This window comes from Gracilibacillus halophilus YIM-C55.5, assembly GCF_000359605.1.
In the GTDB taxonomy this organism is placed as follows: Bacteria; Bacillota; Bacilli; order Bacillales; family Amphibacillaceae; genus Gracilibacillus; species Gracilibacillus halophilus.
In genome coordinates this window covers 1-57,671 of sequence record NZ_APML01000003.1, presented here as the reverse complement: position 1 = coordinate 57,671, position 57,671 = coordinate 1, and the positions used below count along the sequence as shown (strand labels likewise).

At 37.9% G+C, this 57,671-nt stretch carries 56 protein-coding genes and 3 pseudogenes (1 of these 59 running past the window's edge); 14 read left to right on the top strand and 45 right to left on the bottom strand.

Going from position 1 to position 57,671, the window contains the following annotated elements:
- Nucleotides 1-1,367 (bottom strand): annotated as a pseudogene (secA, locus tag J416_RS00480) (preprotein translocase subunit SecA) (it extends 1,145 nt beyond the left edge of the window).
- A 549-nt stretch (nt 1,368-1,916) separates the two neighbouring features.
- The gene (gene hpf / locus J416_RS00475) at nt 1,917-2,477 is read right to left on the bottom strand and encodes a ribosome hibernation-promoting factor, HPF/YfiA family (RefSeq protein WP_003462662.1); all 561 of its coding nucleotides are present in this window, start codon (nt 2,475-2,477) and stop codon (nt 1,917-1,919) included.
- 205 nt (nt 2,478-2,682) lie between these two features.
- Here hpf and J416_RS00470 point away from each other — a divergent pair, with 205 nt between their 5' ends.
- Nucleotides 2,683-3,639, top strand: a complete 957-nt coding sequence (locus tag J416_RS00470) for a nuclease-related domain-containing protein (protein WP_003462659.1) — start codon at nt 2,683-2,685, stop codon at nt 3,637-3,639.
- Between the two features lie 126 nt (nt 3,640-3,765).
- Here J416_RS00470 and fliT read toward each other — a convergent pair whose 3' ends face one another.
- The 7 genes and pseudogenes from fliT to J416_RS00440 form a co-directional block, all read right to left on the bottom strand.
- Nucleotides 3,766-4,119, bottom strand: a complete 354-nt coding sequence (gene fliT / locus J416_RS00465) for a flagellar protein FliT (protein ID WP_003462656.1) — start codon at nt 4,117-4,119, stop codon at nt 3,766-3,768.
- Entirely contained in the window at nt 4,119-4,517 is a 399-nt protein-coding gene (gene fliS, locus J416_RS00460; RefSeq protein WP_003462653.1) for a flagellar export chaperone FliS, read from the bottom strand. Before fliS ends, fliT begins: the two co-directional genes overlap by 1 nt.
- 21 nt (nt 4,518-4,538) lie before the next feature.
- Nucleotides 4,539-4,886 (bottom strand): flagellar protein FlaG, encoded by a 348-nt coding sequence (gene flaG, locus J416_RS00455; RefSeq protein ID WP_003462650.1) that lies wholly within the window; start codon nt 4,884-4,886, stop codon nt 4,539-4,541.
- A 116-nt stretch (nt 4,887-5,002) separates the two neighbouring features.
- A complete protein-coding gene (locus J416_RS15230) occupies nt 5,003-5,179 on the bottom strand; it encodes a YjfB family protein (protein WP_003462648.1) in 177 nt (58 codons plus the stop codon).
- A gap of 144 nt (nt 5,180-5,323) precedes the next feature.
- Complete coding sequence (locus J416_RS00450) at nt 5,324-6,631, bottom strand: hypothetical protein (protein WP_003462645.1); 1,308 nt, start codon at nt 6,629-6,631, stop codon at nt 5,324-5,326.
- Entirely contained in the window at nt 6,621-7,742 is a 1,122-nt protein-coding gene (locus J416_RS00445; RefSeq protein ID WP_003462642.1) for a DUF58 domain-containing protein, read from the bottom strand. Before J416_RS00445 ends, J416_RS00450 begins: the two co-directional genes overlap by 11 nt.
- 2 nt (nt 7,743-7,744) lie before the next feature.
- A pseudogene (locus J416_RS00440) lies at nt 7,745-8,706 on the bottom strand (AAA family ATPase).
- 242 nt (nt 8,707-8,948) lie between these two features.
- On the opposite strand from J416_RS00440, the gene J416_RS00435 reads away from it, so the two are divergent.
- From J416_RS00435 to J416_RS00415, 5 genes are all read left to right on the top strand, one after another.
- Complete coding sequence (locus J416_RS00435) at nt 8,949-10,010, top strand: NAD(P)/FAD-dependent oxidoreductase (RefSeq protein WP_003462627.1); 1,062 nt, start codon at nt 8,949-8,951, stop codon at nt 10,008-10,010.
- 432 nt (nt 10,011-10,442) lie between these two features.
- On the top strand, nt 10,443-11,054 hold the full coding sequence (locus tag J416_RS00430) for a CalY family protein (RefSeq protein WP_003462626.1): 612 nt from the start codon (nt 10,443-10,445) through the stop codon (nt 11,052-11,054).
- Between the two features lie 129 nt (nt 11,055-11,183).
- Nucleotides 11,184-12,035 carry an amyloid fiber anchoring/assembly protein TapA gene (gene tapA, locus J416_RS00425; protein WP_003462625.1) on the top strand — a complete coding sequence of 284 codons (852 nt, stop codon included), beginning with the start codon at nt 11,184-11,186 and terminating at the stop codon, nt 12,033-12,035.
- Complete coding sequence (gene sipW / locus J416_RS00420) at nt 11,968-12,573, top strand: signal peptidase I SipW (protein WP_003462624.1); 606 nt, start codon at nt 11,968-11,970, stop codon at nt 12,571-12,573. The genes tapA and sipW overlap by 68 nt, the downstream gene beginning before the upstream one ends.
- 37 nt (nt 12,574-12,610) lie before the next feature.
- The gene (locus tag J416_RS00415) at nt 12,611-13,246 is read left to right on the top strand and encodes a hypothetical protein (protein WP_003462623.1); all 636 of its coding nucleotides are present in this window, start codon (nt 12,611-12,613) and stop codon (nt 13,244-13,246) included.
- A 110-nt stretch (nt 13,247-13,356) separates the two neighbouring features.
- Here J416_RS00415 and J416_RS00410 read toward each other — a convergent pair whose 3' ends face one another.
- From J416_RS00410 to J416_RS00305, 24 genes are all read right to left on the bottom strand, one after another.
- Nucleotides 13,357-14,505, bottom strand: coding sequence for an anti-sigma-I factor RsgI family protein (locus J416_RS00410; RefSeq protein WP_003462622.1), 1,149 nt, complete (start codon nt 14,503-14,505; stop codon nt 13,357-13,359).
- The gene (locus J416_RS00405; RefSeq protein ID WP_003462620.1) at nt 14,492-15,187 is read right to left on the bottom strand and encodes a sigma factor; all 696 of its coding nucleotides are present in this window, start codon (nt 15,185-15,187) and stop codon (nt 14,492-14,494) included. The genes J416_RS00410 and J416_RS00405 overlap by 14 nt, the downstream gene beginning before the upstream one ends.
- Before the next feature lie 148 nt (nt 15,188-15,335).
- Entirely contained in the window at nt 15,336-16,442 is a 1,107-nt protein-coding gene (locus tag J416_RS15600) for a DUF5667 domain-containing protein (protein WP_003462615.1), read from the bottom strand.
- Between the two features lie 19 nt (nt 16,443-16,461).
- Nucleotides 16,462-16,953, bottom strand: a complete 492-nt coding sequence (locus J416_RS00395; RefSeq protein ID WP_003462612.1) for a hypothetical protein — start codon at nt 16,951-16,953, stop codon at nt 16,462-16,464.
- Between the two features lie 124 nt (nt 16,954-17,077).
- A complete protein-coding gene (locus J416_RS00390) occupies nt 17,078-17,446 on the bottom strand; it encodes a DUF8042 domain-containing protein (protein ID WP_003462611.1) in 369 nt (122 codons plus the stop codon).
- 30 nt (nt 17,447-17,476) lie between these two features.
- Nucleotides 17,477-19,051: a flagellar hook-associated protein 2 gene (locus J416_RS00385; RefSeq protein ID WP_003462610.1), complete on the bottom strand. Its 1,575-nt coding sequence runs from the start codon at nt 19,049-19,051 to the stop codon at nt 17,477-17,479.
- A gap of 94 nt (nt 19,052-19,145) precedes the next feature.
- Nucleotides 19,146-19,931 carry a sulfotransferase domain-containing protein gene (locus J416_RS00380; protein WP_003462609.1) on the bottom strand — a complete coding sequence of 262 codons (786 nt, stop codon included), beginning with the start codon at nt 19,929-19,931 and terminating at the stop codon, nt 19,146-19,148.
- A 514-nt stretch (nt 19,932-20,445) separates the two neighbouring features.
- Nucleotides 20,446-21,786 carry an FkbM family methyltransferase gene (locus J416_RS14895; RefSeq protein WP_003462608.1) on the bottom strand — a complete coding sequence of 447 codons (1,341 nt, stop codon included), beginning with the start codon at nt 21,784-21,786 and terminating at the stop codon, nt 20,446-20,448.
- 107 nt (nt 21,787-21,893) lie between these two features.
- Complete coding sequence (locus J416_RS14890; protein ID WP_003462600.1) at nt 21,894-24,446, bottom strand: glycosyltransferase; 2,553 nt, start codon at nt 24,444-24,446, stop codon at nt 21,894-21,896.
- A gap of 131 nt (nt 24,447-24,577) precedes the next feature.
- Nucleotides 24,578-25,720 (bottom strand): flagellin N-terminal helical domain-containing protein, encoded by a 1,143-nt coding sequence (locus J416_RS00370; RefSeq protein WP_003462597.1) that lies wholly within the window; start codon nt 25,718-25,720, stop codon nt 24,578-24,580.
- Nucleotides 25,721-25,846: 126 nt separating this feature from the next.
- Entirely contained in the window at nt 25,847-26,077 is a 231-nt protein-coding gene (csrA, locus tag J416_RS00365; RefSeq protein WP_003462594.1) for a carbon storage regulator CsrA, read from the bottom strand.
- Between the two features lies 1 nt (nt 26,078).
- The gene (fliW, locus tag J416_RS00360) at nt 26,079-26,525 is read right to left on the bottom strand and encodes a flagellar assembly protein FliW (RefSeq protein ID WP_003462592.1); all 447 of its coding nucleotides are present in this window, start codon (nt 26,523-26,525) and stop codon (nt 26,079-26,081) included.
- Between the two features lie 14 nt (nt 26,526-26,539).
- Nucleotides 26,540-27,130 carry a DUF6470 family protein gene (locus tag J416_RS00355; protein ID WP_003462590.1) on the bottom strand — a complete coding sequence of 197 codons (591 nt, stop codon included), beginning with the start codon at nt 27,128-27,130 and terminating at the stop codon, nt 26,540-26,542.
- Between the two features lie 55 nt (nt 27,131-27,185).
- Nucleotides 27,186-28,115, bottom strand: a complete 930-nt coding sequence (flgL, locus tag J416_RS00350; protein ID WP_003462587.1) for a flagellar hook-associated protein FlgL — start codon at nt 28,113-28,115, stop codon at nt 27,186-27,188.
- Nucleotides 28,116-28,124: 9 nt separating this feature from the next.
- The gene (flgK, locus tag J416_RS00345) at nt 28,125-29,777 is read right to left on the bottom strand and encodes a flagellar hook-associated protein FlgK (RefSeq protein ID WP_003462585.1); all 1,653 of its coding nucleotides are present in this window, start codon (nt 29,775-29,777) and stop codon (nt 28,125-28,127) included.
- 14 nt (nt 29,778-29,791) lie between these two features.
- Nucleotides 29,792-30,283 (bottom strand): flagellar protein FlgN, encoded by a 492-nt coding sequence (locus tag J416_RS00340; protein ID WP_003462582.1) that lies wholly within the window; start codon nt 30,281-30,283, stop codon nt 29,792-29,794.
- 28 nt (nt 30,284-30,311) lie between these two features.
- A complete protein-coding gene (gene flgM / locus J416_RS00335; RefSeq protein WP_003462579.1) occupies nt 30,312-30,575 on the bottom strand; it encodes a flagellar biosynthesis anti-sigma factor FlgM in 264 nt (87 codons plus the stop codon).
- Nucleotides 30,576-30,854: 279 nt separating this feature from the next.
- Entirely contained in the window at nt 30,855-31,268 is a 414-nt protein-coding gene (locus J416_RS00330) for a TIGR03826 family flagellar region protein (RefSeq protein ID WP_003462575.1), read from the bottom strand.
- A 59-nt stretch (nt 31,269-31,327) separates the two neighbouring features.
- Entirely contained in the window at nt 31,328-32,023 is a 696-nt protein-coding gene (locus tag J416_RS00325) for an amidophosphoribosyltransferase (RefSeq protein ID WP_040512456.1), read from the bottom strand.
- 2 nt (nt 32,024-32,025) lie between these two features.
- On the bottom strand, nt 32,026-33,378 hold the full coding sequence (locus tag J416_RS00320) for an ATP-dependent helicase ComFA (RefSeq protein ID WP_003462568.1): 1,353 nt from the start codon (nt 33,376-33,378) through the stop codon (nt 32,026-32,028).
- 51 nt (nt 33,379-33,429) lie between these two features.
- A complete protein-coding gene (locus J416_RS00315) occupies nt 33,430-34,275 on the bottom strand; it encodes a DegV family protein (protein ID WP_003462565.1) in 846 nt (281 codons plus the stop codon).
- Nucleotides 34,276-34,560: 285 nt separating this feature from the next.
- Complete coding sequence (locus J416_RS00310; RefSeq protein ID WP_003462556.1) at nt 34,561-35,262, bottom strand: response regulator; 702 nt, start codon at nt 35,260-35,262, stop codon at nt 34,561-34,563.
- Nucleotides 35,263-35,371: 109 nt separating this feature from the next.
- On the bottom strand, nt 35,372-35,491 hold the full coding sequence (locus tag J416_RS16490; protein ID WP_003462555.1) for an ATP-binding protein: 120 nt from the start codon (nt 35,489-35,491) through the stop codon (nt 35,372-35,374).
- A gap of 2 nt (nt 35,492-35,493) precedes the next feature.
- Complete coding sequence (locus tag J416_RS00305; protein WP_003462551.1) at nt 35,494-36,522, bottom strand: sensor histidine kinase; 1,029 nt, start codon at nt 36,520-36,522, stop codon at nt 35,494-35,496.
- Between the two features lie 133 nt (nt 36,523-36,655).
- Here J416_RS00305 and J416_RS00300 point away from each other — a divergent pair, with 133 nt between their 5' ends.
- Nucleotides 36,656-37,288, top strand: a complete 633-nt coding sequence (locus J416_RS00300) for a YigZ family protein (protein ID WP_003462548.1) — start codon at nt 36,656-36,658, stop codon at nt 37,286-37,288.
- A gap of 70 nt (nt 37,289-37,358) precedes the next feature.
- Here the strand turns inward: J416_RS00300 and J416_RS15595 are convergent, their stop codons facing one another.
- The 3 genes from J416_RS15595 to J416_RS00290 form a co-directional block, all read right to left on the bottom strand.
- Complete coding sequence (locus J416_RS15595; protein ID WP_156809470.1) at nt 37,359-37,514, bottom strand: hypothetical protein; 156 nt, start codon at nt 37,512-37,514, stop codon at nt 37,359-37,361.
- Between the two features lie 58 nt (nt 37,515-37,572).
- Nucleotides 37,573-38,082, bottom strand: coding sequence for a VanZ family protein (locus J416_RS00295; RefSeq protein ID WP_003462545.1), 510 nt, complete (start codon nt 38,080-38,082; stop codon nt 37,573-37,575).
- A gap of 133 nt (nt 38,083-38,215) precedes the next feature.
- Nucleotides 38,216-38,545 carry a helix-turn-helix domain-containing protein gene (locus J416_RS00290; RefSeq protein WP_003462543.1) on the bottom strand — a complete coding sequence of 110 codons (330 nt, stop codon included), beginning with the start codon at nt 38,543-38,545 and terminating at the stop codon, nt 38,216-38,218.
- Nucleotides 38,546-38,843: 298 nt separating this feature from the next.
- Here J416_RS00290 and J416_RS00285 point away from each other — a divergent pair, with 298 nt between their 5' ends.
- Complete coding sequence (locus J416_RS00285; protein ID WP_003462540.1) at nt 38,844-39,434, top strand: class D sortase; 591 nt, start codon at nt 38,844-38,846, stop codon at nt 39,432-39,434.
- 88 nt (nt 39,435-39,522) lie between these two features.
- Nucleotides 39,523-41,535 carry a penicillin-binding transpeptidase domain-containing protein gene (locus J416_RS00280; protein WP_003462538.1) on the top strand — a complete coding sequence of 671 codons (2,013 nt, stop codon included), beginning with the start codon at nt 39,523-39,525 and terminating at the stop codon, nt 41,533-41,535.
- 261 nt (nt 41,536-41,796) lie between these two features.
- On the opposite strand, the gene J416_RS00275 is transcribed toward J416_RS00280, so the two are convergent.
- Nucleotides 41,797-42,792 (bottom strand): Gfo/Idh/MocA family protein, encoded by a 996-nt coding sequence (locus J416_RS00275; RefSeq protein ID WP_003462536.1) that lies wholly within the window; start codon nt 42,790-42,792, stop codon nt 41,797-41,799.
- Between the two features lie 190 nt (nt 42,793-42,982).
- Nucleotides 42,983-43,426, bottom strand: coding sequence for an IDEAL domain-containing protein (locus J416_RS00270; protein WP_003462533.1), 444 nt, complete (start codon nt 43,424-43,426; stop codon nt 42,983-42,985).
- Nucleotides 43,427-43,615: 189 nt separating this feature from the next.
- On the opposite strand from J416_RS00270, the gene J416_RS00265 reads away from it, so the two are divergent.
- Nucleotides 43,616-44,653: an FUSC family protein gene (locus tag J416_RS00265; protein ID WP_003462530.1), complete on the top strand. Its 1,038-nt coding sequence runs from the start codon at nt 43,616-43,618 to the stop codon at nt 44,651-44,653.
- Between the two features lie 154 nt (nt 44,654-44,807).
- On the opposite strand, the gene J416_RS00260 is transcribed toward J416_RS00265, so the two are convergent.
- Nucleotides 44,808-46,538 (bottom strand): methyl-accepting chemotaxis protein, encoded by a 1,731-nt coding sequence (locus J416_RS00260; protein WP_040512451.1) that lies wholly within the window; start codon nt 46,536-46,538, stop codon nt 44,808-44,810.
- 202 nt (nt 46,539-46,740) lie between these two features.
- On the opposite strand from J416_RS00260, the gene pxpB reads away from it, so the two are divergent.
- From pxpB to J416_RS00245, 3 genes are read left to right on the top strand one after another with little or no spacing between them, the layout of a single operon-like run.
- Entirely contained in the window at nt 46,741-47,424 is a 684-nt protein-coding gene (gene pxpB / locus J416_RS00255; protein WP_003462524.1) for a 5-oxoprolinase subunit PxpB, read from the top strand.
- Nucleotides 47,421-48,386 (top strand): 5-oxoprolinase subunit C family protein, encoded by a 966-nt coding sequence (locus J416_RS00250; protein ID WP_003462521.1) that lies wholly within the window; start codon nt 47,421-47,423, stop codon nt 48,384-48,386. The genes pxpB and J416_RS00250 overlap by 4 nt, the downstream gene beginning before the upstream one ends.
- A gap of 4 nt (nt 48,387-48,390) precedes the next feature.
- A complete protein-coding gene (locus J416_RS00245) occupies nt 48,391-49,119 on the top strand; it encodes a 5-oxoprolinase subunit PxpA (protein ID WP_003462506.1) in 729 nt (242 codons plus the stop codon).
- Nucleotides 49,120-49,258: 139 nt separating this feature from the next.
- Here the strand turns inward: J416_RS00245 and J416_RS00240 are convergent, their stop codons facing one another.
- From J416_RS00240 to J416_RS00215, 6 genes and pseudogenes are all read right to left on the bottom strand, one after another.
- Complete coding sequence (locus tag J416_RS00240; RefSeq protein ID WP_003462502.1) at nt 49,259-49,894, bottom strand: DUF624 domain-containing protein; 636 nt, start codon at nt 49,892-49,894, stop codon at nt 49,259-49,261.
- A gap of 124 nt (nt 49,895-50,018) precedes the next feature.
- A pseudogene (gene lacZ / locus J416_RS00235) lies at nt 50,019-53,029 on the bottom strand (beta-galactosidase, LacZ type).
- A 132-nt stretch (nt 53,030-53,161) separates the two neighbouring features.
- Nucleotides 53,162-53,926: a sugar phosphate isomerase/epimerase family protein gene (locus tag J416_RS00230; protein WP_003462500.1), complete on the bottom strand. Its 765-nt coding sequence runs from the start codon at nt 53,924-53,926 to the stop codon at nt 53,162-53,164.
- Between the two features lie 22 nt (nt 53,927-53,948).
- Nucleotides 53,949-54,563: a hypothetical protein gene (locus J416_RS00225; protein ID WP_003462498.1), complete on the bottom strand. Its 615-nt coding sequence runs from the start codon at nt 54,561-54,563 to the stop codon at nt 53,949-53,951.
- Between the two features lie 80 nt (nt 54,564-54,643).
- Nucleotides 54,644-55,021, bottom strand: a complete 378-nt coding sequence (locus tag J416_RS00220; protein WP_003462496.1) for a VOC family protein — start codon at nt 55,019-55,021, stop codon at nt 54,644-54,646.
- An 18-nt stretch (nt 55,022-55,039) separates the two neighbouring features.
- Nucleotides 55,040-56,065 carry an alpha/beta hydrolase family protein gene (locus J416_RS00215; protein WP_003462495.1) on the bottom strand — a complete coding sequence of 342 codons (1,026 nt, stop codon included), beginning with the start codon at nt 56,063-56,065 and terminating at the stop codon, nt 55,040-55,042.
- A gap of 169 nt (nt 56,066-56,234) precedes the next feature.
- On the opposite strand from J416_RS00215, the gene J416_RS00210 reads away from it, so the two are divergent.
- On the top strand, nt 56,235-57,638 hold the full coding sequence (locus tag J416_RS00210) for a Na+/H+ antiporter NhaC family protein (protein ID WP_003462493.1): 1,404 nt from the start codon (nt 56,235-56,237) through the stop codon (nt 57,636-57,638).
- Nucleotides 57,639-57,671: the final 33 nt, after the last annotated feature.

The window sequence follows — 57,671 nt, the reverse complement described above, 5'->3', positions numbered from 1 at the left end:
GGAATGCCTTCACTTTTTAACATTTTTGCGATTAATTCTGACGTTTCGACGGCCACTGTACCGACTAAAACGGGTTGACCTTTAAGATGTCGTAGTTTAATTTCTTCTGCTACCGCTTTAAATTTACCATTCATCGTTTTGTAAATCAGATCCGCATGATCCTCCCGTATGATAGGTTTATTTGTCGGTATCGCAATTACATCCATCGCATAAATATTGCTAAATTCCTCTTCCTCTGTTTTCGCAGTACCTGTCATACCTGCTAATTTTTCATACATTCGGAAGTAGTTTTGAAACGTGATCGAAGCCAGCGTCATACTTTCTTTTTGAATCTGTAAGCCTTCTTTCGCTTCGATCGCTTGGTGTAAACCATCACTATAACGGCGCCCTTTCATCAAACGGCCCGTAAATTGATCAACGATAACAACTTGTCCTTCATCCACCACATAATCAGTGTCACGATGCATTGTAACATGAGCTTTTAACGCTTGATTAATATGGTGCATCAGCGTCACATGGTTTAGATCAAACAAATTTTCAACTTGGAAAAAGCGCTCCGCCTTATTCATGCCTTCTTCGGTTAATTGCACGCCTTTCGATTTTTCATCAAACGTGTAATCCTCTTCGTTTTTCAACGTCCGCACAAATGCGTTGGCTTGTTGATAGAGGTTTGCCGACTTTTGAGCCGTTCCCGAAATAATTAATGGCGTTCGCGCTTCATCAATTAAGATGGAGTCCACCTCGTCAATGATCGCAAAGTGAAGTGGACGCTGCACCATTTGTTCTTTGTATAACACCATATTATCTCGCAAATAATCAAAACCATATTCGTTGTTGGTACCATACGTAATATCAGCGGCATAGGCTTCGCGTTTTTCTTCCTTTGACATGCCGTTTTTGTTAAGTCCAACGGTGAGCCCTAAAAATTGATAGAGTTTACCCATATCATGAGCGTCACGTTCTGCTAAATAATCATTGACAGTAATAATGTGTACACCTTTTCCAGTGAGTGCATTCAAATATGCGGGCATGGTAGAAGCTAATGTTTTCCCTTCCCCTGTTTTCATCTCCGCAATATTTCCTCGGTGCATCGCGACTGCCCCTATTAATTGGACGGGGAATGGGCGAAGGTTTAAAACACGTCTTGCTCCTTCACGAACAACCGCATAAGCTTCGACTAATAAATCATCTAATGACTCTCCATTTTGATATCGTTGCTTAAAATCCTCCGTTTTATCTTTTAATGCCTGATCCGATAACTTTTCATATTCTGGTTCTAATGCTTCAATTTGATCCGTTACTTTTTGTATTGATTTTAACTCTTTTTGGTTTCCATCCCCAAAGACTTTCTTCAATAATTCACGCATGCTTGACGCTCCTCTTTATTATAAAAATCAACAGTTATCTCATTGTAGTATCCATTCATTATCATAACACTAGCTTGATAAAAATTACAAGAAACGCAAAAGGAGGAGGGTGGAAGTAGCTCCTTCAATGAACTACTTCCAAGTTGTGAGTGAATGTGAGAAGGAAGTGGTGTGCAATGATTCACTCGTGAGGTCACAACCTAGTTATAGCATGCACCGCTTCATATGAGAAATAGCGAACATCTCATTTTCATAGCCATCGAATATATAAAAATTAAGAGAATATCATTAGAAAAAACTGTTTTTCTGTTAGTTAGGAAGCGGAATTGAGATTTTTTGTCCCGTTTGATGAAAATTTAATTCGCATGAAACAAAGTCGAGAATAAATGTGCGGAAGTTGAGAATAAAACATCCGAAATTGAGAATAAATCGCCCAAACTCGAGAATAAATATACGAAAGTTGAGAATAAATCGCCCAAACTTGAGAATAAATGGCGAAAATTAAGGAGACCACGCGACGCATGATCTCCCTTTTGATTAAGTATTGATTTAGCTCGGTTCGATCAGACCGTAGCGGCCATCTCGACGTTTATAGACAACATTGGTTGTGCCTGTATCAGCATTGGTGAAAACGAAGAATGCGTGCCCAAGCATATCCATTTGCAATACAGCCTCTTCAGAATCCATTGGTTTTAAATCAAATCGTTTCGTACGTACAATTTCAATATCACTATCATCTTCTACTTCTTGTTGCTGTTGTGCAATTGCTTCTTTTTCCATTTCCGCAAACACATGCTTCGCTGCTCCTTGATGGCGGAACTTACGATTTACTTTTGTTTTATGTTTCCGGATTTGACGTTCGAGTTTATCAACGACGAGATCAATCGCAGCATATAGATCCATATGTTGTTCCTCAGCACGCAACAATAAATTTGTCATCGGAATCGTTACTTCGATCTGTTGCTCGTCATTATAGACACTTATATTGACATTCACATCAGATGTTGGTGGAGTATCAAAATAGCGTTCTAACTTACCTATTTTCTTCTCAACATAATTTCGTATTGCATTGGTGACTTCTACATTTTCTCCACGGATGTTATACCTCATACAAAGTGTCCTCCTTTCAAACTATCAAGCTATAGGAAATAGCTTATATAATAATAATACCACAAATAAATTGAATTAAACGAGTAAAAAGTCAATATTTTCAGAAAATTTTTAATATAATCTTTATGTTCTTTACAAAAACTCAATATTCCCTAGGCCTAATGTATGATATAATAATAGAAATTGAATGAAAGGAGTATTCACATTGAACTTACAATCCCCGCACAAGCCTCTTTACCTTCTGCAGTTAGAAGCATTGCTGAACCGCTTACCAGACCACAATCGCTCAGAAAAATTGGAGTCAACATACAGGAGACAATTAGCTGGTTTTATTGGTGAATCCTCACTCCCTTTTCACTTTGAAAACTTAAATACAAATGCATCTCATCTTGAATTATATGGTCTTCGTCTTCCTTATAAACATCATTTCTTTCAAATCGATTGCTTGTCGTTATGGCAACATATTCTCTTTCATTTTGAAGTCAAACATTTGAAAGGAAAACTAGATTTTAATCAGTCCGGGCAACTTATTCAAATCAACGAGAATGGACAAGAAGAAGTTTATGATGATCCCATCTTACAAGCACAATACCAAAAACAAAAACTACAACAATTTCTTCAGCAACATGGTTTTCCTCACATTCCGATCAAAACATTGATTTTGTTTACCCATCCAAAGGCCAATCTTCAATTTGATCACCCGATGGCATTACCTATCCAACAATTTTCTCATTCGATTCAACAAGTCTTAGAGACAAGCTCATCTCCTCATATCAAACGTCCACAATTATTTGAAATCGGATATTTTTTAAAAAATCAGCATACGGAGCGTTTCGTAGATGTAATTGAACAATCTGGAATAAGCAAAAGAAAAATAAAGCGCGGCGTATATTGTCAACATTGCCGACATGTGAAAATGGTACGCATCTATGGCACGTGGCAATGTCCCGCATGCAAACGAAAAGATAAATATGCCCATATACCTGCGCTACGCGAATGTGTATTATTATTCGGACCATACCTCACCAATCGTCAAGTGCGATATTTTTTAGAAATTGAATCTATTCACTTGGCCACCCGATTATTAAAGCAATTCAACACGCCCGCTTTCGGCTGGAAAAAAGATCGCGTCTATGATTTTCGTCATTTACTTGAATCATGATTTATTCTCAACTTTTGTACTTTTATTCTCGACTTTGGATGATTTATTCTCAACTTTTGCGATTTTATTCTCAACTTCACGATCTATCATAAAAAAAAGCGAGTTTTTCCGTAAAATGGAAAATACTCACTTTCTCGAATCTAAAAATGTGCCATCATATGTGGCGACATTTTTGTATGGATTCATATACTGAGGGGTCGATTTTTGCTGTTTCTTCGTATTTTGCAAATCAGTTTTAATTCGTTTGAATAAACGGTTCAATTTTTTATCAAGTTGTTGGTCCAACTGATAGATTTCTTCTGAGAGTGCTCGCTCATCTTGTGTAAAAGGTGGCTGAATTAAATCGGTCACCTCTTGTCTTTCTTGTAATAAACGATTGATTTCCTCGATCAAATCGTCTCTCTTATCACTTTCAGGATACTGATCAAATAAGTCAAGCATTTCCTTCGTAAGCTGATAATACGTATCGATATGATTCATTAGGCATTCGTTCCTTGTCCATAGGTACGTTTGCGCTCTTGTTTAATCACTTCTTTCCACGTATCTCGAAAATCGACAACTATATCTTCAGCTTCTTGTAAGGCTTCTTTATTATTATTTACATTCCCCTGTGTTAAATTATAATGAACAAAATCGTATAAAGGCATAATTTCTTGTGCAATCGGAGCATCTTGATCCAACGTTACCATTAATTCGCGAATAATATTTTGCGCGCGTTGAATATAGTTATTCCGATCCTGAATATTTCCTTCATCAATTGCTTTTTTTGCTTGTTTAATAAATTTAATACAACCATTATATAACATTAATGTCAGCTCACTTGGTGAAGCTGTTTCGACTGAGTTGTTTTGATATGCTTGATATTGTTGATAACTCATCGGCGATTCTCCTTCTACTACTTATATCTTTTCATCGACAATAAATCCCATCATTTCTGCCATTGCTGCATATACATCTAATAACTTCTTCGGAGGTATTTCCTTAATCACTTCATCTGTTTCCTGATTTATGACTTGGACATAGTAATCATCAAGCTTTTCATGATATTCATATTGAATATTAGTAAAAGTTGGTTCTAAAAAAGAATTCAACCCATCGACTAACTCTTGCGCTTGATCTCGGCCTAACGAATCTTTTGATAACTGTACATGGTCATTGGATCGCGCTTCTGCTGATGTGGATACTGCTAAAGTGTCTTTACTACTATGCAGGAGTGGAGATCCAGTGATCATACTACCAATTTCCATGACGTTCATCTCCTCATAAAAATGATATGATTACGTATATGATCAATTACTTATATTCATTTGTTGATGAAAAGAAGAAAAATCTAGCAAACTAGACTTTTCCCCTTTCAATACACTTAGCCTTTTGTGTCAATGCTTCCTCCCAAATGAGGTTGCATAGATGATTCCATCATTTGAATCATACTCTTGCCTTGTGATTCTGATTGATTCATCGCTTTGTCCATAATTGACACACTTGCTTGTTGCTTAAGTTGTGCTTGATTCATCACAACGGATTGTGCAGCTACATCCATATGGCACACCTCCTTTATCCAGAATAGGATTTACGTTTGCGACAGATTCTTCCTTTATACGAAACGTCTATCATATATATCGGAACATAATGACGGATGTTAAAGAATTCTCAATAAAAAACTGCCTCATAACAGAGACAGTTTTCATTTCAATAAACGATTACTGATCGCTTCAATGTCCTCTTTTGCTTGTGATTGAATCGTTTCATTTCCATAACGGACATGATCATACAAGCGTTCCAATTGTTTAAGCATGTCATCATTATCCGATTGCTCAACTACTTCATGCGCTGTATAGGCAGGTGACCATTTTCCTTGTTCATAAACCTTTTTGGCTACGACGCGATACAAATAGCGCACTTTTTCTTCATCAGACAGCTGGTCAAATTTCGGTTTTCTTGTCATCACTTTTTTCACAGCGGAAGTGAATTTTTCTTGTTGCTTTTTGCGCCAATCTTGCCAGTTCCATAGGTTTTCTTTTTCATCCATATATTCACTCATCGTTTCTTCTGGCTTACGGCGAACGACAAAATCTTTCAATAATCGCCATAATGAACCGATGACGCGTTTGATTCCGGCACGCGCTTTTTTAAACAATACCGCAATCAGTAATAAAACAAGCGCAACAATCAAGATAATCCCCACACCATACATGATCGTTTCCATCAATTGTGCGAAGGCAGATGGTTCTTCTTCTTCACTAAAAGGAGGCTGCATCGCACCTTGTTGTGGTTGTTCCTGTCGTACGTCGCTATCATTTTGAAACAGTTCCCCGAACCAAATCACCGACTGAATCACAGATCGAATCCCATGAAAGACAGCAGATTGAACGATCTGGAAATTGGTCAAAAGAAACACAAGTCCAAGTGTTGCAACGAGATATACTTGATTGAGCCGACGAAGCTGAGTGCCAACACGGGCTTTCTTCCCTTTTTCTAAGGTCGCTTTTTGTAAATGTTGACCGTTCGTGACAAATAACATACAAAGCAAAAACAAAAACCCTGCATAACTTATTACATCAGTGTCAGCCGTCAAACGATCAACGTTTACAAACACGAGATAACCAATGAGATAAATCGGCATACAGATGGCCCAAAAAATTCGGTTCGGCAATATGGCTGACCACTCATTTTCACCATATAATAGTCCGCGATATCCTGCCAAACTACCGATGATCAAAGATATTGCCGCACCTATCCAACTATCGGTAGCGACGACGGCAAATAGTCCACTCAAGACAACGGCTAGAAAAAGAAATATCCATCGCGTTCGATCAACAAAAATGTAACGACTGACAGCTGATACGGCAAAAACAAAATACAAACCAATCAGCCATCCATATGGTGCTTCATTCAATAGCACAGCCACCGCTAATAAAATCGGAAAAAAACCGAGGAGTTCAACCAATCCTTGAACGAGCATCAATCCCATCGGTTTCATTTTAGCTTGCATCCGCTTCACCTGCTTCTGTTTGCACCTGATCCAGCATCACTACCTCTACAGCATTCCCCATCGCTTTCAATTGCTGAATCTGATGCTCGATTTTTTCTGTCATGATGGCCGTGAAAATGACAATGTCGGTATTGGTGCGTTCAAGGTCAATTTCTTCTTGTAAAAACGCTCGAAAATTCCGACTACGATCCATCGTCAATTTCGCGATCGCATCAAAAATGTATTCAATCTGTTGCCCGCTTTGACTCGGTTCCACCCGAACAGACGGTTTAATCGGCGCCGTTTTATTGGTGAATGGCTCGACAAAATACCCATTACAACCAAACCCAGTAGCCATACCTTCTTCAATGGTCGTGTTGGCTAAAGACGCTGCATACGACAAAGCTTTTTCAATCACTTGTTCATCATGAATCGGCAGCCGAATATCCTCATTTAAATCAAAATTGACATAGATCATGACATGATGATCAGCAGTGAAATCTTTCTGGTTAATCTGTAATTGATTCGTTCGTGCGGTCGCCTTCCAATTCACTGCTTGTAATGGATCACCGTATTGATATTCGCGTACCCCTTTTTGCAAGAAAGGATCTTCAATAATCCAACGTCTGACCGTGATATCACCAAACCAGCTATGTGACGGCAAAGGAATATCGTCCATTGAGATGACTTTAGGATACACAGTTACCGCCGTACTGGCTGAGACGGAGTCAAATGTTTCACCGAATCCGACAACGTCCCCTGTCGTCACAGACACCGTGTCTAATGGATAATAACCACGCCGTTTCGCGACAAGTTGGTGGGTCCGCCGTATGCGTTGAAATGGCATGAGGCTGAATAATGTTCGGTGAAACACATCTGGTTTGTTTTCATTCGTTTGATCCGATGATATTGTCAGGTAAGGACTCATCTTTGACTCGAGACGAATCCAAGGAACAGGGAGCCATTTTCGATTTTCAATTTCGTCCACCATCTCTATGGTTTCCCCTTCGAAGGCAGTCGTTTGCTTAAAATGTCGTTGATAACGTATACCACGTAGCCCCCATTTACTATAAACCATGCCTTGCAAGAAAATCACCACAAGGAGGACGACAATCACCCATGCAATGTTCATGCTTACACCAAATCCTTTTCTCTCTCGGTCGGTACTGTTACTTGTTGTAAAATCTCATCAATGATGGAGGCGGTATCCCCTTGTTTCACGCCGATACGTTGCGACGGAACGATTCGATGAGCTAATACCGGTTTGGCCATTTGTTTCATATCATCTGGAATCACATACGTTCGCCCTTGCAGTAAGGCATACACTTGAACCGCTTTCAATAACGCTTGACTTCCTCGAGGCTCACGCCTAATGCTGTGCTTTGATGCTCACGCGTCGCTTCAATGACATCCATCATATATGAAAGGCAATCATCTGATACTTCCACTTCACTGTAGACGTTTTGCATGGCAACCATTTCGTCGGACGAAGCCACCGCTTGTAATTGTTCTAACGGATTCTGCGATTTAAACCGTTTTAAGATCGAAATACCTTCTTCCTTTGTCGGGTATCCCATATGTACTTTTAACAAAAAACGATCCAGCTGTGCTTCAGGTAATGGAAAGGTTCCTTGGCTTTCGACCGGGTTTTGTGTCGCAATGACGAAGAATGGTTGTTGCAGTGAGTGCGTTTCACCTTCTATCGTCACTTGGCGTTCTTCCATACTTTCTAATAAACTGGATTGCGTTCGTGGCGTCGCTCGGTTAATTTCATCAGCTAACAAAATATTTGTAAAAATCGGTCCTGGTCTAAATTCAAATTCACTTTTTTGTTGACTGTAAAAATGAATACCTGTTATATCTGATGGTAATAAATCAGGTGTAAATTGAATCCGCTTAAAATCGGCATCCAATGATTTTGCTAATGATTTCGCTAACATCGTTTTTCCTGTACCAGGTACGTCTTCCAATAAAACATGGCCAGAAGCAATCATCGCTGTCAGTAACAAGTCAATCGTTTTCTCCTGACCGACTACGACCTGTTGCACATTTTCGCGTAACTTACTCGTCATCCCCTGCACTTCTTCTAATTCCATGAAAAGTCTCCTCTCTATATGTTTACGCTTTCAATTTCATATATTATATATAACATTTTTGTCATTCATATAGCAAAATTTACGGTTTTTTCCTCGCATATTTTTCTGAAAAATAGAACTTTTTACTCTGGTGAAAATTTTTCCGAGTATTTGTAGTGTAATTGCACCATTTTTGGTACGCTAAGATTAGAACATATTCATTCTGTATGGGGTAAATTCATGGAAGACAGGAGTTTTGCAAAATGAAAAGGGTCGTACTTATTGGCGGTGGCTACGGTGGCATGAATGCATTGCATCAAATCATTGAAAATGACATCCCTTCCGATGTACAAATTACCGTGATTGATCGCAATCCGTACCATTCCTTAAAGACTGAATTTTATGCGATTGCTGCAGGAACCAAATCTGATAAAGAAGTTCGCATCGATTTTCCGATTCATGAACAGATTTATTATGTATTTGGCGAAGTCGTCGAAATTAATACTGAAGAACAGAAAATTTTGTTACGAGATAATGAAGTACCGGTTACATATGATTTCTTATTAATTGGGCTCGGCTGTGAAGATAATTATCATGGCATCCAAGGGGCAGCTGAATATACCGAAAGTGTGCAGTCCATTGCTAAAGCGCGGCAAGCAGGGCTACGTATCAACAGCTTACCAGCCTACAGCCAAGTGTCCGTTGTTGGGGCTGGTTTAAGTGGAATCGAAGTCGCATCCGAAGTTCGTGAAAGCCGACCCGATTTAAACATCCGATTATTGGACCGGGGAAGTTCAGTCTTGTCTGCGTTCGATAAAAAAATTCAATCCTATGTTGAAGAATGGTTTCGCGAGCACGAAGTACAAATCTTGCATCATTCAAATGTAGAATTGGTCGCAGATGGTATTTTTTACAATAACGGTGAAGGAATCTTAAGTGATGTGATTATTTGGACAGCTGGCGTGCGTCCTCATCGACTTGTACGTTCCTTACCGTTTGAAAAAGATCGCCATGACAAAATTATTGTGAATGAATATTATCAAGTTCCTGGAAATCCAACAGTATTTGCCGTCGGTGATTGCGCCACTTCTGAACATTCACCGAGCGCCCAACTTGCTGGGCAACAAGGTGAGCAAATCGGACAAATTCTTGCTGACATTTTACAAGGGAAACAACCCAAAAAACCGAAAGATATTAAGCTCAAAGGACAACTCGGGTCACTCGGTAAATCAGACGGTTTCGGAAATATGTACAGCCAGCCAATGACAGGACTGCTTCCACGCTTAGCGAAGTCCGGTGTTCTTTGGTTAAATAAGCGACATTAAAAAAAAACGCACCTGTGATTGGATGTCGCAGGTGCGTTTTTTTGTGTGGATAAAAGCTTTCATTCGAAGTTTCTGGCTTCAAAGGGAAAATTCTAGCCTCAGTACAATTTTTCTGGCCTCACTGTGATAATTCTCGCCTCAGCTAGCTTAACAATATCATTCTAACTTCATCAAAAATTTTTACTTTTCTACATTTTTCAGCGTTAGCAATTGTCCTATTTTATAAAATTTTGTTGTATTTTGTTCTTTATATTGAACATTTTATTGTGATATTTCTCGTAATATATAGAAAAAGTTATTATTATCATTTTATATTATATAAATAGACATATTTGCGGTTATAAAGTGTTATTCAGCGTTTTATGTTTTATTTTGAATCAATTATACTTAGTTTGTTCTCAATAAAGAACAAAATTAAAGGAGGGCTTTTGTATGTCATTGAAGAAAAAACTTGGATTAGGAATTGGATCAGCTGCATTAGGACTAGCACTTGTTAGTGGAGGTACATATGCATATTTTAGCGATCAAGAACAAACCAACAATACCTTTGCTTCGGGTACACTCGATTTGTCTGTAGACCCAACTACCATTATTGATGTTGAAAATTTAAAACCAGGAGATTGGATGAACCGTTCATTTGATCTCATTAACGATGGTTCGTTAGACATTTCTTCAGTCAACTTACTAACCGATTACACAGTCACTGACGCAAACGGCGATAATGTAGAAGATTTCGGTGATCATCTTCGTGTAAATTTCTTTTGGAATGATGATAAATCAACTTTAGGACCACTATCACCTGATCAAGTGGCATTTCAAACGACGTTATCAGAATTAAAAGATATGGATCCAGACACCGTAGCCAATGAAATTTTCTTACCATGGACAGAAGAACCGGCTGGCCTTGAAGTGGGTGACAGTGACACTTTGTATGTTCAGTTTGAATTTGTTGATAACGGAGAAGATCAAAACGAATTCCAAGGCGATGCACTTGAACTAGAATGGACATTTGAAGCTCAGCAAACAGAAGGAGAAGAACGCTAATCAAATTCTAACAATTTGGGAGATTGGGTTTTGGTCTCATTCTCCCCCTTTATTTTTATCGATATTATTTGACTGAGATATCCATAAAAATAAGGGTTTTTACATTATTGGTTCGTTAGGAGGTTTTGCATGAAAGTTGCACGTTTTCAAATTTTATTATGTATTAGCATCCTTTTGGTTAGTCTGCAAGTGGTTTCATCGGTTACGACAAATACAGCCTCCCATTATCTCGATCAATCTGAAGATACTATGCAAATTCAGACAGGACATTGGTGGGATGGGAGTGACTTACATATATTAGATAACTCCAAGCAAATGATCAATGCTTGTCCAGCATATCAGTTACAATTTTCCATAAAAAATAAAGGATTTACGATGTTGGGGAGCACAGATTATGAACTCTATTATTCTCAAGCTAACGATCCTGCGAAAGACGGTAGCATTATGGATAAATCTACACTTTCTTCCATTAAAAAAAATAAAAATAAAACATTAACATTCTCTGTTGAGCAGCCAGGGAATTATCAATTAAAAGTCGACCAACGTCCTATGTATGAGGATAAAGACACACCTAACTCTGTTTGGAGCGAAATCATTACTGTCATTTGCGAAGAAAAAGAAACAACCGAACAGCAAAATCATGACTCAAGTGAGCAATCAAAACAAGAGAAACCAGAAAATATATCAGAAGAAGAGACAAATGAAATCAACGATAAAACTGATTCAGAAACTACTAAAGATCAACAATCTACACCCGAACAACCAAAAGATAAAGAGGAGGATTCATCTGAAGGAACTGATACAGGTGAGACTACTACCAAAGAGGAACAACCAACTGAAAAAGTAAAAGACCAATCACAAAATAATCAAACGAAGGAAGAGGAATCAACTGAAACGAAAGAAGGTGACACAAATGGAACCAAGAAGCCAAAAGTATCAACTCAGGAAAAACAAGAAAGCACAGATAAAGAAAATCGTTAGTCATACGGTTACTGCTATTTTAATTACAGTTCTTATCGCTGTCAGTAGCTTCGTGATTATCACTCGATTCAACGGTGGTGAAGCTGAACTATTCGGTTATCAACTAAAAGCCGTTTTATCTGGTTCCATGGAGCCAACATTTCAAACTGGATCAATCATTGCCGTTAAAAAATTTAACAGCGAAACTCATCTAGACAAAGGCGATATTATTACATTTATCGATGAATCCGAAAAGCTGATTACACACCGCATTCATCGTGTTTTGGAAAGTGGCGACGAGACATTATACGAAACAAAAGGTGACAATAACGATGCGCCTGATCGACAACTGGTGCAATCCGAAAATATTGTAGCAGAATACACAGGCTTTACTATCCCATATGTCGGATATATTATTGATAACATTCAATCACGTATCGGCCAATCTCTCTTACTCATTTTGCCTGGCGCTTTTCTGTTTGGTTACGGTGTATTAACGATTTGGCAGATCTTCCGTGAGCTAGATAATAAAACAAAACGTTTATCGAATGAAAACTAGATTGACGACACGTTTTATCAAAAAGGCAGGTGTAAATATGAAGCGTTTTAGCTATTGGTTGTTGCTACTCCCACTACTCACAATACTGTATGCCCCCATAGAAGTATCAGCAACGAGTCAAGATTCATTAATTCAAATCTCTGGTGATTTATCAGCTGACGGCAAACTTTTTCAGCTAGAAAACGTAAAACCTGGTGACTGGGCGAATCGAAAGCTTTCTTTGTCAAATGTAACAAATCATGATGTTCACTATCGAATGGATGTTCAATACACAGATGGGTCAAAACAATTATATCAAGCGTTGAAGTTAAAAATCACCAACAGTAATGAGACTGTCCTATTTGATGATGCGTTAGCCAATTTATCCAATCAAACAGAACAGACTCTTCGACCAAATAGCAACGAAACGTTTCATTTTCAGCTCCGTTTTCCATCAGAATTAGGGAATGAATATCAAGGATTAACGACAAACGCCGACATTATCATTTCAGCGGAAGGTAATAGCGACACACAAGAAAGTAGTTTTCCATTATCATCCGATAGTCAAATTCCTACACATGACAACTTGCCAGATACCGCCACATTTATATTCCGTTTTTTCTTAGTCGGAACCGTACTATTCACAGCTGGAACCTTGCTCCTATTGTACGCAAAAGCTAGAAAAACCGCATAACTGGATGAAGGTCTACTTGCTATACGCATTGCGGTTGTTTTCGCTTCAATTAGTGAGGTTCTCGACTTCGTTTCATTTTCTGGCGTCACTGGGATAATTCTCGCCTCAGTTCAGTTTTTCTGGCTTCGCTCTGGCTTATTTTTCGCTTTTTCTGACTTTTGCTTTCCCTTTGCATCTTTTGGTGATTTCTCTATCTGTTGATTATCTTTTTTCTTTTTTGGATTCTGTTTATTACTTGGCTCGGGCTGATTGGATTGTTCTTCAGCTGATTGATCTTCCGCTTTATTCTCTACAGGTGGATTTCCTCGCTTTGGTTGATCTTTTTTCGGCGGATCTAATTTATTTACTGGTTTTCCGCGATCATTTTTCTTCTTTTTGTCTGATTGGTTTTTCGACTCAGCTTTTTCTTCTTTCTGATTTTCTTTTACTGGCTTTGTTGGCGTATTTTTCTCTGATTGCGTGCGTTCATTTTGAGATGACTCAGATTGCGCTGGTTTGTTTTGTAATGGATCAGTTTGCGCACGTTTATTTTTTGATGGCTCAGATTGCGCGTCTTCATCTTGAGATTCCTCGTCCTCGTCAGATACATTCTGTTTTTCCGTATCGTTTTCTTCTACAGCTTGTTTCATTAATCGCTGCTCTTTCAGCTCTTGATAATCTTTTTCCGACTGCTTTAGCGTCTCAACTTTAGCTGAAACTTGATGATCATGTAATGCCTCGGAAAACATTTGATCAATCTCCGGTTCAGTCGTTTTCTCCTCTTCAGCTAAATGAACCCATGTTGCGGTAATATGGGCTTTTTGATCAGATGATAAATACCCAGATTGCTTCAATTGCTCAACAACCTGTTCAATCGCTTGATCTATATTTCTGTGATTAAAAGTCATTTCTTCAATGATTTTTTTTCCATCTTGGTTCACGCCACTGACATCGATCACTTCAAATTCTTGATTCAATTGCAACTCAATACTTGGATTAATATCCACCGCAAGAAGGTAGGCTGGCTCATGATCTCGGTCTACAAAAGGCCATTGCATGAAAGCGACGAAAAGGATAACCGCAAATGAAGCAACTGATATGCCCCACTTCGAAAAAGACATAATAGGTGTGCGCTTCACTTTATGCATATAGCGTTCACCAATTAGCGGAAATGAGTGATTGGGTCGCGGTACATTGTGAAACGAACCATCATCATCCAATAAAACAATTTGCTTTTCACCAACGTCAACAACGGTCCCTGTTATATCATGACCTCTCATCGCCTACACCTCCTTCCTTTTGTACAAATGATTGTAAGTAGCGCCATTCTGGATGCATCCAAATGATCAGTACTGCGATCAAGTATTTACGATATTTCTCAATCGTTTTGCGACGGAAACCCGTTTTATCAATAAACGACTTCATCGGAAACCATTTTCGTTGATAGAGCTGGTCAACGAGTTCTTTTTCTTTATAAAAGCAACTGGCCATATAAAAAATTTTCTTACGTGTGCGTTGATGTTTCGGACTAGCAGATTCTAATTCATGAAATTGGATCGAAAATGGGGCTAGTTCATCTTGAAGCGCCACAATTTCATCTGCTAATTCAAACTTTTTTTCTTGTTGTTGATACGCTTGGCTTGAAATCACGTGTTCCTGCTGGTCAATGATCTCTTGATAACGATTCTCTTTACGAAAATAATCTACAAGTTCACGATAAATCAGCAAGTACACGTAATTGAGAAATGTTCGGCCGTGTTCCGGTTGATACGTATCAATGGCTCGATTAAACGCAATTAATCCGAGACTCGCCTCATCATCATTCCACGTTTTATATTGACGACAAATTTTCCCCACCACATTCATGATGTAAGACTCGTAATAACGAATGACTTCATCGCGCTTTTCTTCATTGCCATTTTGAATGGCTTGGATCCATTGCTCGATTTCTTGCTGCTTCATAAGCCCTCTCCTTCACCGTGTAAAAAGGAAGGCTTTACCACATATATCAGGTAAAGCCTATGTCTCTATCTAATGTAAGCGATAGAACAGAAAGGGTAAATAGTTTTTTGAAAAATTAGTCGAATTTTATATTTTTGTGTCGATGGAATTAATCATCTTCACCTTGTTCATCTTCATTCTCATCTGATTCCTCGTCTTGATCCTCATCTTGATCATCTTCGTCTTCGCCCTGCTCATCTTCGTCATCCTCATTTTCATCTTCGCCTTGATCGTCTTCGCCTTTATTTCCGCGCCCTTTATTCTCTGCTTTTTCTCGCTTTTTTTCTAAAGCTTTCTCTATTTTTTCTTGTTTCTTTTCATATTTTTCTTCAGCTTTTTCACGCTTTCTTTCCGCTTTTTCTTCTGCCTTTTCTTGTTGTTTTTCTGCTTTCTCTTCAGCCTTTTCTAACGCTCGCTCCGCTTTTTCTTCTGCCTTTTCACGTTTTTCCTCAGCTTTTTCTCGCTTTTCTTCAGCTTTCTCTTCCGCTTTTTCCACTTTCTCAGCCATTTCTGATTGCTCATCTTCTACTTCATCAGATTCAGTTTCTGTGCTTTCTTCTTCGTTTTCAGCATCTTCGTTATTCTCAGATTCTTCATTTTCTTCACTATCTTCATCTTCGCTTTTCGCTTGAGCTGCTAGAAAGTTTTCATATGCTTTCTGTTGGTTTTCTAGTGCTTTTGTAATACCTGCCTTCGCTTGTTCAGGCAAATCTTCACGTTCTAACAAGGATTCTAGTTGTTCCGAACGTTTCTGTAAATTTTCCTCTACCTTATCCGTCACAGACTGGTCTTGTTCTTCTTTCTCTTCGTTGCTTTCTTCTTGATTTTCATCAGATTCTTCCGGCTCTTCTTGCGTGTCATCAGTAGAATCTTCGTTTTCTTCTGTTGTTTCATCTTGTTGATCTCCCGCTTGTTCTAACTGCTCCTCTAATTGCGCCACCTGCTCTTGATAGTCTTCTAGCAACTGATTCGCTTCTTCAACATCACCAGACTCAATCAAAGTTTGCACTTCATTCAATCGATCATCCGCAAATTCGTCAGCTAGTAATGTTTTCTCAGAATCATCCTCTGTTAACTCTAATTCAACTTCTTCCACCATTCGTGAGGTATCATAAAAAGCGTCTTTTGGTGTGATCACCGAATTTTCTTCCTCAGCTGATACATGACCAGCAAATGCAAACATACCTGCTGAAGCCAATAACATGATTTTTTTCATTCAGATCATTCCTCCTACATTAGTTTTTTATTGAAATTGATTGATGAAAGGTTTCAATCATTTTTTGATTTTGCTCGTGTACCTTTTCTGGTGTCATAAAAATGACGATGAGGTGACGATTAGACCCTTGATGAAAATAGATGTCACCGATAATATTTTCTTTTCGGTTCGTCTGGACTGCTAGATACTGTTCTTTTTCTTCAATAACTTCAACATGATTTGAAAAAGATCCAACCGCTTTACTTTTCAGCTCATCCATCGATTCATCGCTAGAAACGGTTGTCACAATCGCTTGTGTTTTGCCATATGTAAACACGACATTGCCATCCGTTTTCTGAGATGGTTCATCCAGCTGCCATCCTTCGACAGCATCAATTTGAAATATTTCGTTTTCATATAAAATTTGTGAGCTTGCATCGTTCGTTGGCGACTCGTCCCCTTGATTCGATTGTTCATTTTGACCACAAGCTACTAGAAAAATAGTACATAATATAATGCCAATGCGTTTCAATCCGTCACCTCCTGTTGTGCCTTTTCACCTATCTATACGGAAATGGGAATAAAAAATAGGGGGGAATATAAAATTTTTTCATAAAAAAAGAACAGCAAGATACTGTTCTTTACATTTACTATTCTCAGTTCATTGTATGTGGCTGGAAGGCTGTTTCTAATTGGGAACGCCATTCATTTAAATTTGGAAACAAGCCGCTTTCCATATTTTCTACGATTTTGTCATAGTCTTTCATTTCGTAAAGTTGCACGACCGCTTCAATGTTCTTCTTAACATCCTTTGTTTTTTCATCCACTTCATCATTTTTGAACTCATCATCGACCGTCTCAATCGCATTTTCGATCGATGCAAATGCTTGGACAAAATCTTCAAATAAATATACGGTTTCATCCTGTTTGCCTGCTTTTAATTGCGAGTGAATATGCGTCATGCCTTCATCCATTGTTTCTGAGAGTTCTAAAATATGTTGCATTAAGTGTATTTGCTTCTCCATACTTCACCTTTTCTAAAAAAATTGTCTACGTTATTGCGCCATCATTTGTGACAATTGACTAGACTGTGCATTCATTTGCTGAATCGCTTGTTCCATCCGTGTAAATTGATCCCAATAACGATTTTCAACTTGAGTTAAACGCTCCTCAAAATCTGAAATCTCTGATTGCGCTTCTACCATTTGACGACCTAATGTATAGGTTTGAAGCGTCGCACCAGCTTTACCCGCACGCTCTTCCACACGATTGATCGTTTGGTCCATAGAATCCTCCAGTCGGTTAATGATCCCTCGACCAGAACCTTCCACATCGTTCGAAAATAGTTTATGAACCGAATCCGGATCTTCACGTAATGCATCTTTTAATTTCGTTTCATTGATTTCTAATTTACCGCCATCCATATAATTAGAAGTCGTAGAAATTCCAATTTCACTTAAATGTTGAAACGCTCCATCATTATCAACTGTACTATACCAATCTCTACGCATCGAACTCATTCCACCTGATAGAATCGAATCATTGCGTAGCATACCGCTTTTCGCTTTTTCATTCCACAACTCGATTTCATTTTCAGACATTTCGTCTTTCTGTGCATCAGTTAACGGTTGATAATCACGGTTTCTTTCTGCATTTAATTTTCCATTCACTTCGTCGATGACTTCATTATATTTTTCAACGAATCCTTTAATTTGTTCAAAACTGGATTCCACATCTTCATTTACTGTCACTGTTGCTGGAGAATTCTCTTGTGTTGTTCCATGAAAATTAAAGGTAATGTTATTTATCTCATAAGAATTTTCATGAGGTGTAAATTCTTTCCCATTGTATAAAAAAGAAGCGTCAGTACCACCCGTTTCGACTTTATCCCAAGAACCATCATCTTGTTGTTCACCATTTTTAACTTGTAATGTATCAACAAGAAAGTCAGAACCGCTTTGCCCGTCAAAACCAATCTCGGCACCTAAAAATTCATCCGATTTGTTAAAGTTTCCTGTCTTTGTTCGTTCTAAAATCACTTTATCACTATTCTCATCATAACTCGCACGGATTTCATTATTCGTTTCTGAACCGATGCGATCCAATACAGTGTTTAACGATTCATCCGCTGAATATGAAATATTTTTCGTTTGACCTTCGCCATTTTCATTATAATACGTAATATTAAATGAACCATCACCGGTAATATTAGAACCAGCAAAATCTTGCTCGCTTAATTTCCCGTCTGCATCAATTTTTGAGCTTCCCGATATAGTGGACTCACTCATGTTAATGGCCGAAGTGGCTAGTTGATTCACTTCGATTTGATAAGATCCCGATGATGCAGAAGGTGTAGCAGAAGCTGTAACTGCACTTGAATTCGTAGACGAAGTTGATTTTTGACTATAGGTACTTTCTAGTTTCATATCCAACACTTTTTGATCTAATTCAGAAAACAGTTTATTCACTTCTCGATAAGCATCACGCTTCCACGTTTGCCATTTCAAGTCTTGGTTCATCTTGTCTAATGGCTTCCGTTCGGCATTCATTAATTCCTTAACCATGCTTTCGGTATCAATACCAGATGCAAGACCTGTGACACGATTGGAAGTATTTACACTGTACGCCATACACACACTCCTCGTTTTCATAGATTGTTATTATTTATATCGGAACTAATAACTTTATTGTTTAGCTAACAAGAAGGAATTATTAAGATAATTTCTAAATATTAAAATTTATTCCCACTAACTGAGATAATTTTTTATTATATTCAAAAAAATATTCTTTTAAAAATTCTCTTGTCCGTGGATTTATTTTTTCATAATCTGTTTGGTTATAAACTCTATAAATATATTCAGTATTATTTTTGAAATTAAGATTAAGAAAATTAAACACACGTTTTAACACCATATTTGGATTTACGAAAAAGTCCTCACTTTTTAAAATTAAAAATTGCTCTCTAGGAAAATGATTAAACCAATTAATAAGTTGCTTATAATAAATGCCTTGTGTTAAATAACTATAATATTTGTACTTATAAGTATATTTACCTGTGTTCAGTACTTTTTCTAGCTCACCAGCTAATCTCTTATCTTCGGTTTTAATAGCTTCCTCAAAGGATAAATAATCGAAACCCACTGTCTTATTTGAATTATTTATAAAATTATAATGTGAATATGCTCTATCTATTGGGTTTCTTAGCATAACTATTAGTTTTATATTAGGATAAGTTTCAGCAATTCGTTTAGCACTTAATGGATGAAAAAGATATTGAGGTGTTGCTTCACCAGTAACATCCTGAGGTTTTATTTTAAATGGAAAAAATCTTTCATAATAATTCAAACCATTATCATAAAGATCAGAAAAAAAATATATTTCTTTTTGCTTTGGTGAAACAAAATTCTTAGCATACTTCCTAATATAATTAAAAAGAGATGTAGTACCACATTTCCCCTGACCAATAATCATAAAATCCGGCTTCCGAGTTGTAAAGAAAGAATTATTCATAATTATTTCTCCTTCAATATATAAATGCTTTCATTGTATATCATTTTGCAAAAATAGACATAACGAATGAAGAGGGAGAAAGTTGCGTTTCTCTACCATTCATCGTTTATCTAAAATATACGTGCTGTAATCACCCTAAGCCTGAGCTATCTGATCTTCTCTAAACTATTGATTAATAAGTTTGGATAATAGGCAAATGATGCTTGGAGTTCACTACTGTTTTATATTTTTTAGCGGTTGTTTAGTGCAAAGTAAAAGTCGAGAGTATTGCAAAGGCCATGAACCGTTGCAAATTTATACGGAGAAGTGTGCATGATACCCTTGTGAGCTTAGCCAAGCCTTTATATGCCTGGCTTCTTGGCTAATCAGTCATGCTCACAGAGGCTCCGTGTCAAGTTGCAACACTCTCGATTTATCGTTGCAATGTTCTAAGGTTTTATATTGCAAAATACATCGATTTTAAAATCGAATGTTGCTTTTCTTCTTAAATATAATGGAAAGAAGACTAATCCTACTATTCTTGATCATGTTTGCTAATAAATAAAATAGTTGGCGTATTGTTGAATCTCTTTGTTGGTTTATATCCTAAAAATGATAAATATGAGCTTATCTTTTTAAACTCATCTTGATTTTTAGTCTCTACATATATATAAGGTTTATAATATTTTATTATGTTTTGTGCACCCTCTAAAACATCTAATTCCATACCTTCTACATCTATCTTTATTATAGCTATTCGCGGTAGTTTTGTATCTATTATGTCATCTAATTTATTCAAAGAGATATTACCATTCGGATGAACTAAAAATTCTGCTGCACCCGTATTATTTATATTTTGATTAACTATTGATCCTGTAGCCTTTTCCTTTCCTAATGCACTGTTAAATAATTTCACCTTGTTTTGTAAATTATTAATACGGATATTTTCACATAACAAACTATATGCCTCTATTTGAGGTTCAAACGCTAACACTCGAGATTTACATACTTTTCCAAAATAAACTGTATGATTACCTATATTAGCACCAATATCAATAATAGTAGCATTATCATCTACTTTGGACTTAATATCTTCCAACATACCCAATTCATAAAATTTTTTATTGTACTGTATGATTTTTTGAATATGGTCTTGAGGATTATCTATGCTGAAAAATATCTTCACCCTATCATAATAAAATTGTATAATCTTATTCTCCGGTTCTTTTGATTCCTCTAGTAATTGAAATACTAAATTATTTATTGATTCTAATTGTGTCTCTAGTGAGTAATTCATTTTCACAAAATTATAATAATTGTGTGATTCATATTCAGTTCTCAACAATTCAATAATGTCATTTACATTTGTCCAAATATATTCATTGTCATAAATTTCTTTAGCCGCAACAAAATTATGCACTAATGGTTTAATACCTTTACTCATTGCTTCCATTACAGACATGTGTTGACTTTCTAAAACACTTGAAGTTAATATGTAGTTTTTATCGTCTAACCAATCGTCAATATCTTCTTGCCAACCTTCAAAATACACATTGTTCTCTAATCCCATTTCATTAATCATTTGCTGATAATACAATACATACCTAATTTGTTGAAACTCTCCAGCAATATGTAATGTGTAACGATTATCTAAATCATAAATAGTTTTAAAGGCTTGTAATAACAACATTGGGCCTTTTTTAAAATTAATAAAACCAATATGAGCTATCTTGAAACCATGATTTCTGTCCTTAAATTTATATTTGGACAGATTGACACCGTTAGGAATTACAACAGTTTTTTCTTCTTTTAAGCTTTTCTCATTATCTAATACGTAATTTTTCAGAAAACTTGATACAAATATAACTTTGTTCACTACTTGCCAATTCACATTTCTGATATATTTAGTAAATGCTTCATAACTATGAAGACGACAAATTACTATTTTATCCTTTGCAACAGGTAATTTGCTTCCATGAATAATTAACTCATCACACCATTCAAACCAACAAATATCAGCCAGTGCATTCCTTCATCGATTTGCTTCGTGTCTTTTACAACAATCTTTCTTACATCAAATTTAGTTGATAAATAATCAATTATATCTTGTGAAAATTTATCATCACCTTTTGAGAAAAACACAAGCTTTGTTTGCTGTTTTCTAAAATCAACATCTGTTAATTTATGTTGAGATAAATCATTGGTATTTTCTAAAGGTTCATTATCTTCAATAACTTTCATTTCAACAAATAGCCCATTTATATCTTTTATTAACTCTTCATCTTCAGCGTATTTATAGCACTTTTTCAGTATCGTAACAGCATTAGTGTAATCATTTAACATATAATAAACATAGCCCAGATTATATAATATATCTAGATTTTCATCATCAATTTTATTAGCTTTCTCAAACAATTCTAGTGACTTATAATATTTTCCTTCTACCATGGCAATAATCCCCTTCATGGATTGGAGATTAGGATCATGATCATCTGAATACTTGTTATACTCGATCAATAATCTCTTTGCTTCTGTAATTTCCCCTTGACTAATTTTATCCTCAATTTCAAATCTCAATTTATTAAGCGAATTATGCGAGTTATGATTATCTTCAGTTATAAAACTTTGACGATCAAGCATTAGTTTTACACCTTTTGCCATAATCGGGAATTCATTTATAGCACTTTTTAAATATTGAACATATTTTAGTTGATCTTCTTCTTTATAATTAAAAGCATTCATAATATATATTAAAAACGCCTCTTCATTGTTCTTGACATGTGATGTATATAAATAACTTAACATTTCATCATTATATAAATTCTTTAAATAATGAATTCCCTCTTTGATATATCGGAAAAAAATATATTGATATTCTTCCTCCGAAAAATTTGTTTCACCTAATATGACTCCATACTTTGCCAAGGATTTATTTAATCTTAAATCTTGTATCCTGTCAGTTGACCTATAATATGTTAAGTAATTATAAATTTTTCTCTCTACACTCTCATGATTATCAGATATAAATTCAAAATATTCATTTATTTTGTTTTCTCGAATTGAATTTACAATAAAGTTAATATTAATATTATTAACTAATGATAAATAAATAATATCACCGTAATAATTTGGTGCATATTGAAAGTCAATATTCATAATAAGTTCTTGTATTTTACTTTTATCGCAATCTTTTTGTTCAAGCAAATAAAGTCTTGCTTTACATAATTTTGAGTAGTTGCTATTTAAATCTAAAAGTCCCTTTAAAAACTCTTCTTTATTATTCGTTTTTAAAGTATCGTAGTATCTTTCTAAAGCTAAATGAAGATCTTGCATCATATTATTATCTATCAAATAATTCTCATATTTTATTAATTCTCTATATTCTCCTATCGAGATATACGCATTTACAATTAAACTCATTACATCTTTTAGAGTGTCTAATTCAATATCGTATACTAAATTAATCAAATCTTCATACATTTCTTCTCGATCGTATAATATAATTAAAGCCTTTAATGCACTATCTCTACTATCAATTGATTTTTCGATGACCGTTGTATCCATGTACCCGATGGAATCTTCGTAATTCTCATTTATAGCTAAATATTTTTTAAAGTACTGAATAGCACTTTGATTTTTTCCTTGTTCGAAATGTGATATAGCTAAATAATAATAAAGATCCATATACCCATCAGCTACATTTAATCCTTCGACACAGAGATTCTCTAATTCCTGATACATTTTATTCTGTAAATACATAGCAGCAAAATGAACATATAAATACATCCGTTTAGAAAAATCATAATTTAACTCATTAGCTGTATCATAAGCTTTAATTGCACAGTCCAATGCCTTTTTAGGTTCTTTGTGCATAGCGTAAGATACTGATAGTTGAAACCAATAGTATACATTCCATGGATCATTGTCCAATTCCTGTTTCAAGATTCTTGCCGTGCGCTGAAATTTTTTTTCCATCAATTCTGGATCAGTTGACATATATCCAAAGTGAACTAAAAATGAATCTATCTTCACATATGGTTTTTCAGCTTGGGGTTGATTGTGTATAGCGCCTTTAAAATGGAAATCAGGAGTATTTCTAAATATTTTTTTGGTTAATTGTCCTGTTAATTTATGTAATATATCATTGTTACGTTCAAATTCAATTTGTTTATCATATGTTGTAATATTTCTAATATCCAGTAACACTGTATTATACTGCTTATGTAATTGAGAATTAAAAAATTCAATAATCGGCTCTGGATTATATACAAATTCATCTCCATCAATTGTAAATATCCATTCACCTGAACTATAATTAATTGTTATATTTCTTATTTCAGAAAAGTGATCATTCCACTGATGAAAATATACTTTATCTGTATATTTTCTAGCAATATCAACTGTATTATCATCTGAACCTGTATCAACAATGATTAATTCAGATTCTACCGCTTCCATAATAGGTACTAAACTTTGCAAACATCGCTCCAAATGTTCACCTTCATTTTTTACCATCATTGCTATACTTAGCTGCATGTTCTTCCTCCTATATCACTATATATCATTTATAGAATATACAATCTGAAATAGTAATTATATATTTTATAAAACATACATAAATGAAAATAAATGGAGAGATACGACTCTCCATTTATTTACGTTTCATTCTATTGTAATAGTTGAAGTACCCCTTGAGGTTGTTGATTAGCTTGCGCTAACATTGATTGTGATGCCTGGCTCAAGATAGAATTCTTCGTTTGGTTCATCATCTCTTTCGCCATATCAACGTCTCGAATTCTTGATTCTGCAGCTGTTAAGTTTTCAGAAGAAGTACTTAAATTATTAATTGAGTGATCTAACCTGTTTTGGTAAGCACCAAGTTTTGATCTCTCAGCAGAAACATCATCAAGTGCATTCTGTACAGCTGAGATAGAAGCTTCTGCAGTCTGAGAAGAACTAATATCAATGCCATCCACATTCAAACCACTAGCACTCATATCTCCCATACCAACATTCATCGTTTGTGATGAATTTGCACCAATTTGGAAGGTTGCCGAATTATCCGTTGTATCGCTATCCTCTTGTCTTACGGTAAATGTAGCTTCTTCACCAATATTACTAGGATCTATACTAGCAGCAGTATCTAAGGACAATGTAGCATTATCGATTGTAATAGATCCAGTGCCAGCGGCAACTGTCTCAGTTCCTGATGATGTGCCATCAGCTGATGTCCATTCCAAAGTATAATCAGTTGAAGTAGCTTCTGTAATCTTTACATTATAAGACATATCTTCTGCAATTGCACCAGTTGTAGTAGCTGAAACATCACTAAATATATCTGAGCTTGTTTCGTTAAATTCAACGCTTTCCGCTTGTTCTGAAACACCACTCAAGTCACCGTTAAGTAATTTCTTCGTGTTAAATTCTGTTGTATCAGCAATTCGATCAATTTCTTCTACTAATTGATCAACCTCTTTTTGAAGTTCTTGACGATCACTGTCTGTGTTTGTGTCGTTGGCTGATTGTACAGATAGTTCACGCATACGTTGAAGGATAGAATGTGTTTCATTCAAAGCACCTTCAGCTGTTTGGGTCATGGAAATACCATCTTGTGCGTTTGTTTCTGCTTGTTCCAAACCACGAATTTGACCACGCATTTTTTCAGAAATCGCAAGACCTGCCGCGTCATCAGATGCACTATTAATACGAAGACCTGATGATAGCTTTTCCATTGAATTTTGTTGCGCTTTGTTCGCTTGGCTTAACTGACTATGCGTATTTAAAGCCGCTATGTTGTGATTAATTCTCATTGAATTGTTCCTCCTTGAAAGTTGTGTTTTTCCACATCCTTGTGGGTTGACTAATTAATAGTGAAAGCGGCCGCCGATCACTAAAATTAGCTTCTAATTATACTATCGGTCGAGGGAATCATATGTTTAGTCTTTTTTATCAATTTTTTTAATAAGATTTAAGACATCTGGGGAAGTGTTTGCTGCTTGATTATTTTCTTGTTGTATTTCTAGATAAACTTCTTTACGATGTATCTCTACTTGACTCGGTGCCGCAATGCCTAATTTGATCTGATCACCATCGATTTCAAGAACTTTCACTTCAATATCATCACCAATTTGAATTGCTTCGTTTGTTTTTCTCGTTAACACTAACATCCTACCCCTCCTTTACCTGAGAGGTGTTGTTAAAGATCTTTTCTTTCGTCTTATAATGCTTATCATTGGTAATGTACTGCTTCGCATAATTATTTTTTTGATTAATGACGATCGGTGCTTGTAAATTGGCTGTGCTAGTATGTAATGGTTCGTTAATTGTGACAATCGCCTGAATTAAGGCATCCTCTTGTTTGGTGAGACCGAGTTGTTCGACGGTTGCATCATCAAGGTCTAGGGCATAATCTTTTACAAACAAGAATGGATTGACGACGATAAATGCTGGATCAACACCGTGGATTGATTGCAACACCTGGAATAGTCCCGTTTCTTCAAATTTTAATAAAACAAACTCTTTTTCTTGTAGGAACCCTGGTATGCCTGAGGGAAAGTGAATAATGTCTTCTTTCTTTATTTCAATATTGCCAAAATATTTCGTTTCGATATTCATAAGTCACCCTTCTTTTACAAATTTAATGACACATGACTGCCACTGGATTGGGATTCGATAAAGTCAATTTCGAGCCAATTCTTCTGTTCTACATACGTTTCTACGTTGCCTCTTTGATATTGATATTGAACCTCTGTCGGTTGGTTATTGATTTCTGGTTCTCTCGGTGTTACTTGAACGTTTACTTCAGCTGGCTGATAATCGATTTTCACACTATTCGCTGATGGAATCCAGCCAATATTGAACTGTTTCTTTTCATCATGTCCGTTCTCTTTGGCTTGCCGTTTGATTGGATTGCCCCCCTTTTCAATTTTCATTAATTCATCGCCTTGACGTCGTCTGCGTGCGATAACTTCCATTAATTTCTGTTTCCCTTCCTGCGCTTTTTCTTCGATCATTTGTGATGTTGGCTTGATACCGACATCCGCAAAGGCTTGTGACTGATCAATCGTTAGTTTACTTGGTGTTGTTCGTATTTGCATATCGGCTTTGGGCTGACGGATCGATTGCTTAGCTGGATCGTAATTCATATCTAGTTTCGCATTTTGCGTCCGAAGGCCAATCATGGCATCTTGTGATTGTATCCGTAATTGTGGCATTTGCATATGGATCTCCCCTTTAAAGAAAAACCTTACCTAATCGGAAGGTAAGGTTAATTGCTTAACGTAAAAAGTCCATTAATGTTGGTTGAATGACACGAGCACCTGCGCTTAAAGCTGCTCGATGCACTGATTCTTGTGACGTGAGCTTCATGATTACTTTTTCCATATCAGCGTCTTCATTATCAGACATCATTTCTTCTGCTGAAATTCCTTGTGATTGCACACGATCTTCAATTAATTCGATGCGGTTTTGTCTTGCACCAAGATCTGCACGTGCATTGACGTTATCATCAATATGCTCGTCGATTTGTGCAATATACTGATTTAAATCTTCTCCTGACGCACCGTCTCGTAAATCATTTGCAAAATTTGTAACCGTTTCGAACATATTATTACCTTCTGCATTTTCTTTCGTAAACACTTGATCCGGAGTTACATTAACAGGAAGCTTTACACCATCAGAAACTTCAATGTTGACATTGCTAGAATTTCCATTGAAATCGAAAAAATCATTATCTGTTGGATCATCACCATTAATTTGATACGGCTCATCACCATCATTACCCGTGGTCTGTGTTCCACTAAAAATATACTTGTTATTCACTTTCGTATTCGCAACATCTAACAAATGATCGCGCAATTGTTCGACTTCAGAAGCAATATTCCCACGTTGACCTTCTTCATATGTATCGTTTGAACCTTGTACCGCAAGTTCACGGAGACGATCAAGTGCATCTTGCGCCTTGTCCATCGCATCATCAGAGTTGTCCATCCATGTATGAACTTCGTTAATATTTCGTTCATATTGATCCGTATTTTTCACTTGGGTACGATAATTCATCCCTTTCATTGCAACGACTGGATCATCAGAGGGATTATTGATCTTCTTACCTGTGGAAAGTTGCTCCATATATTTTCCGATATCCTGATAACTATTACTGACATTACGCAACATATTGCCTGTGAGCATTCCTTGTGTGACACGCATTGCTATTTCTTACCTCCCTACAAGTCCCATGTTATTAATGACACGATCAAGCATTTCGTCAACAACCGTCATATTTCGAGCCGCTGCGTTGTAAGCATGCTGAAATTGAACCATATTTGTCATTTCTTCATCTAATGAAACAGAGCTTATGGACTGTCTATTTTCTTCAACTTGTTGGCGCAGTGTTTGTGAATTGCCTTGCATCCTGTTAGCATCTTCTGCCGCAACCCCCATTTCACCAATCACGCCTTCAAAATAGCTTTTCATCGACGTTTTTTCATCAAATTCATCAGCTGGATTTGTATTATATTCTTCGCCTAATTTCGTATACACATCTGCAAGCGCAATGGCATTTTCACCGTTACCTGGGGAACCATCTGTACTAGCAGCTATTTGATCAACATTGTCTTTAATCGTATCAGTGACTGCGATTGTGTCCGCTGTTGTGCCTTCAAAGAAATTACCACCTTGATCGGCATTTCCATCATCATCAGTATCAGTTAGTGTATAACCGTTTTGATGCACATTATTAAACTCTGTGACAAGATTGTTGGTCATTTTATCAAGGTTAGTTAACATTTGATTAAATTCACCTGATGCTGTGCCTGCTGAACCATTGTATTCAAACCCTTCGAGGTAACCGGCACCTTCAACAAGTGATTTAAATTTGCCGTTTACTTTGTAATCATCACCATAAATCAACGCTGTACTGTCTTTTGCTAGACCATCAACATAGTCAGCTGTTTCTTGATTAGGAACCGTATTTGGTCCTGCAAACAGAATTGATTTTACATTATTGTCATCGCCAAAATCTGCAAACATATGATTAACCGCATCATTTGTTCCTAGTTGTTTTTGATTTGTGCCGTCTACTAAAGTGATTGGATCATCAGTATTTTGGACTTCAGAATCTCCTGTTTTTAATGTGATTGTCGCAATCCCTTGAGCAATTGGGCTCGGTTGTCCTGTGCTTTCTTGATAGTCAACATTAATATCAACGTATTGCGACAAATCATCAACTAAGCGATCACGCTCATCGTATAGATCATTTGGCACCTGTCCGTGTGGTTCTACTTCACTAATTTGTCGATTCACTTTGTTAATCCGATCAATAATCGAATTAACTTCTGTATTATCAACACTGATTTCGTTTTTCATATTCGCTCGCACGTCTTGGAGAGAATTATGTAGATAATTAAATGTATCCGCAAGCGCAACACCACGTTCTTTCACTACAGAACGAGCACCAGAATCTTCAGGGTTGACTGAGAGATCTTGTAATGATTGCCAAAATTGGTCCATAGTATGTGATAACCCTTCCTCAGATGGCTCATTCATAATCGATTCCATTTTCGACATCATATCCGCTTTTGAATCGTAGTAACCAACTTTCGTATTTTCTTGCCGATATTGTTTGTCGACAAATGTATCACGAATTCGTTCAATCGAACCAGCTTGTACCCCACTACCGACTTGGCCTGGGATTTCTGGGCGATTTCGTGACGCTGGTGGATAAGGTGCAGTCTGTTCAAAGTTCACGCGTTGCCTCGTATAGCCATCTGTATTCGCATTTGAGATGTTATGACTCGTTGTATATAAAGCTGATTGTTGGGCGTGGAGTGCACGCTTTGCAACTTCTAGCCCATTAAATGTTGACGACATGACAGTTCCTCCTCTTATGCTTTCGAATCAAATACTGATCGTTTCGGAGCAGTTGATTGATGTTGTTGATTGCCATAATTAAAATTTTCGATCCGCGGTTGAATCATATCAAGAGATAGTTGAACGAATTGCAATGATTGTTCAGTTAATTGCTTATTTAGATCCTCTTGACGACGCAGTTCCATTAAAATTTCGGCCAATTCAACCGTGTTTTTTTCTAATGTCTCCTTATCGTTACCCTCTGTATATTGTTCAATAATGACAGAAACGGTAATGTCAGCAGGATTTAATTTATTAGCATTTGCCCAATCTTCTACGGCTTCAATTCGTTTCTGTTCAATTTGATTGACGGCTTGCACATGCTTTTGTTCCTGGGTTAGTAATGCTTGCAAGTCATCAATTTTTCCTTCTTTCAGGACTTCCGTCTTCTTTTTCGACACTTTTAACAAACTGTGATGCAAATCAATCAGTTTTGATAAATGTGAAATGATCGTTTGAACGGACATGAATAGTTTGCTCCTTTTTCAATACGCTTTACGCTTTCCAATAATTCATAATTTTCTTAGCCGTCTCGACTGCATCCGGCTTGAATTCACCATGATCAACTTGTTGTTTAATACCATCGACATAAGCTTGGCGAGCAGCCAGTGGATTTTCTTTGTTCTGCATCGCTTTTGCTTGATTCGAGATTTGAAGTTGATCTTCTTGTTGTTGAGTGTTTTTCTTTATATCATGCTGCTTTTGAAATTGTTTTTGATATGGATTGACATTCGTGTGGTTGGGTCCATGAACTTTCATGACCTTTCACCTCTTTCCTTTCCTCGTACACTTACTTATTCTATCGTTAATATCGGCTGATTTGTATAAATGTTTAATCATTTTTTATTAGTATAGTATAGTTTTGTTGGTTTGATAAGTATGAGTGGTTTATGCGGGCAATCTGTAATTTTGTTTTGCTAGGGTGAGTGTGATGATTCTGGCCTCATGTTGGTTTTTCTGGCGTGACTGCAGGAATTCTGACTTGATGTGCGTGAAAACTTAAAAAAGCCCTCTTTATATTGGGAGGGCTTATTCGTTCTATTTTCTTGTAAAGTAGGTGCGGACGCGTTGGCGTTCTTCGTCTTCGTTTCGTTTTTTGACTTGTTCGATTTCTTCTTGTTGGTGAAGTTCGGATGATAACTCATCGCTACAGTTTTCGCAGATCTTCCCGGAGCCGATGGGTTCACCACAACGTTCACATGGATATGATAGATTCGGAAATTTTGATGGGCGAAGACGATTCTCTTTGACAAATTGTAAGATTAAATCTTCTTCTACATCAGTTGCTTCGACGATCTCTGGTATGGTAGCTTTACGATTGTCGCGCACGCGTAAGAAATTATATACAATTTGAAATTTTTCCTCTTCTTCTTTGATACAGTCCTGACAAATGGGTTTGGTTGTTTTAACAAAAAGTTGATCACATCTTGCACAATTCATTAGCTCTCCCATTCGTAACACCTCTTTTCGTCTCTATTATTTTTAGTATAGCATATATTAGTCTATTTGGACTATCGTGCCAGTGTAAAACTATAAATTGAAGGACTTCCTGCTTTTTTTAATTGCTTTGCAGCATGATGAATCGTCATTCCAGTTGTATATATATCATCGACAATTAATACATTCGTGTGAAGTTTTTGTGATAAGAAAAATGGATTTTTTGTTTCCAACCGTTCATAGCGTGATTTTTTTGATTGTTTCTCAGTGATTTCTTCATTCCGCTTCAGTGCATCGATGATTGGAATTTTGTATGCATTGGCAATGATTTGAGCAATAGCTTGTGCTTGATTAAAGGCTCGCTCATATGCGCGCATGTGGGTTAATGGAATGGGAATAATGGTGAGCGATTTTGCTAGTTGACCAAAGTTAGCAGAAAAAGCTTTACGAATAAAGGGGGCAAAACCTTTGATAAGCTCGTAATCACCTTGGTATTTCCACTGGGTGATGAGTTCTTGGACAAAATTTGAATATGAAAAAATGGATCGATTCATCTTGAGTACATTGGCATAATCGGGACGCTCTTCCCAACGGTGACAATCGATACACAGATTGTTGGACGGGCGGCCACAACGAGGGCAGATTGGCTTTTCAATCATGGAAAGTTGTTCGAGGCAGTTTGAGCAAAAATGTTGAAAACTGCTAGGATAAAATACATTGGACCATGTAACTGACGTAATAATTGGTGTGAAACAGTAAAGACATTGCATCGTTAAAATCCTTTCTGATTCATAGTTTTGATTTGTTTGATGGCTTGAACGATCGCTTTTGTTTTTCCTTGATGACATAAAATCACATCACCTTCTGGGTCATTTGGACTTCTGCCCGCACGCCCAGCAATTTGCACAATGGCAGCTTCATCAAATACATCATGATCCGCTTCTAAGATGATGACATCAATGGACGGGAAAGTGACTCCACGCTCTAAAATCGTTGTTGTAATCAATACATCCAGTGATTGATTGCGGAAGGCATCGATTTTTTCTTTTCGGGCCGTGTCATCTGCATGAACCGTTTCTAAGTGCTGCGCAAAAGGTTCGATGGCTTTGGCTACAGTGGCCAGGCGATTAATTGTCGGTACAAATACTAATAATTGTCGTTTGTTTGATCGGTGTTGGAGATAGTGGATGAGAAATGGCGGGAGTTTTTCGTCGTTTAATGTTTGGCGCAATTTGATGATTAGTTTTTCTTCTGGAACGATCAACGGATGACCGTGGAAACGTCGTGGAACGAAGACGACATCGATTAGTTTTCGCCGAATGTCCCGCTTTTGTTTGGCACGAGGAGTGGCTGTTAAGTAAATATGTGCGGCTTCTTGTTTGGCTGCTCGATTCGCTAAAAAGGTAAGCGTTTTGTCATGGTGAAATGGAAATGCATCGATTTCATCAACAATCATGACGTCGAAAGCTTGGTTGTAACGAATCAATTGATGTGTGGTGGAAATGACGATTTGCCCAATATCTGTTCGATAAGCCGTATCAGCATATAACGCTTCGATTGTGGTATTTGGAAATGCGCTTTTTATACGTGGGTAAAGTTCGCGAACGACATCTGCTCGAGGCGTGGCGATACAAATTCGCTTTTGCTTCTTAATCGCTAATTCAATGGCGGGAAAGAGCATTTCGGTTTTCCCAGCACCACATACAGCCCAACAAATGAGAGGCTTCAGCTTTTGATCAATAACTTGTTGCATTTTGTCTGCAGCTGACTGCTGATGTGTCGTGAGTTGACCTTCCCATGCACATGGATTTTCTTGGTATGGCCAATCGGATACTGGCCCTGTCCATTCATACAACGATTCACAGGCTAGCACCCTTCCCGTTTGCAAACAGTTGCGACAGTAGACATGTGTGCTGTCACATCGAGAACAAGGAATGTGACCAAATCGTGCTGGATTTTGATTGCCGCAACGATTGCATTGACGACGCCATTTTTGTTGTGTGATGGCAGGAATTTTGCGTAAATGGTTGTTTTCAATCAGTTGGTGGAATTCATTTGATGGGAGCGAGAGTTCGTCAATGAGGAGGCGCTTCCCGGCGAGGATTTTTCCGAGGGATTCACACACTGGGTTCACTCCTTTTTATCGATCATACGGCAGAGACGCCGTATGACTGATTTATTTTTTATACCATGTTAATCCGATGGCTCCTTCTCCAAGATGGGTAGCGATTACAGGGCCAAAATAACTGATGTCGATTTCAACATTATCATATTGTTCCTCTAATTGTTGTTTGATTCGTTTGGCCTGTTCCTCGCGATTGGCATGGATCACGGTCGCAACAACTGGTACTTTCGTTGAGGCATCTTCATCAAACAATTGAAAAATACGCTTTAGTGCTTTTTTCTGCGTGCGAATTTTTTCAAATGGGACGATCTTCGTGTCTTCAAAGTGCAAAATAGGTTTCACTTGTAACATACTTCCTACCAGGGCTTGTGCACCATTCAAGCGACCGCCACGATGTAAGTGCGACAAATCATCAACCATAAAATAAGCACGTAACGATTGTTTGATTTCATCAAGTCGCTCAATAATTTTTGCAGCATTTTCGCCTTTTTCTGCTAATTCGGCTGCTTCGAGTGCATAATATCCTTGCGCCATACAACTAATCTCGGAATCAAAGGCATGAACATCGATAGCGTCCACCATTGACGCTGCAGTTAATACCGATTGATACGTCCCGCTGATGCCGCTGGACAACGTAACAAAAACGGCTTGTTCATAATCATTGGCTAGAGATTCCAATGTCTCCGTGATCAATCCAATCGAGGGCTGGGATGTCTTTGGTAATTCATCCACTTGCTTTACTTTTTGGTAAAAATCATCGGTTTCTATATCTATTTCTTCTTGAAAAGATTGTTCATCGAATACGACGTTTAAAGGAACCATATGTATATCTTGTTCATGGCGTACTACTTCAGGTATGTATGCCGTACTATCTGTAATGACAGCAACTTTCTTCATATTCTGTACCTCTCCCAATGTTTAGTTTCTTTTATTTTATCGAAAAATAGGAAGGGTGCATAGTGATAACGTGAAATATGGTAAAAATTTTATTTTCGTCTACATATTTGCATGCTAGTTGATCATTTATTCTCAAGTTTTTGGCTTTTATTCTCGACTTTGGCGGATTTATTCTCAACTTCGCGCTTTTTATTCTCAACTCTAGCAAATTTATTCTCAACTTCTTCAAAGCAAGCAACAAAATCAAACAAAATGCTCTAGCAGAGGCTAGAGCGTTTTGTCGATCTATAAAATTTCCACCCAGCCTTTTTTAATCGCGATGACGACTGCTTGGGTACGATCTTTCACTTTCATTTTTTGTAAAATGCTGCTGACGTGATTCTTGACTGTTTTCTCGCTAATATACAAGCCTTCAGAAATGCCTTTATTACTTTTTCCTTCTGCCAACATCTGTAGTACTTGGCATTCACGGCGTGTTAATAAATGAAGCGGACGTCGATGTTCAATATCTTTTAATTTTTCTAAATGATCATCGGATTCATAGATGGCTCCTTCTTCTGAAACGAGACGACGGTATTCCTTCACTAAATTATGCGTTACTTTTGGATGTAGGTAAGAACCACCTTCACTTACGACAGTAATCGCATTAATAAGTGCATCTGAATCCATTTCTTTCAGTAAGTATCCTTGTGCACCTGACTTCAGTGCGTGCGTAACATAATTTTCGTCATCATGAATCGACAAAATGATGACTTTTACGGCTGGGAAAGTGTCGATGAGTTTAGCCGTTGCTTCCACACCGTTCACACCAGGCATGTTGATATCCATTAAAACGACATCGGGCTTATACTGTCGAACGAGTTCTGTGGCTGAAGCACCGTCATCTCCCTCTGCTAATACATTAAATTCTGCTTCTAGTTCCAGAATGCGTTTGACTCCTTCGCGGAATAGTTTGTGATCGTCAATGAGTACAATATTCGTTGCCATCGTTCTACCTCCTTATTTATATCCTCTAGTAAATACGTAAATATGCAGCGATGAGTATTCAATTCTTGAGCTGTTTTTTTATCGACTCTTTTGCCATTATACCTAATTTTTAACTATTTGTATCCTGATTTTCGTTAGGAGCAGGTAATGTGATCACGACTTTTGTTCCTTCACCGATTGCACTATCAATATTGAACTCGCCGCCAAGCATATCGATTCGTTCGGTCATGCCTAAAATACCGAAAAGGATGTTTTCTTTTCACTAACATCAAATCCTTTTCCATCATCCTTGACGACTGCGATGACATATTTATCATTGATTTCAATCTTCACGTCAATTTGTGCCGCTTCCGCATGTTTAATGGAATTTTGAATCGATTCCTGTATTAAACGGAATAATGCCACTTCATATTGGCTTGTTAATCGGTCATCAAAGCCTTTATGAAAAAATTCGATATGTATATCATGATAATCTTGAATGGTTGTGATATACTTTTTAATCGTCGGAATGAGTCCCAAATCATCTAATGCCATCGGGCGCAGGTCATAAATAATGCGTCGAACTTCCTGCAATGAATTTCGAATCAATGGCCGGACGCTTTTCATTTCATCAACAGCACTTTCCATGTTTCCTTTTTTATATGCGCGGTCAACGACTTCCGAACGCAACAAAATATTCGCTAACATTTGTGCTGGTCCGTCGTGAATTTCGCGTGATAAGCGACGACGTTCTTCTTCTTGCGCCTCAATAATTTTTAGTCCAAATGCTTGTTTTTCTTGGGCATCCTGAAGCAAATCGCTCACTTGGCGGAAATCTTCATTTAAATAATTAAGTACGATCGAAATTTTTCCAACAAGTCCTTCTGCCCTTTCGATCATTTGTTCGATGGATTTTAGTCTTCTCTCAATATCATCACGCCGTTCTCTTAGTCTTGCTTCCTTTTCTCTTTTCATCGTTAATTCCGATTGTATTTGATGCGCTTTGTCATAGATTTGTCGAATCTCTTCTTCGCTATAGGTTTGAAAATTTCTGCTAACTTCAGCTAAGCGCTTCCGCGAATATCGCGATTGTTGTTCTAAATAATCGCCTTCATCAATCACTTGTGTTACTTCTTCTTTTAATTCTTCTAATTCTTCCCGCAACTGATCATATTCTTGACGAGATTCTTCTCCAATGTGAAAAATTTCGTCTTTGCTGTTTTTTACTGTATCTATCATCTCATCTATTATATAATCTAAGTCACGATCTTTTTGAACCATAGACAAACCATCACCCACCTGTTCCATTATATGTATTCGTTGAATTGGGCATTCGATAAGGGGGTTTATACACACTTTTTCCCTAATTCGATGTTTTTAAACGATGTAGAAAATTTAAAGGAGGTCATCCATCATGTTAAATAATTACTATACAGTCAAGCATGAAGGATCCGATCAGCAAATCATACAAAAGTCTCGTTTTATTGGTTATGTGAAACGAGTTGAAACAGAAGAAGCTGCACAGCAATTTATCGCAGGGATCAAGAAAAAACATCATGATGCCACTCATAATTGCTCTGCTTATATGATTGGTGAACATGATCATATTCAAAAGGCTCATGATGACGGCGAACCTAGTGGAACAGCAGGCGTGCCAATCTTAGAAGTGTTAAAAAAACGTGAATTAAAGGATACAGCTATTGTCATTACACGCTATTTTGGTGGTAGTAAGCTCGGTGCAGGTGGTCTCATTCGTGCATATTCAAGTACTACTACACTAGCGATTGATACAACTGGAGTCGTCGAGCGTAAATTAGTCAAAAAGTTTGAAGCATCTGTTCATTATTCTTTATTAGGGAAGTTAGAAAATGCGCTCCACCAATCTCCTTATATGATCGATCATATTGACTATGTCGAATATGCTATTTTTCACCTTTATGTAGAAAGCGGACAAGAACAAGCATTTCATGATTGGATCATCAATATAACGAATGATTCCGTTTCTATCAAGGAAGGTGAACCTACGTATATGGAAATAGATCAGTAAACTATTTCCCGGGAAATGTGTCCTAATCAATCGTTGCGAAGAAGAGTGTGCATGAAGTGATCACACTCTTCTACTTTGTTTCCCAGTTTTTTATCGAAAATGTATGTTTTTGCTTAATTTCATGTGATAATGTCTGAATAAAATCTTTTGTATTATTAATCTGTTCGCGTTCCGTTTGCTCTATCATTCGTTGCAATATGCTTCGATACATTTCTTGCTCCGACAAGTCCTCACCCCTTTTCGATCTCTGTGATTAATATATGATTCTATAATAAGGTTCGTTCTTAAACGATTAGACGTTGACGTCGATTTCCATGTTTCTTTTTTATCCAAATTAGTAAACAAAAAATTGCAAAACCAGCACCTATACTATCTATCAATATATCACCGACATAGGGTGTTCGATTCGGTGTCCAACTTTGATGCCATTCATCAAACATAGCGTACACTATTGTACAAAAAAATGCAAAACATGCTATTAGTTGAGGTGATCGTTTCTGTACCGTTTTCTGACATGCGAGAAAAAAGAATATCGCTAACAGAAAGAATACAGTAAAATGTGCTCCCTTGCGAATAAAAAATTCGATAAAACCCTCAATACCTAAGGCACCGACGCTAACCACTTCCTGATGATAGACAAACGATATTCCGTCTACATATGGTATTAAAAATGATAGATCGAATGTACCGCCTAAAAATGGTTTGATATCTTGCTGTTGATAAGGTTGTGCGGATGAATAAAAAATAACGCCCATCCATCCTAACGGCAGCAGCCAATACAACCACTTTTTCATGATCATCCCTCCGTAAAATTGAAAAGTTGAGAATAAATCAATGTACGAAGCTCCTCGCTAATCGCAAAACAAAAGCCAGCCACCGATTCTTAAAACAGAAAAGGCGACTGACTACCCACTACATACTGACTGTTTAATTTTGATTTTGTCTCCACTTATTAAATTCAACAAATTCTTTAAATTGCTCTTTAGAAATGCCGGAATTCATCGCTTCTTCTGCTAGCTTCAACCAATCTTCATCCAATTGTTGCATCAATTCTTCATCACTTTGACTTAAGATCAACTCATTTACTGATACGTGTAAGACAGCACCGACTTTTTCAATGAATTGAATGGATGGATTCGATTGAATACCTCGTTCAATTGAACTAAGGTAAGATTTAGCTACACCAGCTTGTTCAGCTAGCTCAGACAGCGACATTCGTTTTTCTTTTCTTAATTCTTGAATCTTTTCACCTATCACAACATTTCACCCACCTTCTCATTTCAATTACCATAATAACACAAGTTTACCTACTGTTCTATATAAAGTAATAATTTTTGTCGAAATAAATTGATTTTTCGGATAATATGATAAAAAATCGTTTACGAATCGTAATAAAGTTCTCAAAACAGAACTACAGCTACCTATTATAACGAGTTTGTCGATTTTCTGCAAATTCTATCAAATTATGCAGAAAGATTTTTTCTACTTCTACGTGCATTTCATGTTAATAATTAGTATAATATGAGATAAGAAATGTTAAAGGAGCATTCTAGTTATGAAAAAACTTGCTTTCCTCTTTATCATGATTGGAATCGTTTTACTAAGTATCGGTGGTTATCAATACTTCAACATCCAAGCAGCTGAACAACAAGCAGCCAATGAAGCAAATAAGCGCTTGGAAGATTCCAAAAATCAAACGAAAGATTCAAGCTCTCATCAAAGAACGATAGAAAATTTCTCACCAAATACAGGCGATGCCGTTGGTTTCTTACATATTCCTGCCATCGAAGCAGAACTTCCAATTATTGAAGGTACAGATCCCGAGGAATTGGAAAAAGGTGTTGGGCATTATGATACTTCTGCGTATCCAACAGAAAACGATCAAATTGTTATGTCCGGTCACCGAGATACGGTTTTTCGAAGTTTAGGTGAAGTTGAAGTTGGAGATACGTTTATGGTCGAACTTCCATATGGAAACTTTGAATATGAAATGGTTGATTCGAAAATTGTTGATGCCGATGATACGTCAATTATTCAATCAACGGCACCTAAGGAAGAATTAGTGATTACAACCTGTTATCCATTTTCCTATATTGGGAATGCTCCTGAACGATATATTATTTATGCCAAGCCGATCTATGAATAAGAGAGCTAAAACCTAGTATTGATAAGCGTATTGACTCTGATACAATACGCTTTTTTTACATGTATATTACAAGAGGGGGACATCGTATATGAAAAAAATTGTGTTCATATGTATTGGTTTATTCTTACTACTCGTTGGATGTTCAAATGACGAGGAAGTGCAGCCAGAAGAACGACTACAAGAGTACACTGATCATTGGAAAAGTCAAGATTTCGAGTCAATGTATGAAATGGTGCAAGATGTGGAAAAAGAACGTTTTGTCGATCGGTATCAAAAAATATATAACGATATTGGTGTTCGTAATCTTTCCGTATCCTTTGAAACACCAGATTCAGAAAATACAGACAATGAAGATAAACAAAAGAAAACCTTTCCTTTAACCGTTGAAATGGAAACACTTGCGGGCCCAATTTCATTTGAATCTAATATCGAAATGGTCAAACAGGAAGAAACAGTGGATGGAGAGTCTAAAGTCGATTGGCTCGTCAATTGGCACCCTGGATTGATTTTCCCTGAACTTGAAAATGGTGCAGATGTAGGCATGGAAACGGTTCAGCCGGTGCGCGGAGAAATTTTTGACCGAAACGGCGAAGGTCTAGCCGTCAACGGGAGCGTTTATGAATTAGGTGTTGTTCAAGACTATTTTTCTGAGGAAAACGCTGATCAGGAAAAACAAGAAATTGCTGATATTCTCGATATAACCGTTGAAGACATTGATCAAGCACTTAACCAAAATTGGGTTCGTCCGACCGATTTTGTTCCATTGAAAGTGGTTCAGAATCTAGAAGAAAATGACTTAGCAGAAGCAGTTGATGCGATGCGTCCACTTCTCTCACAGACAACAACTGAAAGACTGTATCCATATAGTGAAGTTACCGCCCATTTAACGGGATATATTGCGCCGATCACTGCAGAAAAACTAGAAGAAGTCGATGAAACTATTTACTCCGAAAATGATATGATTGGTCAGCGCGGTCTAGAGGAATTATTTGAGGAACGACTGCGAGGTGAAGAAGGTGTTCGGCTTTATGCAGAAAAAGACGACGATGAGATCGCAACTATCGCTGAAAAAGAAGTGCAAAATGGTGAAGACATTACATTAACCATCGATATCAATGTACAAGAGCGATTGTTTACATCACTTGAAGGAGATGCGGGTACAGCTACTGCTATTCATCCAACAACAGGAGACACATTGGCTTTAGTCAGTAGTCCAGCATTCGATCCCAATGCCTTTATATTTGGATTAAGTCAAGATCAATGGAACGAATGGCAAGAGGATCCTCAAAATCCTTTACTGAATCGGTTTGCTTCAACTTTTGCACCCGGATCAGCGTTTAAACCGATTACGAGTGCTATTGGATTAACAGACGGCTCTCTTGATCCAGACGCAGGACGATCGATTGAAGGATTAACTTGGCAGCAAGATGACTGGGGCAATTATGAAGTGACTCGTGTATCTGAATCATCAGGCCCTGTTGATCTAACGGACGCTTTGGTGCGGTCGGACAACATTTATTTCGCCCAGACAGGATTGGAAATCGGAAGTGAAACAATGATGACCGGATTAAAAAACTTTGGGTTTGACGAAGAAATACCTTTTACCTATCCCCTCCCAACGAGCACCATTTCATCTGACGGATCACTCGATGATGAAGTGCTTCTAGCTGATACGAGCTATGGCCAAGGTGAATTACAAATGAGTGCTCTTCATTTAGCAGCCAGTTATTCGATTTTCTTAAATGAAGGAAACCTTGTACAGCCAATATTAGAAAAAGATGAAGATGGTGGCACTTGGAAAGAAAATCTGATCTCTAACGATCACGCTGCTATCATTCGTGACGCTTTACGCAAAGTGATGACAGAAGGTACAGGTAGTAGTGCAAACATCTCTAGTGTGGAGATATCTGGTAAAACAGGAACAGCAGAATTAAAACAATCCCAGGATGTAGAGGATGGAGAAGAAAATGGCTGGTTTGTTGGTTATCCTGACGGCCACAGTATGATCATCTCCATGATGGTGGAAAATATTGAAGGTCAAGATCATGGTAGTGCTTATGTCGCCGAAAAAGTCACCCAATCCATAGCAGATTTAGAATAAATATGATAGGCAGTCATATAAATACGAGGATTTCCCGGTAAAACGCATATTACTGGGAAATCCTCACTTCTTTTCATCTAGATTTCCGGGTAAATCACATATTACTGGGAAATCCTCACTTCTTTTCATCTAGATTTCCGGGTAAAACGCATATTACTGGGAAATCCTCGCTCCTGTTCATCTAGATTTCCTGGTAAATCACATATTACTGGGAAATCCTCACTTCCTTTCATCTAGATTTCCCGGTAAATCACATATTTCTCATAGAATGACCCGTTCCCCCGTTTGACTACTTTTATAAACGGCATCTAAGGTTTTCATTTGATGCGTCATCTGCTCTGTCGTATACAATGGCGTATGGTTTTCAATAATTGCCGAAGCAAAATCTTCAACCATTAATGTATATTGATCGCCTGAAACGGAATGAGTCGTCACTTCGCCATTATCAGTGGTCACTATGATCTCGCCTGCCATATTCTCATTCACATCTGGACGGAATGGTGACGTCACTTCGATTTTCCCTTTTGAACCCACAAACTCATATACTTGTCGCGGCAATGTATCAAAACTACAGTCAAACGAAGCAATAATCCCATCCGCGAAAGTTAATACGCCTGACATCGTCGTATCAACTTGACTTACTTCATCGTATTTTCCACTAGCATAGACGGTAACCGGCTCTGCATCTAACATGTTACGCATAGCATGAATGGTATAGCAACCAATGTCATACATAGCACCACCGCCTAAATCATGATTTAAACGAATATTGGAACGATCGTCAAGGTAAAAAGCAAAACTAGAACGAGCAAATGAAATCTTCCCTATCACGTCGTCATTGATCAATTGCTTCACTTTTTCATGTTGTGGATGGTATTGATACATAAAGGCTTCCATGAGTTGAACGTCATTGACTTCACAAGCTGCCATCATCTCATCCAATTCACGCTGATTGATGCCAATTGGTTTTTCGCAAAGGATATGTTTTTTATGTTTGGCTGCTTCTATTACCCACTCTTTATGTAAACCATTGGGCAACGGAATATACACAGCATCAATCGCCGTATCTTGAAGTAAAGCTTGGTATGAATCAAATGTATGCGGGATGTTTAATTCTTCCGCTGCTTGTTTGGCGCTTTCTTTGTTTCGACTCGCAATGGCTACGACTTCACCATTTTTTGATCGTTGGATCGCTGGAATCACTTGTGTTTTTCCAATATTCGCTGTACTTAATACGCCCCATTTCAGATGAACCATTCTCTTCACCTTTCCTTTCCAAAATATTCTCTAACAACCTTCATTCATTGTTGCGCTTTCATTTTTCGTTACACAACAAAGACCTCCTATTGTTATTTTACAAAATCACACAGTCAAATGCGAAGAACTTACTGTCTATTTAGGAATGATGAGAGACAAAGAAGCAGCAGCCATGATTCGACTGCTACGCTCACATTTCATTTAACTTGCTTGAATAATACAGAAAATCTTCATAATTTTTTTCATCTAATGATTGGTCAATCAACCGGATGAGATTCATGCGTTCTAATTCAAAAATGACTTGATCAATCTCGTCTTCTCTTTGCTGATTATCAGTAACCATCATATACGGATTCAATATATAAGCTAGATGTTCTTGAAAATCTGGAATTTGCATGAGTTCAGCTAATTTCATATGATTATATGATTTCCCTTTTTGAAAAACAAAAACATCTTGTTGATTTTCTATTTCATGTGTCACTCGATTCATTCGAATTTCTCGTGATTCGAGAGGAACAAAATGGTATATTTGATCATCCAATGATAGTGAAAAATATTGATAGGCTAAGACTACTCGAATATAATGGCCTTCTTCTTTCACATAATACGGTTTAAACATTTTAATGGAAAGCATGTCATCCACCTCCTCAATATTACGAAAAACAAAACTTCCATGCGGATACTTCTTATTTTACATGATATGCAACAATAAAGAAAGCGTTTCCAATTAATTTCTTACTTTATAGAAAAATTTTTTGGATGGTGGTTCTATTGTGTGCAATGCGATATACTAACACATAGATCGTTAGAAGGAGTCTTACTCATGAAATGGAAGCATTTAAAAGTCAGAATCGCAGGTAGACGAGTGATCAAAACAGCTCTGGCCGTCTTTTTAACATCATTGATTTGTCATTGGCTAGACTGGCCCGCTGTATTTGCTGTTATTACAGCGATCGTGACTATAGAACCAACTGTTGGACAATCCATTAAGAAAGGGTTCATTCGTCTACCAGCATCAGCCATTGGATCAGGTTACGCGGTACTTTTCATTTTTCTTTTTGGGAATTCGCCGCTTACCTATACTTTGTCAGCCTTGTTCACCATTATTACATGTTTTCGTTTGCGCTTGCATGCTGGATTGCTTGTAGCTACGTTGACATCTGTTGCTATGATCGAAGTGATTCATGCTAATTTATTTATTTCCTTTTTTATTCGATTGGGGACAACGACCATCGGTTTATTCGTATCAACTGTCGTAAACATGTTTATTTTGCCGCCGAATTATACTGAAAAAATTCAGACGTATCTTGATGATGTGCTCACTAAAACGGGTGAAGAATTAGAAATGATTATGAAGCAATTAATCATTGAATCCAAACGTCATCTGAACGATCAGGAAATCCGCGATCGATTCGCAGATTTAAAAACAGAACTTGATCAAACCGATCGTCTACTGTCATTCCAAGAGGATGAGGCTAAATATCATCGTTTAGATACGGAAACGAAGCGAACATTTATTACGGAAAAACATCAATTAACGAAGTTGCGCTTGATTCACTATCATATGGGCAATTTAATCAATACACCTTTGGAAAATGTTTGCTGGTCAAACGCTGAATGCACGAATATTGTTGAAATGGTTGAAACATTGGTTGATTTCATGAAATATCCGAGTCACTATAAAGCAAGCGCTTATCGCAGGCAAGTAAAGCAATTAATGAATCAATTTTGGGAAAGCAAAAAACCGAAAGAAGAATTGCAAGATACGTTGTTTACGCCAGAAGTGATTATACTATATGAATTATTATCGATTTATAATTTGGTTGAAGATATCATAACGAATCAACAGGAACAGCGATAAGAAGTGCTTTGCTGGAATACTGGTGGATTTTTTCGATAATTAAAGTATTCTTGCGAAAACGCTGATAATTTTGCGATCTTAGAGATAATCTTGCGAAACAACAAATAATTTTGCGAAAAAACCGGACGCTCTTCTACACGCGCCCGGTTTTTTCTTATATTTTGAATTGTCGTACTAATGTGTTCAGTTGCTCTGCTAGTTTGGCTAATTCATTGGAACTTGATGATACTTCTTCCATTGAACTGCTTGCTTGTTGTGCTGATGCGGATGTCTGTTCAACACCGGCAGCCGATTCTTCAGAAATCGAGGCAATCTCTTCAACTGATGCATTGATTTCTTGGCTATTGGTACTCATTTGCTGCAAGTTTGTCGTTACCGATTGAATGCTGCTTACCATATCGTTAACGGCATCGTTAATTTGTTCAAAAGTTGTACCGGTTTGCTTAATCTGATTGGTTCCTTGCTCCACTTCATTGTAACCATTTTCTAGTGATTCAGTCACTGTGGAAGACTCTTGTTGGATCGTATCCACAATTCCTGTTATATCAGAAACGGAATCAGAAACTTGTTCGGCGAGTTTTCGCACTTCATCGGCAACGACGGCAAAACCTTTTCCGTGTTCACCAGCACGAGCAGATTCAATAGCTGCATTCAATGCTAATAAATTGGTTTGTTCTGCGATATCATTAATAACAGAAACCAGTTTGGAAATTTCTTGCGTTTGACTGTCTAAGCCACGCACTTTTTCCACTGAATCTTTTACAATTGAATGCACACGATTCATTTGGGTAATCGATGTATCCATCATTTCTTTGCCATCATTGGTTAAATCCAAGACATTTGATGAATTATTCTCAATTTGTTCGCCTTTATTCGTTGCTTCTGTCACTTTATTCGTAAAATCACTCATTTTCGTTGAAACGTCACTCGCATTATTGGCTTGTGTTTCTGAACCAGAAGCTAGTTCCTGCATTGTTGTAGCAATTTGATCGGTACCTGATTTCACTTCACCAGCTGACTGATTCAGTTCTTCGCTTTGTGCACTCACTGTATCAGACACTTCAGCAAGACTCGTAAGAATGGAACGAAGACTGCCGCTCATTGTATTGACCGAGTCAGCAAGTTGGCCAATTTCATCATTTCCGTTATATGTAATTTGCTCAGTCTGTAAATTACCTTCAGCAATTTGATTACTTACATCAACCACATTTTGTAAGTTACGAGAAATGATACGATTGACAATCGTAATTAGTAAAATACTTAATACAAGCGAAACTGCAATGGCTACAATTAATGCGATAACTGCTATCGTTTCACTCCGTTTAGCTTGTTCAATGGCATTTGCTCGTTGTTCATTAACAAGTGTTTTTAATTCCTCTAATGTAGTTACGGCATCGGATTGTGCTTTATGTGCATTTTCTGCGACTACATCGGCACTGCCCATCTCACCTTGACCCATATATGTAACCACTTCATTAAAGTTTCGATTCATTTGTTGTTCAAGGTCGACAATCTCATTAAATAATGCGATTTCTTCATCTGTAGTCATTTTTGGTTCTAATTGGTTCTTTAATTCGGAAAACTGTGAGCTCCGACTCGTATATTCTTCTTCCAAATCGGCAGAGGGGTTATCAACATATTGAAAAACACGAACGGCTTTCGCACGAAGTAATGATCCCATCTCTGTTACATTCATCGCACGGTCGCCCCGTCGTTCAAGTGCTTCAATATCATTGTTAATATTTTGCAAGAAAAACCAGACAACCACGGCAGAAATGACGAATAACGTTAATACAAATCCTACGATAATTCCGTATTTTGATCCTACTTTTACATTGTTAAACTTTAACTTTTGAAACAATTTCCGCAAAATGAATCCTCCCATTCTTGATGCCGAACATGATTTTAGTCATGTTAAACTAATTCTTAATAACTACTAATACGATTATATTTTATCACAACAATGACTATAATACTATATATTTATGACCGCTATTTGTTGGAATAGCATCATTCATCCAAATATTTTTCTGTGATACGAGTTTTCGATATAATAAGAACGAACGAAGTTACAAAGGGGTGGTGGGATGCAAACGAGATATGTCACAGAAAATGCCGTTATGTTTACAGTCGCTGATGAGCTGTCTCAACAAGCACAAGAAACGCTATTACAACTTCATCACCAGCTTGCAGAAGAAAAACCAGACTGGCTTGTTGAATCCGTGATTGGGTATACAACACTAACGGTATATTTTTATCCATTACGAATTGTTCATGATCAAGTAGCAAACTATATACAATCGTTTAACATACAATCCAATAGAACAAACAATCAACATACACTACATCGAATTCCCGTCTGTTATCATCCATCTGTTGCCCTCGATATCGACGAAGTGGCACGTAAACATCAATTATCGATGGAGCAAGTGATCGCAAGGCATACAAGTGTAACTTATACAGTCTCTTTTTTAGGGTTCTCACCTGGATTTCCGTTTTTGAGCGGCTTATCCGATGAACTTGCAACACCGAGAAAAGAAACACCGAGACGAGAAGTCCCTAAAGGATCGGTCGGTATCGCTGGTCAACAAACCGGGATCTATCCGAGTACATCACCAGGAGGATGGCAAATTATCGGTCGGATACCTATTTCTCTATTACATTTTCATCGCTTGCAACCGACGTTATTTCAACCAGGCGATCAGGTGCAATTTTATCCGATTTCCAAACAGACCTACGAGAGTTATCGCAGGAAGGAGAAACATTCATGAGTTTAAAAGTCATTGAACAAGGCGTACATACGACAATTCAAGATTTAGGGCGATACGGATATCGTTCGCTCGGTTTTCCAGTCAATGGTCCCATGGATGATTATGCCATGCAACTCGCCAATTTTCTTGTTGGAAACGAAGCAAGTGAAGCAGTTTTAGAAATGAGTGTCATTGGGCCTACGATTGAATGCATGACGGATACAGTTATTGCCATTACCGGTGCGGATATGTCGGCCAATATCAACGAACAACTGATTCCATATGGGAAAGCAGTCGCTGTTTCAGCAGGAGATGTCATTCAATTACGTACAGCGAAAACGGGGATTTATGGCTATTTAGCGATTAAAGGTGGAATAAACGTCGAATCGTTACTCGGGAGTAAAAGTACGATCGTCCGTGCTGATCATGATCATTTATTAACGAGACCCTTGCAAAATGGTGATGAAATTCCTATACGATCCGCTATCGTTTCCACCGGACAGCAACCTAGTTATATCAATCCAGAAGTATTCGATTATATCACTACTTCTTATCCAGTGATTCATTACATGGAAGGAGCACAATACGAATGGTTTGATGAAAAAACGAAGCAGTTATTCGAACAAATTGACTGGCAAATCTCGAGTCAGTCGAACCGAATGGGATACCGTATCAACGGCGGGCGCTTACACTATCCGCAAGATAAGCAGTTACTGACAGAAGCAACGTCATTTGGTGCGATTCAAGTCCCACCAAGTGGTGAGCCGATTGTATTAATGGCAGATGGTCAACCAACTGGCGGTTATCCGAAGATCGGACAAATTGCTCAAGTCGATTTACCGAAACTGAGTCAATTACGACCTGGTCAACCTTTTCAATTGAAGAAATGTACATTAAATGATGCGATGGAATGGTTGTATGAACGCGATCGTTTTTTGACAATGATGCAAAAACTGACCAACCAATTGTGGAAGGAGGTATAAATGGATGAAAAGTATCTCATTAAATTGTGATCTCGGTGAAAGTTTTGGCGCGTATACATTAGGAAATGATGAGAAGATAATCCCACTCGTCGATGCTGTTAATATTGCATGTGGTTTTCACGCGGGGGATGCACGTACGATGCAAGAAACGGTACGATTAGCGAGCAAACATCAAGTAAAAATGGGCGCTCATCCAGGGTTTGATGACTTACAAGGATTTGGTCGTCGTAAAATAGATGTTAAACCGCGAGAGGTCTATCAATTGGTGCTGTATCAAATCGGCGCACTTCATGGCTTCGTCCGAGCAATCGGTGAATCACTGCATCATGTCAAGCCACATGGCGCTTTATACAATATGGCCTGTCAACAGCGGAAACTAGCCGAAGCTGTAGCCCAAGCAGTCTATGATTTTCAGCCATCCATTACGTTGTTTGGACTATCAAATAGTGAATTAACAAGAGCTGGTGAGAAATTAGGATTACCTGTGGCTCATGAAGTATTTGCTGATCGTACCTACCAAACTGACGGAAGTCTTACACCACGAACTGAATCTCATGCTATGATCAAAGACGTCGTGCAAATTCAGGAGCAAGTGAAAGGAATGGTAGACAGAGGCGTTGTCAAAAGTACAGATGGAAAAGAAATTCCCATCCAGGCTGATACAATTTGCGTTCATGGCGATACGAATGAGGCATTACAAGTCGTACAATCGATTCGGGAAGTTATTACTTGAAGTTGAGAATAAATCCGCGGAAGTTGAGAATAAAATCGCTGAACTTGAGAATAAATACGCAAAAGTTGAGAATAAATGTGCTGAACTTGAGAATAAATCCTCAAAACTTGAGAATACAATCACTCACTTTTTTAAAATTCTATCGATATTGATGTTTAAATAGACATTGATCTAGAAAATCGTCTGGTAGTTTCTGCTTCACCGCCCGCTGCCAGACTTGAATATGAATAAAGGCAAATAAACCCATGCACATAAGAAAAGCTAACGGCTGATATACGGCGCTTACTATTAATAAAATGGTTAAGCCTACGAGAAAGAGTGCTTGTGGCAATGTCGAGATGGATACGACCCAAGCATTTTTCCATAACCGAATCCCTTTCAAATGAGAAATGACTAAAAATGGAACGATTGACATAAAAGTGAGTAAAAATATCCCGCCTACAAATAACCAAATCCAGCGCAAATACGTATCCATCACAGCTGGTGCGATCGATAGAACAGATGCTTTCCATGCAAAAATAATACAGAACGCTAGTAACGTCACACCAAAATATGTTGTATTGCGCAAATGATATGTAAATGAATGGTAAAATGTTTTCCAAATTTCAATATCGATTCCATGCTTGGACCAATCCAATACGACTGCGTACATGGCGAGTGTGGCAGGGATAATCGTAATCATGCCTAACGAAAAGAAAAACCATAACACTTGCAATGTAAAAAACGAAGCAATCACACGTAACATTCGGAAAAATGTTGAATCTGACTGATGCATCCAATCACCTACTCCTATGTAGCATTATTACTATTATTTTGTCCGGATGCATAGATTTTAAACTTACAAAAATCCGGACTTTATCTAAAGCCCGGATGACGATTCTATAAAAATGGTTCAAATATTAATCAACAATCGGTTGGATACGAAAGCCAAAACGATAATTTCGATTCGTAAATAATGTATATTCTGGATGGACGCGTTGCCCCCAGCTGTCATCGCCGCCAACACCCATTTGCCAACCTGATACGCGCACATTTACCTTGTCGCTCGCTTCTAATTCCACATGATGGTCAGCTTCTTCTAACTCAAAAGGTGAATACGCGTTTGCATTTACATTGATGACAGGTGCACCAGATATTTTTATACCGCGCGCTTGATCATTACGAATGTCTAACCAGCGCACTTCCGTTTTATTTCCGCTTTCTTGTGGTCGCAAATATGGTTCAAGTTGCTCTTCTACTTTTCCTTTATGCACGGTGATCTTTCCGCTTGCTTGGCGGTCCCAATACGTTTCATGCGGTCCTTTTCCATACCATCGCAAATCTTGAAACGATGCATCTAGTTCAAAACGGACACCGACTTCTGGAATGATCGGAAGGCCTGCCCCTGGTTGTAAACACTGTTCGACATCCACCGCCCCACTGGCATCCATCGAGTACGTGAGTGTGACGATGCTTTTCGGTTGTGTAGGCAAATGATACGTGCTTTGAACGATCACGCGATCCTCATGTTCTTGCCATGTGCATGAGCTAACGTCCGTGATAAACTAGCTTCACGCCAAACAGCACTTTCCTTTTGCAATTGAAAGCCACGGTCATTATCCGTTACAGCTCGCCAAAAATGAGGGACAAGTGCTTGCTTCAACATTTCTTGTCCATTTACTTGATAAGAGGTAAAAAGACCTGTTTCACGGTCAAAAGTAGCCGTAACATCTTGCCCACACACGACTAACTTGTCATCTGCTTCTGTGAATTGCACGCTACCTTTTGACTCATGCAACAATGGACGAGCCGGTTCGACAAATTGCTGAAACGCTACTTCATGTTCTTCTTCTGCCCAAAATGGCGCGTTTTGATAAACGAATGACAGTGTGACGACTTGTTCGGCATCACTGGTGAAACTTTTTTCCGGAAAGGCTAAGTTGATCGTCTCTTCTTCTTGCGGGTTTGTTTCTAACACCATCGTACCGCTTGCTGTCATTTCCCCTTCTTCTTCAATCGTCCAAATGAGTTGAAATGCGGTTAGTGGTGTAAATAAAAATTGATTACGAATCGTAAACTGACCATCCGTCACATCAATGGGGTGAATGCTTACATTTTGGTAACAAGCTTTCACTTCGCGTAACTTCGGTGAAATGCTACCATCAGCGAAAATTAATCCATCACCTGCAAAATTGCCATCATGGGGTGATTCGCCAAAATCGCCACCATATGCTAAAAATGGTTGACCGTCCGCCTTTTGATGCCAAAGGGCTTGATCCTTCCAATCCCAGATGAATCCACCTTGTAAAACAGGATATTGATCAAATAATTCGGTGTATTTATGCAGATTACCAGTAGAATTGCCCATTGAATGACTATACTCACATAATATATATGGCTTTTTTTCACCCGGTTGTTTTGCATACCATTCGACTTCACTCGGACTCCGATACATGGTACTTTCAATATCAGATGCAGCTTCCGACTCACGATAATGAAAAATACCTTCATAATGAACGAGGCGTGTTGGATCATTTTCCTTAAAGAACGCTTGCATGTTCAAAAAGTTATCCCCACCGAACGATTCATTACCGAGTGACCAAATGAGAATGGAAGGGTGATTTTTGTCTCGTTCAAACATCGATCGACACCGATCGAGTACGTTATCTGTCCATTCTGGCTTACTACCTGGAAGTGTGTTCTCTAGCGTCTCTTGACCATATCGCCAAGTCCCATGAGTTTCTAGATTCACTTCATCAATCACATATAACCCATATTGATCACATAAATCATACCAATCAGGGTGATTTGGATAATGTGACGTACGCACGGCATTGATATTATATTGTTTCATAAGGACTATATCGTCGATCATATCTTGACGCGTCACAGCTCGTCCATGTTCAGCGGTGAATTCATGCCGATTGACACCTTTAAAAAGAATCCGCTCTCCATTCAACATCATAATGCCATCTTTTAATTCAAATTGGCGAAAGCCGACTTTTGAAGTATAGTAAGCTATTGTCTCACCGTTCTCATCGACTAATTCAAACAACAATGTATACAAGTACGGCTCTTCTGCACTCCATTTTTTCGGATGGGAAATAATGGTTTCACACGACATTTTTGCTTTTGGTTTTTGATTGATATCAAGGAAAAATTGTTGCGTGCTCACCCTCTGGTCGTCTTGGTCTAATAATGTCATCTTCACTTCCGCTTGGTCAAACCGTCTTTCGTCATAATTAATAATCTCAGCCTGAACGTTTAATCTGGCATCTTGATACGTTTGATCGAAAATGGTTTGAATCGAATGGTCATATAGATGTAGTTTTGGTATGGCATATACATAAACATCACGGAAGATACCGCTCATGCGCCAAAAATCCTGGTCTTCCAACCAACTCGCATCCGACCAGCGATACACTTCAACCGCCAAGTGATTCTCCCCATCGGTTATGTATGGTGTGATATTAAATTCTGCAGGCGTAAATGTATCCTCGCTATATCCAACAAATTCACCGTTTAACCAAACATAAAAAGCCGACTCCACGCCTTGAAAATGAAGAATGATTGGAAGCTCACGCCACAGATCTGATACATGAAATTTTGTCACATATTGACCAACCGGATTGTAATTCGTTGGTGCAAAAGGTGGTTCAATATCATCATGTTCGATCCACGGATATCTTGTGTTAACATATTGGGGATAGTCATAGCCCTCGAGTTGCCAATGTGCGGGAACCGTGATCTCATCCCAATCCGATGTATCATAATCTAGTTGATAAAAATCTTTTAGCCGTTCCTCTGGGTTTTTAGCAAAATGAAAATTCCATGTTCCATTTAAAAAGTAAACGTAAGGAGATTCTTCTCGTTGTGCTTTAAAAGCTTGATCAACATTCTGATACGGAATGGCTTCTGCGTGTTGAGGCATCCGATTTAATTGGAAAATATGCGGATTATGATTCCATTCAGGATATCCATTTTCAGGTGCAGTGTACGTGAATTTTTGTTTATTCATGTGATCCCCTCCAGTTATAAAACGGTTACAAAAAACGATCATATATTAAGATTCGATGGCCGCTTTTAGTTTGTGTAATGTAGCTGCATCTTGCATAAAGTGTTTCACGTCATCATTTTTAACGAATTCAAGTAAAACATAACGTTCTTTGCCATCACTCTCGATCGCTCGTAAGTATTGCTTCCATTCTTTCATACCGTTTGATAACGGCAATCGTTCTTCTTCTGTCCAATGAAAAATATGAACATTTGAAATCCATGGATGAAGTTCATCAATGGTGACTAATCGTTGTTTAACCGATTCTCCAATCGCTGGCTGCCAATATAAAAACACATTCGGATGTGACACATCTTCCATCAATTGTCTAGCGCTCGCTTTTGTTCGTGTTAATGTACCACCGTGTGATTCAAAATGAATGGCTATATTTTTTTGTTGGGCGATATCTGCCATCCGCTTCGTATCCGTTACAACTTTACTTCGGTACTGTGGACTGGCATCCTCTGGGTCATACATACCAGCCCAAATCCGTATCGATGGTGCGCCTAAGGCTACTGCTGTATCAAGGATGGTTAAAAAGTCATGATTATTCTCTGATGCAAAACCAGCACGATAATAGGAGCCGTAAGAACTAATCGTTAGCCCGTTTGCTTCCGTCATTTGCCTCACATGTTTTGCCGTCATAACCTCTCCAGGCGGAACATGAATATCACCACCCCATTCAATCGCATCTAAATCGGCTTGTTTCGCTACATCAATAATTTGTTCGGGTGTACGATCACGAAATGTGATAGAACATAATCCTAGCTTCACATAATCACTCACTTTTTAGGTATTATTGATCCATACGTAACGTTTGCAACACGTCATCCGTTAAATTGCTTTGTTCAGAATTATACATGACAGCTACCACTTTATCTTTTAACGCTTCTGAATCGCGAAATACGTGAAATTGATCGGCGTTGACCGCATAAACGTCATCCGTTCCCAATTGATGGGTTGCCTCTTCGCTAAATTGCTCCACGTCAATGACATCTTCCATCGGGCGCAACCCTTCTTGTTCCAAAATCATGTTGGCAAACCCTTTATCTGTTACGAGAAGATCGATCATGCCCGTGGCTGAACGTGCTGTGAATTTTTGCACTTGGCCATACGACTGATTGGACCATTCACCACCATCATGAAGAATGCTATCAACAGCAATTTCAAAATCGCTAAAATACTCATCGTTGATTTCATTGGAAAACGCTTCTGATTGTTCATACGTTACCTGCCCCACGACCATGACATGATATTGAACCGGATCTTTGCCAAACACACTTGATACAATGGAAATCGAGATGAATAGTCCTATCGCAATACCAAATAGATGGACTTTATAATATTCCCAAATGTAATCAAGTGCTTCTGTAAATGTCATCGTGCGTAACGTTTGCCAAAGTCTTTTCATCTTTACCCATTGCCCCCTATTAAACTCGCTATCTCTTTAGTTATTATATCACAAATTTTCATCTATGAAATCGTTGTCAATCAATTCTGTTCAACTATCCATTCCAATAGTTCCAATCGATTGCCGAAAGGGTCATGGACATAGATTCGCTTAGCTCCTTCCAATTTATCATCCTCCTGATAAGAAATCTGATAATGTTGTAGCCGATCGATACAATGATCCAATCGATCGACTTCAAATGCAGGATGTGCTTTTTTTGCTGGTGAAAATGGGTCTTCAATACCGATGTGCAACTGTTGGTCAGCCATTTGGAACCATACACCTCCTCGCTTCTTTAATACATCTGGTTTTTCTATTTCTTTTAATCCTAAGACGGTACCAAAAAAATGTCTGGCTTCATCTTCACATCCCTTAGGTCCAGCTAACTGAACATGATCAATTCGTTCGAGCGTAAACATACTCGACTCACTCCTCTCCTATTTTGTTATTGAGGCCTCAAGTTTATTTGCAAGCCAATCAAATGAACGATTCCCATTAACTTCATGGCCGCCGTCAAAAATATCATACGCAAAATTTTCAGCATGATTTTCATAATAAGTCGCTAATTCATCAATCGCTTGTCTTGCAGTGTCAACAGGAAAAATGTGATCGTCTTTGCCAGATTCAATGAACAGAGGTCGCGGGGCGATTAAACTAATCCATTCCGGCATTTCAGCCACATTCAACATACCGGGAATATAATTGTCAAGGCAATGACGCATCGCTAATATGCTACCTTTAAAGGTGTTAACAAAACCAGTTAACACTGTCGCTTGAATTCGATGATCGAGTGCTGCTGTGTAAGCTGCGACTAAAGCACCGCCAGAAAACCCCATGATGCCTGTTCGATCTGTTTTAACATCTTGACACTGTTCGATGTAACCTAATAACTTCTTTGCCTCCCAAATCCGTAAACCAGCTAACGTTTTCCCTTGCACCAACAAGTTTGATGCCATCTGTTCACAAGATTTAGGGTGTCCGTTTTCTATATCCTGAGACAGTCGCCGCTTGCCAAAACCGATAATTTCAGGTGCGAACACTTTGATACCTCGCTTAGCTAGTTGCACGGCAAAATGATGATGAATGTCGTTGTTTTCTTCATCTTCTTCACCATCTTCCGTTAATCCAACGATTGCTTTTACACCGTAGCCGTGACCATGTAAAGCGAGTGCTGCTGGATGCTTCTTCTGTTGATTTTTAGGTGTTAAAATATACATATTTACTTCTACGAGTTCAGTTAACGGTAAATGGACATATTCACGGGTGTATTCTGGGAAGTCTTTTGATTCGATAATAGTAGCTTCTAGAGGACGTATGTGTTCATCAAGATGAGAAAAATCGCCTAGTAACTCGAATAACCGCTGTTTTAATGCGTACTTTCTTTCGACAGGGCCCGCCGTTTGAAACGAATCTTCCATGGCCTGTTGATAAAATTGGTCAAACAAATGATCCAACTGATTCATGCAATATCCCCTTTCTCGGATTTGAAAACGTTTTATTGAGCTGACTCTATTATATATGATTTTCCTTTTTGAGAAAAATTATTTAACAACCAAGGAAAATGATTGTGCATAGGAATATCGGATTGATGCACACTATCGTATAGCACTTTTCAGTAAAGGAGAACTTGCCATGGAGGGGACTTGGGTTGCTATATTACCATTTATGATCGTTATCGTTGCTGCAATCGCCACAAAGCAGGTATTCCCGGGATTAGTATTAGGATTAGTCGTTGGAGCCTATATGGTGGAACCGACATTTCTCGGCGGCATTCAACAAACTGTCAATTACATCGTCGACAGTTTAACGGACATTAACAATTTGAAGATTATTATATTTCTTTACTTATTTTCTGGGTTAGTTGGCATCATTAAAGTATCTGGTGGGATCAAAGGGTTTGTACAGTTAACCGCTGAAAAAATTGATTCCAAAAAGGAAGCGTTACTTCTGACATGGGCTTCCACACTTGGTACATTTAGTGCACCGAGCTTTCGCATTGTTACCGTTGCCCCGATTATGAAAGCTTTATTACAAAAAATTCATATGACAAGACGAGAACTTGCTTTTATGATCGAAACAAGTACACAGCCTGTTATTGTCTTGATCCCTATCGCAACGGCGTTAGTTGGTTACATGGTTTCCGTGATTCAAATGGGATTGCAAAATCAAAACATTGACGCTGAACCATATGCATTATTTATCCAGAGTATTCCTTTTAATTTTTTCGCTATTAGTATGATTATCATCGGAACCTTATTTGTCTTACTTCGTCATTCGAAAGAAAAAACGAATGAAGATGATGACCGTGATCCAAACAAGGTTCAAGAGGACAAAGAAAACCATGCGACTGCTGATGATCTACCCTCCAAACCATGGAATTTGATTGTTCCCGTCGTTTTAGTGATTGTACTCACACTCATTTTAACGTGGTGGGACGGTTATTCACAGGGATATGGTTTTTTTGAAGCATTTATCGAAGCTGATGTCCTACAAGCTATGGTTGTTGCGTTATTTATCACTGTGCTCGTTACATTCATTGTTCAATTAGCGCAAAACAATACGTTGAAAGAAATGATCCCAGAGTTTATTAGTTCTGGAAATAATTTGATGTCGGTCATCTTATTATTATCTGTCGTATGGGCGTTATCATTAGTTACTGAAGACTTAGGGCTTTCTGAATTTGTGACGAATAATGTCAGTTGGATTCCGACAATGTTTATTCCGCCTGTTATCTTTTTAATTGGTGGCTTCATTTCCTATTTTATTGGCTCATCATGGGGGACATGGGGGATTCTGATGCCGCTTGGAATATCTCTTGCCCATGCCGGAGATGCCTCATTGACGCTTGTTATTGGTGCGGTCTTTGCTAGTGGATCATTCGGCTCGATTACATCACCGTTAAGTGATAACAATATTACGATCGCTGAAATCATGGGAATGAATCCATTGAAATATGCACGCTACAAACTTGTTCCTGCAAGCATCGCCGTAGCAATCTCTACGATTTTGTATGGCGTCATAGCTATGTTTTTCTAACATATTCAAAAAGTAAATCTGCTGAAGTTGAGA

What these genes read in the sequence shown, in the direction of transcription:
- hpf (WP_003462662.1), bottom strand. Translation starts at nt 2,477, where the DNA reads ATGAGGTATAACATCCGTGGAGAAAATGTAGAAGTCACCAATGCAATA.
- fliT (WP_003462656.1), bottom strand. Translation starts at nt 4,119, where the DNA reads ATGAATCATATCGATACGTATTATCAGCTTACGAAGGAAATGCTTGAC.
- fliS (WP_003462653.1), bottom strand. Translation starts at nt 4,517, where the DNA reads ATGAGTTATCAACAATATCAAGCATATCAAAACAACTCAGTCGAAACA.
- flaG (WP_003462650.1), bottom strand. Translation starts at nt 4,886, where the DNA reads ATGGAAATTGGTAGTATGATCACTGGATCTCCACTCCTGCATAGTAGT.
- J416_RS15230 (WP_003462648.1), bottom strand. Translation starts at nt 5,179, where the DNA reads ATGGATGTAGCTGCACAATCCGTTGTGATGAATCAAGCACAACTTAAG.
- J416_RS00450 (WP_003462645.1), bottom strand. Translation starts at nt 6,631, where the DNA reads ATGCAAGCTAAAATGAAACCGATGGGATTGATGCTCGTTCAAGGATTG.
- J416_RS00445 (WP_003462642.1), bottom strand. Translation starts at nt 7,742, where the DNA reads ATGAACATTGCATGGGTGATTGTCGTCCTCCTTGTGGTGATTTTCTTG.
- J416_RS00435 (WP_003462627.1), top strand. Translation starts at nt 8,949, where the DNA reads ATGAAAAGGGTCGTACTTATTGGCGGTGGCTACGGTGGCATGAATGCA.
- J416_RS00430 (WP_003462626.1), top strand. Translation starts at nt 10,443, where the DNA reads ATGTCATTGAAGAAAAAACTTGGATTAGGAATTGGATCAGCTGCATTA.
- tapA (WP_003462625.1), top strand. Translation starts at nt 11,184, where the DNA reads ATGAAAGTTGCACGTTTTCAAATTTTATTATGTATTAGCATCCTTTTG.
- sipW (WP_003462624.1), top strand. Translation starts at nt 11,968, where the DNA reads ATGGAACCAAGAAGCCAAAAGTATCAACTCAGGAAAAACAAGAAAGCA.
- J416_RS00415 (WP_003462623.1), top strand. Translation starts at nt 12,611, where the DNA reads ATGAAGCGTTTTAGCTATTGGTTGTTGCTACTCCCACTACTCACAATA.
- J416_RS00410 (WP_003462622.1), bottom strand. Translation starts at nt 14,505, where the DNA reads ATGAGAGGTCATGATATAACAGGGACCGTTGTTGACGTTGGTGAAAAG.
- J416_RS00405 (WP_003462620.1), bottom strand. Translation starts at nt 15,187, where the DNA reads ATGAAGCAGCAAGAAATCGAGCAATGGATCCAAGCCATTCAAAATGGC.
- J416_RS15600 (WP_003462615.1), bottom strand. Translation starts at nt 16,442, where the DNA reads ATGAAAAAAATCATGTTATTGGCTTCAGCAGGTATGTTTGCATTTGCT.
- J416_RS00390 (WP_003462611.1), bottom strand. Translation starts at nt 17,446, where the DNA reads ATGGAGAAGCAAATACACTTAATGCAACATATTTTAGAACTCTCAGAA.
- J416_RS00385 (WP_003462610.1), bottom strand. Translation starts at nt 19,051, where the DNA reads ATGGCGTACAGTGTAAATACTTCCAATCGTGTCACAGGTCTTGCATCT.
- J416_RS00380 (WP_003462609.1), bottom strand. Translation starts at nt 19,931, where the DNA reads ATGAATAATTCTTTCTTTACAACTCGGAAGCCGGATTTTATGATTATT.
- J416_RS14890 (WP_003462600.1), bottom strand. Translation starts at nt 24,446, where the DNA reads ATGCAGCTAAGTATAGCAATGATGGTAAAAAATGAAGGTGAACATTTG.
- J416_RS00370 (WP_003462597.1), bottom strand. Translation starts at nt 25,720, where the DNA reads ATGAGAATTAATCACAACATAGCGGCTTTAAATACGCATAGTCAGTTA.
- csrA (WP_003462594.1), bottom strand. Translation starts at nt 26,077, where the DNA reads ATGTTAGTGTTAACGAGAAAAACAAACGAAGCAATTCAAATTGGTGAT.
- fliW (WP_003462592.1), bottom strand. Translation starts at nt 26,525, where the DNA reads ATGAATATCGAAACGAAATATTTTGGCAATATTGAAATAAAGAAAGAA.
- J416_RS00355 (WP_003462590.1), bottom strand. Translation starts at nt 27,130, where the DNA reads ATGCAAATGCCACAATTACGGATACAATCACAAGATGCCATGATTGGC.
- flgL (WP_003462587.1), bottom strand. Translation starts at nt 28,115, where the DNA reads ATGCGTGTCACACAAGGAATGCTCACAGGCAATATGTTGCGTAATGTC.
- flgK (WP_003462585.1), bottom strand. Translation starts at nt 29,777, where the DNA reads ATGTCGTCAACATTTAATGGGCTAGAAGTTGCAAAGCGTGCACTCCAC.
- J416_RS00340 (WP_003462582.1), bottom strand. Translation starts at nt 30,283, where the DNA reads ATGTCCGTTCAAACGATCATTTCACATTTATCAAAACTGATTGATTTG.
- flgM (WP_003462579.1), bottom strand. Translation starts at nt 30,575, where the DNA reads ATGAAAGTTCATGGACCCAACCACACGAATGTCAATCCATATCAAAAA.
- J416_RS00330 (WP_003462575.1), bottom strand. Translation starts at nt 31,268, where the DNA reads ATGGGAGAGCTAATGAATTGTGCAAGATGTGATCAACTTTTTGTTAAA.
- J416_RS00325 (WP_040512456.1), bottom strand. Translation starts at nt 32,023, where the DNA reads ATGCAATGTCTTTACTGTTTCACACCAATTATTACGTCAGTTACATGG.
- J416_RS00315 (WP_003462565.1), bottom strand. Translation starts at nt 34,275, where the DNA reads ATGAAGAAAGTTGCTGTCATTACAGATAGTACGGCATACATACCTGAA.
- J416_RS00310 (WP_003462556.1), bottom strand. Translation starts at nt 35,262, where the DNA reads ATGGCAACGAATATTGTACTCATTGACGATCACAAACTATTCCGCGAA.
- J416_RS16490 (WP_003462555.1), bottom strand. Translation starts at nt 35,491, where the DNA reads ATGACCGAACGAATCGATATGCTTGGCGGCGAGTTCAATATTGATAGT.
- J416_RS00305 (WP_003462551.1), bottom strand. Translation starts at nt 36,522, where the DNA reads ATGGTTCAAAAAGATCGTGACTTAGATTATATAATAGATGAGATGATA.
- J416_RS00300 (WP_003462548.1), top strand. Translation starts at nt 36,656, where the DNA reads ATGTTAAATAATTACTATACAGTCAAGCATGAAGGATCCGATCAGCAA.
- J416_RS00295 (WP_003462545.1), bottom strand. Translation starts at nt 38,082, where the DNA reads ATGAAAAAGTGGTTGTATTGGCTGCTGCCGTTAGGATGGATGGGCGTT.
- J416_RS00285 (WP_003462540.1), top strand. Translation starts at nt 38,844, where the DNA reads ATGAAAAAACTTGCTTTCCTCTTTATCATGATTGGAATCGTTTTACTA.
- J416_RS00280 (WP_003462538.1), top strand. Translation starts at nt 39,523, where the DNA reads ATGAAAAAAATTGTGTTCATATGTATTGGTTTATTCTTACTACTCGTT.
- J416_RS00275 (WP_003462536.1), bottom strand. Translation starts at nt 42,792, where the DNA reads ATGGTTCATCTGAAATGGGGCGTATTAAGTACAGCGAATATTGGAAAA.
- J416_RS00270 (WP_003462533.1), bottom strand. Translation starts at nt 43,426, where the DNA reads ATGCTTTCCATTAAAATGTTTAAACCGTATTATGTGAAAGAAGAAGGC.
- J416_RS00265 (WP_003462530.1), top strand. Translation starts at nt 43,616, where the DNA reads ATGAAATGGAAGCATTTAAAAGTCAGAATCGCAGGTAGACGAGTGATC.
- J416_RS00260 (WP_040512451.1), bottom strand. Translation starts at nt 46,538, where the DNA reads ATGGGAGGATTCATTTTGCGGAAATTGTTTCAAAAGTTAAAGTTTAAC.
- pxpB (WP_003462524.1), top strand. Translation starts at nt 46,741, where the DNA reads ATGCAAACGAGATATGTCACAGAAAATGCCGTTATGTTTACAGTCGCT.
- J416_RS00250 (WP_003462521.1), top strand. Translation starts at nt 47,421, where the DNA reads ATGAGTTTAAAAGTCATTGAACAAGGCGTACATACGACAATTCAAGAT.
- J416_RS00245 (WP_003462506.1), top strand. Translation starts at nt 48,391, where the DNA reads ATGAAAAGTATCTCATTAAATTGTGATCTCGGTGAAAGTTTTGGCGCG.
- J416_RS00240 (WP_003462502.1), bottom strand. Translation starts at nt 49,894, where the DNA reads ATGCATCAGTCAGATTCAACATTTTTCCGAATGTTACGTGTGATTGCT.
- J416_RS00225 (WP_003462498.1), bottom strand. Translation starts at nt 54,563, where the DNA reads ATGAAAAGACTTTGGCAAACGTTACGCACGATGACATTTACAGAAGCA.
- J416_RS00220 (WP_003462496.1), bottom strand. Translation starts at nt 55,021, where the DNA reads ATGTTTACGCTCGAACGAATTGATCATGTTCAGTTAGCTGGACCTAAG.
- J416_RS00215 (WP_003462495.1), bottom strand. Translation starts at nt 56,065, where the DNA reads ATGAATCAGTTGGATCATTTGTTTGACCAATTTTATCAACAGGCCATG.
- J416_RS00210 (WP_003462493.1), top strand. Translation starts at nt 56,235, where the DNA reads ATGGAGGGGACTTGGGTTGCTATATTACCATTTATGATCGTTATCGTT.